The organism is Halomonas sp. Y3 (assembly GCF_024137965.1).
Taxonomy (GTDB): domain Bacteria; phylum Pseudomonadota; class Gammaproteobacteria; order Pseudomonadales; family Halomonadaceae; genus Halomonas; species Halomonas mongoliensis.
Map to the genome: position 1 here is coordinate 2299370 of NZ_CP099975.1, position 56298 is coordinate 2355667.

The following is a 56298-nucleotide window of genomic DNA, read 5'->3' on the forward strand; positions in this document are numbered from 1 at the left end:
CCGGAAACGCTGGAAAAACCTGACCACCTGCTGGCCGATACCGGCTACTTCAGTGGCGCCAATGTCCAGGCCTGCCATGCCCATGGCATCGAACCGCTGTTGGCGATGCAGCGCGACGTCCACCACCTCCCGGTCTTCGAGCGCTTCGCCGCTGATCCTCCTGCCCCGGCGAGCGAGGATCCCGTCGAGCAAATGGCACACCGCTTGAAGACGCAGGCGGGCCGAGCGCTCTACGCATTGCGCAAACATACCGTGGAACCCGTCTTCGGGATCATCAAGCACGTGATGGGGTTCCGGCAGTTCTCGCTGCGCGGCCTGGAGAACGTCAGTGGTGAGTGGCGATTGGCCACCATGGCGTGGAATATCAAGCGGATGCACCGGTTGACGGCGGGCTGAGGGCCGAGGGCTCGCCGCGCCCAACCGGCCAGCAGGCAAGGCGTCAGAACCGCCTTGCAGAAGCTGAGGGGCAGGTTAAGAGCCACACACCAACACCAACACAGGGGGTTGGTGAAGAACCCACGCCTCAGCTCATCCATTAACCTCAAGTCCGACAGACTGCTAGGAGAGGTGAATGGAATCACTGCTGAGGGCAATCGAGGAGCTCGTGGGGCCCGCAAATGTTCTGCGAGGAGATGACGTGGCCGCAAGGCGGGTGGACTGGATGAGCGGCGCGCCCTGTCGCGCCGGCGCCATCGTGCGCCCTGCCTCCACCGAGGAGCTGGCGGCCGTGATGACGAAGTGCCATGCCGCCGGCCAGCCCGTGGTGACTCATGGCGGGCTGACCGGTCTGGTGCACGGCGCCGAGGCGAATACCGATGAGCTGGTGATCTCGCTGGAGCGCATGACCACCATCGAGGCGCTGGACCCGGTCGGCGGCACCCTGACCGTCCAGGCCGGAGCGCCGCTGCAAACGGTGCAGGAGTGCGCCGCCGAAGCGGGCATGCAGTTTCCCCTCGACCTGGGCGCGCGCGGTTCCTGCACCATCGGCGGCAATATCGCCACCAACGCCGGCGGCGTGCGAGTCATTCGCTACGGCATGATGCGCGAACAGGTGCTCGGACTTGAAGCGGTACTGGCCGATGGCACCGTAGTGAGCTCGATGAACACCATGCTCAAGAATAACGCCGGCTTCGACCTCAAGCAGCTGTTTATCGGCAGCGAGGGAACGCTGGGTATCGTCACCCGCGCGGTGCTCCGGCTGCAGCCGCGCCAGCCGGTATCGCATACCGCCCTGGTGGCCTGCGCCGACTTCGCGGCACTCACCGGACTGCTCCAGCACGTGCGCCGCACCCTCGGCGAGCAGCTCGGTGCCTTCGAGGTGATGTGGCGCAGCCACTATGCGCTGCTCACCGAGGAGAGCGGCCGCCATGCGCCGCCGCTGTCGTCCGACTATCCCTTCTATGCATTGATCGAGAGCCAGGGGAGCGAGGCGGCGGAGAGCGCACAGCGCTTCGAGGCATCCATCGAAGCGGCCTTCGAGGCCGGGCTGCTGAGCGATGCCGCAGTGGCAAGCTCCGAGCAGCAGCGCGAGCGCCTGTGGGCCATCCGTGAGGACATCGAGGGCCTGCTTCACCACATCGCGCCTCGCTTTGCCTTCGATATCAGCCTGCCGCTCGACGAGATAGAGAGCTACGTGCGGGACCTGGAGAAAGCCGTGGCCGAGCGCTGGCCCGACGGGCGCCTCCTGGTCTTCGGCCATCTGGGCGACGGCAACCTCCATGTCACCGTGGGCACGGGCCGGGCTGATGCCCAGACCCGCCGCGCCGTGGAGTCGCTGGTCTACGAACCCCTGGCCGCCCTGGGTGGCTCCGTATCGGCCGAACACGGTATCGGAATCGAGAAGCGCGATTACCTGCACCTCTCACGGTCCCCTGAAGAGATTGCCCTGATGCGCACCCTGAAGCAGGCCCTGGATCCCAAGGGTCTGCTGAACCGGCACAAGGTGCTGCCGGACATCGCCGAATGAGCCTGACCATTGCCCGCCTGCGCCATAGCGAGCGACTGACGGCGCTGCTGCTGATCGCCACCATTGGACTGTTCTGGGGCGGAAACTGGCCAGCGGTACGGTTCATACTGATGGACGTGCCGCCCTTCACCCTACGAACGATCGGCTTCACGACGGGAGCCCTGCTGCTGCTGAGCCGGGCCCGGTGGCGACGGCTGCCGCTCCGGGTTCCGGCCGACGAGTGGCCCTGGCTCATCGCCACGGGGCTCTTCACCATCCTCGGCTTCAACCTGGCCACGGCCTTCGCGCAGCTCAGAATGCCCACCTCCCAGGCCGCGATCATCGCCTTCAGCATGCCCTGCTGGGCCCTGCTGATGGGATGGTGGCTGCTTGGCCAGCGCATCACGCGCCGTCAATGGCTGGGGCTGGCGTGCGGCCAGGCGGGCCTGCTGGTGCTGCTGGGCCCCACCGCACTGGCCGGCGGCACCCGGGGGCTGACGGGGCCCCTGATCATGCTGGGCGCAGCCCTCTCGTGGGCGCTGGGCACGGTGCTGATCAAGAAGCGCGGCGTCTGGCAGAGCCACGCGGTGGTGATCACCGGCTGGCAGTTCGTGATCTGCGCGGTGCCCATGATCGTGATGATGGTGATAACGGAGTCACCGCCGCCTCCGGCGTCCTGGCAGGCCAGCACCTGGCTGGCCCTGGGCTACCACCTGCTGTTCTCGATCACCCTGGCTCAGATGCTGTGGTTCATGAACGTGAATCGGCTGAGCGTGGCACAGGCCACCATCTCGACCCTGATCATTCCGACCGTAGGCGTCTCCAGTGCCATCCTGCTGCTCGGCGAGCCGCTGAGCGCCAAGGTCTTTCTTGCCCTGCTGCTGACGCTGGCCGCCGTGGCAATCGTGATGCTGCAAAAGAGGAAAACCCCATGACACTGACCATCACTGTACCGCAGGACGCCGATCGCGCCGACTGGGAGCGCCTCTATCGCGGCTATGCCGAGTACTACGGCATGCCCATGGACGCCACGATCCTTGATACCGTATGGGGATGGATCCAGTCGTCGGACTCGCCGCTGCAGGGCCTGCTGGCCCGCACCAACGCCGGCGAGGCCATCGGCCTGATGCACTTTCGCGCCATGCCATCGCCCCTGCGCGGCGCCACCGCGGGCTTTCTCGATGACCTCTATGTGGACCCGGCGCACCGCGGCAGCGGCGCGGTGGACGAGATGCTGGCCGCCCTCGGCGAGGAGGCACGCCGCCGGGGCTGGCCCTTCGTGCGCTGGATCACCCGAGAGGAGAACTACCGGGCTCGGAGCGTCTACGACCGCTGCGCCGAGCGCACCGACTGGGTGACCTACCAGCTCGAACCCTGACACCCATACACGACAACTGACTGGGAGTTCTCATGCCCCGCTTTCCCGACCACCTGACCGGAGACGGCCCCCACAACCCCTTTCCCGGCGTACGCGTGCTGGAGCGCCGCCTGGGCCGCGAGATCCCCCACCAGCTCGGTTCCAACGAGGGGCTCGATATGCCCCACCGGGCGCTGCGCGAGCGCTTCGGTGACGCCATGGCCGCGCATGTCTACAGCTACGGCGACGCCGAGGCGCTGGGCATCCGCCGGCGGCTGGCCGCCCAGCAGGGCATTCCCCTGGACGCCATGCTGGTGGACGCCGGGGCCGACAGCCTGATCGCCCTGGCCCTGCGGGCGGTCACCGACCGCGACGAGACGGTGGTCAGCACCACCGGCACCTACCCCACCTTCGCCTACTTCGCCCGGGGCCACGGCTGTCGGGTGGTGGAGGTCCCCTACGCCGAGGGTCCGGGGCGACTGGCGCCGGATCTCGAAGCCCTGGCGGCAGCCGCCCGCGAGCAGGCCGCGCGGCTGGTCTACCTGGCCAACCCCGACAATCCTGGCGGCCACCTGCACGATGACGACGACGTCCTGGCCCTGCGCGAGGCGCTCCCCGACGACTGCTGGCTGCTGCTGGACGAGGCCTACCACGACTTTCGCGAGGATGCCGAGGGCGAGTTCGGCCGCCGGGTGCTGCCCGGCGTGATCCGCCTGCGCACCCTCTCCAAGGCCCACGGCCTGGCCGGACTCAGGGTGGGCTACGCCATCGCCACGCCGCCGACCCTCGAGATGATGATGAAGGTGCGCATCCACTATGCGGTGTCGACCCTGAGCCAGGTCGCCGCCGAGACGGTGCTGGATGCCCCGGAGGAGGTCGCCGCCCACGTGGCCGCGGTGCGCCAGCGCCGCGAGCGGCTGGCGGCCCACCTGCGCAATCTGGGCGCCGACGTGCTGCCCAGCGCCACCAACTTCGTAGGCCTGCGCCTGGCCAGCGCCGAGCTGGCCGGCAGGGTGCACCAGGCGCTGCTCGACGAGGGCAAGCTGGTCGCCCGCCCCGCCGACCCGGCCCTGGGCCATGTGCTGCGCATCACCGCGGTGGAAGACGCCCTGGTACCGGGCCGGCTCGCGACCCTGGAGCAGGCCCTGAAGACGCGCTGACACGCCGGCACCGCCCGAGGGCGGTGCTGAATCCAAGCGTACAGCCCAGCTCCCCTGATACACCTGTCACGTTACAAGCGTTAAATTGCTGGCGCGACCTTGACACCTGTCACCCCCTGGCAATCCGAAAAGGCCGTGACAACACACTCATTACAAAAGCTTTTTTTACCCTCCTCCCTACTGGCATGACCATTGCTCCTGCATTCCGGTGGCATCCGCCGCTGACAACAATGCACAACAAAGGAAATATGTCATGTTTGCTACGCTAAAGCGCGCCCCTGCGGTGGCCCCCCTCTCCCTTGCCCTGCTGATGACCAGCCAACTGGCCCAGGCAGAAATCCCCGGTATGCGAGGCACCCAACACTTTGGCTTCACCGTTCCCGATCGCCAGGCAGCGGTGGATTTCTTCGTCGATGTGATCGGCTGCGAGGCCTTCTTTACTATCGGGCCCTTCGGCCCCTTCGATGACGATTGGATGGACGTGAACCTGGACGTTCATGCAGAAGCCACTATCCCGGCCGCCCACCTGGTGCGCTGTGGCAATGGCACCAACCTGGAGATCTTCGAGTACACAGCCCCGGATCAACGCACCGAGCAGCCACGCAACAGCGACATCGGCGGCCACCATATCGCCTTCTACGTGGACGACATGGCGAGCGCCGTTGCCTACCTCAAGGAGAACGACGTGGAGGTACTGGGCGAACCCAAGACCTTTACCGAAGGGCCCATGGAGGGGCTGAGCTGGGTCTATTTCATGGCGCCATGGGGCATGCAGCTGGAGCTGGTCAGTTCACCCTACGGCATGGGCTACGAGGCCGAAACCGGAAGCCGACTCTGGGACCCGCGCTTCTGAACCTATCCACCTGCGGCGGCATCCCGTGATGCCGCCTCCGCCCCCCAAGAAAAGATACCGACATCACCAAGCGCATGCCGACAGCACGCCCACACGCCGCTACAGGGAAAAGCGGCTCACGGCATGCGCCTGTTGTCATCGGCACAGTGACACGTCGAGGTAATCAGATGACAAACACCATGAAAGCGGCGGTCTGGCACAAGGCCAGAGACCTTCGCGTAGAAGCGGTCGAGATCCCGACCCTCAAGGACCCTCACCAGGTCAAGGTTAAGGTCGCCGCATGCGGCATCTGCGGCAGCGACCTGCACGAGTACAGTGCCGGCCCCATCTTCATTCCGGTCGAGACACCGCACCCCCTCAGTCAGCAGCGTGCGCCCATCATCATGGGCCACGAGTTCGCCGGCGAGGTCGTGGAGGTGGGAGAGTGCGTCACCCGGGTCAGGCCCGGGGACAGGGTTGCCATCGAGCCTATCCTCTCCCCCAACAAGGATGGGCAATACCTCATGGAGCGCTACAACCTGACGCCCCTGCTGGGCTTCCATGGGCTCTCGGGTGGCGGAGGCGGCTTTGCCGAATACACCGTGGTCGGTGAGCACATGGTCCACCCCCTGCCCGACTCCCTCTCCTATGAACAGGGCGCCCTGGTCGAGCCAGCCGCGGTGGGCTTGCACGCGGTGCGCCAGAGCTCTCTGAAGGCCGGCGACAACGCCGTGGTCTTCGGCGCCGGTCCGATCGGGCTGGTGATCATCGAGGCCCTCAAGGCCGCCGGCGCGTCCAGGATCATAGCTGTGGAACCCTCAGCCGTCCGCCGGCACAAGGCCGCCGACCTGGGCGCCTGGGTAGTGGATCCCCGGGAGCAGGACGCAGTGGAACAGGTGCATGCTCTGACCCATGGCGGAGCCGACTTTGCCTTCGAGGTCACCGGCATTCCCGCCGTGCTGAACCAGGCCATCAACGCCACCCACGCTGGCGGCGAGGCGGTGATCGTCAGTATCTGGGAAACGGAAGCGGCCTTCCAGCCCAACGACCTGGTGATCAAGGAGCGCACCATGAAGGGCATCATTGCCTACCGGCATATCTACCCTGCCGTGATCGCCCTCATGGAGCAGGGCTACTTCCGCGCCGACGACCTGATCACCGCACGTATCGCCCTGAAAGACATAGTCGACCAGGGCTTCGAGGCTCTGCTAAACGACAAGTCGCACATCAAGATCATGGTTGAGCCTTGACGACAACGGCTCGGGAAACAAGCCACAACGGGGCCATCATGAGCCCCGTTTTCGTTGGCTGGGATAGTCGAATCAGAAGACGTACTTGACAGCCTTGGCCAGTCGCTCCAGCAGCTCGGGCAGGGCCGCCTCGCCCCTTGCCTCCGGCAGCAACTGGCCGAGAGCCACATGGCTCGCCGGCGAAAAGCGCTGAGGGTCGCCGATGGCGGCCTGGAAAGCATTGACCACCTCCACCAAGACCTCGGGCCTCCCCCCCACCTGCATGGCACCGTGGACCAGCAGCGCCATGTCGCGACAGCCCCGCACCCGCCGCCAGCGCTGGGCGGTTCCCACCAACTTGCGCTCGCCAATGCGCACATTGAAACGCCCGTCGCAGTAAGCGCCCGGCGCCTCGCCGAGGTTGGAGTCCTCGATACCGAGCTCGCGGAGCCAGTCGCACCAGGGCTCTCCGAGGCGGCGATAGCCCCACTCCAGATGAGCAGCAGAGCTGCCTATCCGGCAACGCCGTGCCAGGGCCACGTTGATAACCGCCGTGCTCTGAGGCACCGGGGTGCCACCGGTGGAGCGAAACTGGATCGGCCAGCCCCGCGCCTCGAGTGCCTCCCGGGCCTCGGAAAAGCCCGCCAGGCGCTCATGGCGACGCGGCATCACCAGGGCGCGGTCGCAGGGCGACCAGACCACCAGACCAAGGTCGCTCTCACCGTGGCAGATCGACTCCAGCAGCGCCTCTTCCATGGCCAGCCCCTCCGCCACGCTGGGCCGGCGCAGGGTCATGTCGTCGCTATCCGGGATACAGGCAGGCATCATGGCTCGAGCTCCGCGTCAGAGTTCATGGTCGAAGGCATCGCTGTCCAGCCCCTCGATACGCTCGCAGAGGGCATCGAGGAAGGCGGCCGCCGGCGCCCCGTTGACGGCGCGATGGTCAAAGGTCAGCGACAGACCAATCACCTCCACGGCGCGCCAGCTGCCCGAGTCTGGCACGGCCCGGAGTTCCACACCTCCGATGCCGAGGATCGCCACCTGGGGCAGATTGAGCAGCGGCGTGAAGTGATGCACCCGGGAGCGCCCCAGGTTCGATACCGTAAAGGTCGCGCCGGTCAGCGCCTTGACGCCTAGCTTGCCGCTACGCGCCTGCTCGGTGAGCTCCCGGCGCGCCTCGGGCAGCTCGCCCAGGCGAAGGGCCTGGGCATCGAAGAGTGCCGGGGCCACCAGCAGGTCGTCGGGCAGCGGAATCGCCAGCCCTAGGTGCACCGCGGCATGCCGGGTGATGCAGTTCTCCTCCAGGGTGGCATTGAGGGCCGGAAAATCGCCCAGGGTCTGGACAATCAATCGCAGCAGCAGATCCTGCAGCGAAGGCACCGGCAGCTCGTCATCGCGGCGCCGCTGGCGCAGAGCCTGGAGGGCATCCAGGCGGGCGCTGGCGTGATGGGTCAGCTGTGCCGACTGCTGCAGGCTCTGCAGCATCTTGGCGGCGATCATGCCGCGCATGCCGCGCAGCTTTATCGGCGGCGTGACACCATCCGCCCCCAAGGGGGCGGTGGTCTTCTGGGTGTCGAGTCGCATGACGGGCCTCCTCAAGATTCCAGGGTGGCGATCAGGGTTCCCTTGCTCACCACCTCGTCCTCTTCCTTGGCGATGCTGAGTCGGCCTGTGGCCGGCGCCTCGATCTCGTACTGGGCCTTCTCCACCATCACTTCGGCGACCAGGTCGCCCTGGGCGACCTCGGCCCCGTCATTAACGAGCCAGGCGGTGATCACGCCTTCGGTCTCGCCCTCCCAGAGGTCCGCGGGTACAGTGATTTCGGTCGTCATAGGGTCTCTCCTCAACTCTCACTCAGCATTTGATGGAAGGCGGCGACGATCTTGTCGGCATTGGGCAGGGCCCACTGCTCCATGGTCGGCGCGAAGGGAATGGGAATGTCCGGGTAGGCCACCCGCTTGGGAGCGGCGCGCAGACGACAGCCCGGGTGCTCGGCGACGCTGGCGATGATCTCGCCGCTGACGCCATAGCTGTGGTAGTCCTCGTCCACCACGACCAGGCGTCCGGTCTTGGCGACCGACTCGCGCACCGTCTCGCGATCCAGCGGCACCAGGCTGCGCAGGTCGATTACCTCGGCGGAGAAGCCCTCGGCCTCGAGCGCCTGGGCGGCGCGCAGACAGTGATGCACGCCGGCGCCGAGACTGACCAGGGTCAGATCGCTGCCTTCCCGTGTCACCGCGGCCTTGCCGATCTCCACGGTATAGGCCTCCTCGGGCACCGCCACGGTGGCGCCTTTCTCGGTCCCCAGCCAGCCCATGCCCTGCAGCGCCTTGTGGTACATGAAAACCACCGGGTTATCGTCGCGGATCGCCGCGGTCATCAACCCCTTGGCGTCGTAGGCATTGCTTGGCACCACCACCTTCATGCCCGGCAGGTGGGCGAAGGTGCCGTAGAGGCACTGGGAGTGCTGGCCGGCATCGGAATAGCCGCCGCCGGTGGAGGTCATCAGCACCATGGGCACCGGGATCTTGCCGCCGGAGAAGTAGGTGTTCTTGGCCATCAGGTTGTAGATGGCGTCCATGCAGACGCCGAAGAAGTCAACGAACATCAGCTCGACGATGGGCCGCATGCCGTCGGAGGCGGCGCCTACCGCAGCCCCGATAAAGGCGGTCTCGGAGATCGGCGTATCCCGGACTCTTTCCGGGCCGAACTCATCGAAGAGGCCCCGAGTATTACCGAAGACCCCGCCAAGGGGCCCCACGTCCTCGCCCATCACGAAGACCCGCGGGTCCACGCGCATCTCCTGGGCAGTGGCCTCGGCCATGGCCCGGGCGATGGTCAACTTGCGGCTGGCGCTCTTGGTTACAGTAGTCATGGTCGTGCTCCCGGTTAGACGAAGACGGTTTCCAGCGCCGCCTCGGGCGGCAGGAAGTCGCTCTGCTGGGCGAAGCGGATCGCCGCCTCGACCCGCTCATGGGCCTCGGCCACCAGGGCGTCATCACCCGCCTCGTCGAGCACCCCGGCTTCGAGGAGGGCCGCGCGGTAGCGGGGAATGGGGTCGGCCAGCCCCTCCTTCTCGCCCTTGGGCCGATAGTCCTCGCCGTCCCCCATGAAGTGACCGGCAAGCCGGGATGTCTCGATCTCGATCAGGCTCGGCCCCAGCCCCTCGCGGGCCCGGGCGATGGCCTCGCCCGCCGCGGCATAGACGCCCTCCACGTCGTTGTCGGCCACGTGATGGCCCGGCATGCCGTAGGCAGCGGCACGCACGTCGTTGCGCGGCACGGCGGTGGCGGCCTGCTTGGCCACCGAGATTCCCCAGGCGTTGTCCTCGATGACGAAGACCACCGGCAGCTTCCACACCGCCGCCAGGTTCAGCGCCTCGTGGAAGGCCCCCTGGTTGGCCGCACCTTCGCCGATAAAGGCCACCGCCACCCCGGGCTTGCCCTGCATCTGGCGGGAGAGCGCCGCTCCCACCGCCGGCCCCAGGCCCTCGCCGATGATCCCCGAGCAGGAGAAGTTCACATCGCCATCGAAGAGGTGCATATGGCCGCCGCGTCCGCCGGAAAGGCCGGTGGCCTTGCCGAAGATCTCCGCGACCATGGCATCGAGATCGACCCCCTTGGCCACGGCGATGTGGTGGGGACGGTGGGTAGCGGTGACGATGTCATCCGCCGTCAGATGGGCGCAGACCCCCACGGCACAGGGCTCCTGGCCATTGGAGAGGTGCATCTCTCCGGGGATGGGCCCCTTGGCCATGTTGAAGACCGGGGTCTTTCCCTCCATATAGAGCGCCTCGATGCGCTCCTCGAGGTAGCGGCTAAGGACCATATGGCGGTACATCCAGCGCCGCTGTTCGGCTGTCGGTTGCATGGCAATCACTCCTCTTAAAGCTCGCCGCGTGTCATGCGCTCGGCGATGTATTCAGCTTGACGAATCGTCAAGGCAACGATGGTCAGGGTGGGGTTTTCCGTTCCACTGCTGGTGAATTGGCTGCCGTCGGAGATGAACAAGTTATCGATATCGTGGGACTGGCCCCACTGATTGACGACACCATCCTGGGCCTTGGCATGCATGCGATTGGTGCCCATGTTGTGGCTGGCCGGATAAGGTGGCAGGTCATTGACATGGCGAGCGCCGATGGCCGAAAACAGCTCCCTGGACATCCGGTAGGCGTGGTTGCGCATGCGCGTATCGTTGTCGTGATCCGCCTTGTGCACCACCGGCACCGGCAAGCCGTATTGGTCCTTTTTCGTGGGGTGCAGGGTGATACGATTGCTCTCCAGAGCGAGGTCTTCCCCGCAGATCCAGAACCCCGCCATCCGGCTGTAGTTCTCCATGGAACGGGCAAACTGGCGCCCCCAGCCGTTGGCCGCCCCCGGGTCCAGGAACGCCGCCATGAAGGGCAGCCCCAGATGCAGGGCCTCCAGCTCATAGCCGCCGACATGACCGCGGGAGGGGTCGTTGTCTTCCCACTCTGTGACGATGCCGGGCACCACGGTGCTGCGCTCCATATGCACCGGATGGTCGAACTCCGCATAGGAGCCACCGGTGACATGGGTCATGTAGTTCTTGCCCACCTGGCCCGAGGAGTTGGCCAGCCCATCGGGGAACAGGCTGGAGGCGGAGTTGAGCAGGAGACGCGGCGACTCGATGGAATTGGCCGCCACGGCGACGATGCGCGCCTTCTGGAACTGCACTTCCCCATCGGCGTCGGCATAGAGCACACCGGTCGCCTTGCCGTCCCGGTCATGCTCGATCTTGAGGGCCATGCAGTTGGGCCTGACCTCTACGTTGCCGGTGGCTTCGGCCTTGGGAATCTCCGTATACATGGTCGACCACTTGGCACCGAAGCGGCAGCCCTGCATGCAGAAGCCGGTGACCTGACAGGGCGCCCGCCCGTCGAAGGGCACGGTATTGATGGCCAGGTGCGCCTGCTCGCAGCGGGCGCCGACCCTGTTGGCACCGGCTTCGATGACCTGATAGTGGGTGCTCTTGCCATGAAAGGGCATACCGGTGGCTTCGGTGCCGCATACCCCCATCTTTTTTTCTGCCAAGGCGTAGTAGGGTTCGAGGTCCTCAAGCGATAGCGGCCAGTCCTCCACGTTGGCACCAGCGATTTCGCCGTTGAGCGTTTTCATCTTGAACTCATGCTCCTGAAAACGCATGGCGACACCGGCCCAGTGAATGGTGGAGCCACCGACGCCCTTGACGATCCAGGCGGGCAGATTGGGAAAATCCTCGGCCAGTCGCGACGGCCCCACCAGGTTGCGCTGGTCCAGCCAGCTGATCTTGTTGAACATCCCCCATTCGTCGTTTTCGATATCCTCCATGGTGAAGCGCTTGCCCGCTTCCAGAACCACCGAACGAATGCCCTTTTGCGCCAGCTCATTGGCGAGGGTGCCGCCCCCGGCGCCGGAGCCGATGATCACCACCAGACTGTCGTCATTCAGATCAAATTGCCTGCTCATAGCCTTTGCCCTTCTCTTGTTCGCATCGCACCGTTACCCACGCCCGATCACAGCCAGTCCGGCGTGGCGTCGAAGCCTCGATGGAGGTAGCCACCCTGCTCCCAGGAAGAGCCGCCGTAACCGAATTCGGGCCACAGGGCCGGGTTGTTGTAGATCCCCATCATCAAGTTGCCTTTCACCTTGGCGAAAAACGGGGTGTGCTGAATCTTGCGCAGCAAAGTTTCTCGTTCGGCGCCGCTCTCGATGCCGGCATAGTCGCTGCCATGAGCGGCCCGGGCGCGGCGATCCAGGTCGTTGAGGCCGGCGGCGATCTCGTCGCGCTCCTTCTCCAGCAGTGGCGTTAGGGACTCCAGGTAGTGGCGATCCTCGATCGCCTCATGGGGGTAGATATCGCGGCCCAGGCGCAGCAGGCGGCTTGCCAGGTCGGGCTCGGCCAGGGCCCAGCGCGGCCACAGGCCGGCAGCGCTCATGGCCAGGCTGCCGGCGGTCAGAGCGCCGGTGAGGGTGAGGAAGCGGCGACGGCTCAGCGTCACCCGGGGAGAAGCGGTCATGGCGTGACTCCTCATCTTGTTATTGGCAGGTTCACCGCAGCGGCAAACACACCCATGCCATGGCAGCTTTCGTGCCAACCTGGCCAAGAAGAGGGCTAATTATTTGATAAAAAAGAAAAATACAGGAAGGGTGATGAGCTGAAGGGACGCCCAAGGCGTAACGCCAGGGCGAACGGGTGTGACAGTTGTCCCGGCACCCCCCGTTACAGGTGTAACGACGCTCGACCAAGGTCGTATCTCGACGGTTGCCGCCTCCCCTTACCTTGAAGAGACAACAACGACACCCGTAGGGGCACGTCATGAATGCCAGCCCGAGTCAACGCCAGCATGTCGAGACCATCCTCGAATCCCTGAACCGCCCCGGGGCCCAGGGGGAAGCGGCTATTATCGAGCGCTCCTGGCGGCGCTGCATCGATCGTTACGGCCTCGACCCGGCCCGCCCCACCCCGGCCCGCTACGTGCCTGGCGCCACCCTGCGCGAGCACCAAGACCAGGCCGACGACCTGCTCCAGGTGGCCCGTGCCGGGGTCGAACAGCTCTACCGCCAGGTGGCACCCCTGGGCTATGTGGTGCTGCTCACCGATGCCCGCGGCATCGCCGTGCAGTTCCTCGGCGCCAAGGCCGACCAACGCGAACACCAGCGCACCGGCCTCTTCCTGGGGGCCGACTGGAGCGAGGCCCATGCCGGCACCTGCGCGGTGGGCACCTGCATTCAGGAGCGCACTGCGCTGACCTGCCACCACAGCGATCACTTCAGCGCCCACCATATCCGCCTGACCTGCACGGCGGCACCGATCTTCGATCCTCACGGACGCCTCTTGGCGGTGCTCGATATCTCCGCCTATCAGTCACCGGCTACCAAGGACTCCCAGACCTTTGCCCTGCAGCTGGTGAAATACACCGCCAAGATGATCGAGGACGCCTATTTCCTGCAGCGCTATGGGGACCACGCCATCGTCTGCCTGGATCGCTCCCGGGAGTTCGTGCAGATCAATCGCCGCTATCTGCTGGCCATCGAGGAGAACGGCAGCTTGGTGGCGGCCAATACCGCCGGACGCAAGCTGCTTCGCCACCACGAGTTGCCACTTCCCGAGGGCGGCGAGGCGCGCCCCTTCAAGGCCTGGAACATCCAGGACCTGCTCGACGCTCAGGTCGATCAGGTGCTGGCCATCCCTCAGCACAGCGACGATCGGGTCCAGGCCTTTCATACCCGGCGCCACCGGGAGATCCACTTCGCCACCCTGATCGAGCCGCCGCGCCGCCCCCGCGGGGCCACCACCCAAGCCCGGGACACCAGCCTGGCGCCCCTGGAGGCCCTGGCGGACGATGACCCCAGCATGCGCGACACCCTGACCCGAGCCGCCCGGCTGCGCAACGAGCCGATCAATATCCTGGTAATGGGCGAGACCGGTACCGGCAAGGAGCGCATGGCCCGGGCCCTGCACGAATCGAGCCGCCGCCATGACCATCCCTTCGTGGCCATCAACTGCGCCGCGGTGCCAGAATCGCTGATCGAGAGCGAGCTGTTCGGCCATGAGGCCGGCAGCTTCACCGGTGCCCGCAGCCAGGGCATGAAGGGCCTGATCGCCCAGGCCGACGGCGGCACCCTCTTCCTCGACGAGATCGGCGATATGCCGCTACAGCTGCAGACCCGGCTGCTGCGGGTGCTGGCCGAGCAGGAGGTGCTGCCCATCGGCGCCAGCCGCCCCATCAAGGTCGACCTGCGGGTCGTCGCCGCCACCCATCGGGACCTGCGCGAATTGATCGCCGCCGGACGCTTCCGCGAGGATCTCTACTATCGCCTGAACGGCGCCAGCCTGCGCCTGCCGCCGCTGCGCGATCGCGCCGACAAGAGCTATCTGATCCGCCAGATCTTCGCCGAGCTCAACCGCGAACGCGGCGGCCGGGCAAGGCTGCGCGGCGATGCCATGAGCGCCCTGCTCGCCTACCCCTGGCCGGGGAATATCCGCGAACTGCACAACGCCCTGCGCTATGCCCTGGCCACCGGCGACGGCGAGGAAGTGGTGGTCGGCGACCTGCCGGAGGAGTGCCTGCACGGCCAGCTGGCGCATCCCGGCGCCAGGCGCCCCACCGGCGAGGCCAGCGAAGGCGGTGCCAGCCAGCCGGTGACACCGCGCCCGCTGGAGCAGGACCTGCTCTACCGGGCGCTGTGCCGCCACCAGTGGAACATCAGCGCCGTGGCACGGGAGCTCGGCCTGTCTCGCCCCACCATCTATCGCCGCATGAGACGACTGGGTATTGTGCCTCCCCACCTCAGCACCACGGCTTGACGGTACCAGAAACGCCGGCACCTCCCGAGGGCGGTGCCGTGTCAGTGCAGGTGCGAAAGCGAGGGCCTCTCAGCAGCGCCCCTGCATCCTCAGCCCGGGCGGGCAAAAACCGCGGCCATGGTGCTTGTCGGGGCCGCGCTGGTGGCGCTCCTGATAGCGGCGGTCGCTGCCGCGGTGGTGGCGGTGGCCGCGGTCACCCTCGACCTCGATCAGGGGGCGGGTTTCCACCCGCGCCGGGGTGTAGCTGCAGCCGGCCATGACCAGGCTGGCCGCCAGCAGAAATATCGGAAAGAGCAGGCGTCGTGGCATGGGAACCTCCGTGGCATCGATGAGCAACAACCCCTCACATTCTAGCCACCGGGCCTGTACCGCTCATCTGTGGAGGCGAGCCGACAGCGCCGTCTCCATATAGAGACAGTAGTCAGCGACAGCGGCCCGCCGCATAGTAGAGGTTTATTAGTCTGCAAACGGGACCTCCCATGGAGAGCGTGCGCCGCTATTCACTGCTGCTGATCGTGCTGGGCAGCCTGGTCGTCACCCTGGCCATGGGCCTGCGCCACGGCTTCGGCCTCTTCCTCGAGCCGATGAGCGCCGAGCTGGGCTGGGGCCGCGGCGTCTTCGCCTTCGCCCTGGCGATCCAGAACCTGCTGTGGGGGCTCTCCCAGCCCTTCGCCGGCGCCCTTGCCGACCGTTTCGGCGCCGCCCGGGTGGTGGTGGCAGGCGGCGTCCTCTACGCCCTGGGGCTGCTCTTCATGGGGCTCTCGGAGTCGGCGCTGGGCATGACCCTCTCCGCCGGGGTGCTGATCGGCCTGGGGCTCTCCGGCACCACCTTCTCGGTGATCCTCGGCGCCGTGGGACGCGCCGTGGCCCCGGAGAAACGCAGCATGGCCATGGGCATCGTCAGCGCCGCAGGCTCCTTCGGCCAGTTCGCCATGCTCCCCGGCACCCTGGGGCTGCTGGAGTGGCTGGGCTGGTCGGCGGCGCTGCTGGTGATGGGCGCCATCGCCGCCCTGATGCTGCCCCTAGGCGCCATGCTCAGGGACCGCCCCTCGCCCAAGGCCGCCGGCGACATCTCCCTCGGCGCGGCGCTCAATGAGGCCGCCAATCACCGCGGTTTCTGGCTGCTCTGCCTGGGCTTCTTCGTGTGCGGCTTCCAGGTGGTCTTTATCGGCGTCCACCTGCCCGGCTACCTGTTCGACAACCAGATCGCCGTGCAGGTGGGCAGCACCGTGCTGGCCCTGGTGGGGCTCTTCAACATCTTCGGCACCTACGCCGCCGGCTGGCTCGGCGGACGCTACGCCAAGCCGCGCCTGCTCACCTGGCTCTACCTGATTCGCGGGGTGGTGATCACCCTCTTTCTGGTCGCCCCGCTCAGCCCCGGTAGCGCCTACCTCTTCGGCATCGCCATGGGACTGCTGTGGCTCTCTACGGTGCCGCTGACCAACGGCATCGTCGCCTCGGTGTTCGGCGTGCAGCACCTTTCCATGCTGGGCGGCATCGTCTTCCTCTTCCACCAGCTCGGCTCCTTCATGGGCGTCTGGCTGGGGGGGCTCCTCTACGACCTGCACGGCGACTATGCTGTGGTGTGGAACATCGCCATTCTGCTTTCGGTGGTGGCCGCCGCCCTGCACTGGTTCATCAACGAGGCGCCGGTGGAGCGCACCGCCCCACAGGAGGTGAAGGCATGACCCGACGCGCCCTGATCCCGCTGCTGGCCGCCGCCCTCACCGCCGCCGCTCTGGCCCTGGTCTGGTGGGGCTGGCACAGCCTGGATGCCGCCCAGCTGCTGATGGGCAGCCGGCTGTGCTGAACGCGGCCCCACCCTCTCCTTGAAAGGCCCCTCTTCATGCAGAACGTGCTGCTGCTGGTAGACGTGCAGAACCTCTACTACACCGCCCGCCACGCCTATGGTCGGCATATCGACTACAACGCCCTCTGGGCCCGGGCCACCCGGGGGCGCCGGGTGGTCAAGGCGCTGGCCTACGCCATCGACCGCGGCAACGAGAAGCAGCGCCAGTTCCAGAATATCCTGCGGGGCATCGGCTTCGAGGTGAAGCTCAAGCCCTTTATCCAGCGGGCCGACGGCTCCGCCAAGGGCGACTGGGACGTAGGCATCACCCTGGGTGCGGTGAAGCACGCCCCGGCGGTCGACCTGGTGGTGCTCGCCTCGGGCGACGGCGACTTCGCGCTGCTGGCGGATACCCTGCGCCTCGAGCATGGCGTCGAGGTGGAGATCTACGGCGTGCCGTCGCTCACCGCCGGCGCCCTGATGCAGTCCGCCACCCGCTTCGTCCCCCTGGAGGGCGACCTGCTGCTGTAGCCGTCTCCCTGCCCTCTCCCTGCCGTGGCTCCTCAGGCATTGAAGACCACCCGGCCCAGCTCGCCGATGTCATACCCCCCCAGCGCCTCGGCCCGCTCGGCGAAGCGCGGCTCCCGGGCGAAGGCCAGCAGCCGCTGGATCGGCGGCTCGAAGTAGCTGCGCCGCCTCAGGGCCAGGTCGAAGGACTCTTCCTGGAGCGGCAGGAAGGCCAGCCCCTGGCGGCGCGCGGCCGCCTCCACGCCGAGTCCGACATCGGCCTCGCCCTGGCGGATCGACAGGGCGAGGTCGTCCTCGCTGAGCGAGGGATGGCCGGCCAGGGTCAGGCACTCGCTGTCGATCCCTTCCCGCGCCAGCAGCAGGCCCAGCAGCCGTGCCGCCCCCGCGTCGGGCTGGCGGTGGGCGACCCGCACCTCGGGATGCGCCAGGTCCGCGAGCCCGGCAATTCCCAGGGGGTTATCCGGCGCCAGCAGCAGTCCCTGGCGGCGCCGCGCCCAGCGCACCATCACCAGATCGCGCATGCCGCCGAGGCCCAGCCTCGCCGGCTCGTTGTAGCGACCGCTTTCCGGGTCCAGCAGGTGCAGGCCGGCCAGCATGGCATCACCGCCCAGCAGCCGCCGGACCCCGTCACCGCTGCCGTGGCAGAGCAGTGCCAGCCCCGAGCCGCTCTCGCGCACGGCCCACTCCAGCAGCGGGTCCTGGCTGCCCGCCAGGACGCTCGGCACGGGTCGCCGGCTCGCCTGGTCCCCCTCCAGGTGGCTCATCAGCCACAGGTCGAGGCTCTGGCGAGGAAACAGCAGCTTGCCGGTGACCCGCACGCAGGGGATCTCGCCCTGACGCACCAGGTCGTAGATCTTGCGCTCCTTGAGCCTCAGGTAGTCGGCCACCTCGGCGGTGGTCAGGTAGGCATGGGTTGCCAGGGGCTCGCCTCGCTCCATGGGTCTCTCCCCTCTCGGCAGGCGGACGATCTCGACGCCTGCTCGACGTTAACTTGCATAAAGCTGCATGGATTTCATCGTTGGATGCACCCCCTTCTCTTAACGCACATGATGCAACCAGACAACAGGAGGCTGCGATGTCCAGCGATGCCGGCGCCTTCGCCACGGCCCTCAACCTGATCCTGAGCCTGGACCCAAGGCTCCTCGATATCGTGGCGCTCTCCCTGCAGGTCTCGCTCTCGGCGGTGGCGCTGGCGGCGCTGATCGGGCTGCCCCTGGGCGCGGCGCTAGCGCTGTGGCGCTTTCCCGGCCACTCCTTGGTGGTGGTCATTCTCAATGCCCTGATGGGGCTGCCGCCGGTGGTGGCAGGCCTGAGCGTCTACCTGCTGCTCTCCCGGGCCGGCCCCCTGGGCCAGTTCGGGCTGCTCTTCACTCCCACCGCCATGGTGGTAGCCCAGCTGGTGCTGGTGCTGCCGATCATCGCCGCCCTCACCCGCCAGCAGGTCGAGGCGCTGCATCTGGAGTACCACGAACAGCTCGCTTCCCTGGGCCTCTCCCGGCTGCGCATGATTCCCACCCTGCTCTGGGACGCTCGCCTGGGCCTGATCACGGTGGTGCTGGCCGGCTTCGGTCGCGCCAGCGCCGAGGTGGGGGCGGTGATGATCGTGGGCGGCAATATCGACGGCGTCACCCGGGTGATGACCACCGCCATCGTGCTGGAGACCAGCAAGGGCAACTTGCCCCTGGCCCTGGGGCTGGGCATCGTGCTGCTGGGCCTGGTGGCCCTGATCAACGCCGGCGCCTACCTGATCGGCGAGACCTCGCGCAGGAGGCTCGGGTGAACCAGATCGCCTCACCCCGTCTGGCGGAGCTGCCCGCCCTCGAGCTCAAGGGAGCGGGCTTCACCCACCGCGGCCAGACCCTGCTCGGCCCCCTGGACCTGCGCCTCGCCGGCTGCCGCCGCACCCTGGTGATGGGCCCCAACGGCGCCGGCAAGAGTCTGCTGCTGCGCCTGGCCCACGGCCTGCTGGCGCCGAGCCTGGGCCAGGTGCGCTGGGCGGGCAAGCCACCGCGCCAGGCCATGGTCTTTCAGCGTCCGGTGCTGCTCAAGCGCTCGGCCCTGGCCAACCTCACCTATGCCCTGGCGGTCAACGGCACGCCCCGCCGGCTGCGTCGGCCCCGAGCCCGGGAGGCCCTGGAGCGCTTCGGCCTGGCCGCCCTGGAGAAGCGCCCGGCCCGCGTGCTCTCCGGCGGCGAGCAGCAGCGCCTGGCGCTCGCTCGCGCCTGGCTCCTCGACCCCGAGGTGCTCTTCCTGGACGAGCCCACCTCGGCCCTGGACCCCGCCGCCATCCTCGCGGTGGAGCGTGCGGTGCAGGAGTTCCATGCCCGCGGCACGCGCATCCTGATGAGCAGCCACGACCTGCACCAGGCCCGCCGCCTGGCCGACGATGTGCTCTTCCTGTGCCGTGGGCGGCTGGTCGAACACAGCCCCGCCACCACCTTCTTCACGACGCCGGCCACGGCTCAGGCCGGCGCCTTTATCCGGGGGGAGCTGGTGCTCTAGCCGCCCCCCGCCTACGCCAGTCCGGCCACAACAAGAGCAACAGCAGGAGACACTCCTATGCAGCGCAACGCACGCATCGCCCTCACCGCCATCGGCCTGATGGGGCTCTCCCTGGCCGCCCAGGCCCAGGAGGGAGAGCGCTACATCACCCTCGCCTCCACCACCTCCACCGAGGCCTCGGGACTCTTCGACGCCATCATTCCGCGGTTTACCGAGAAGACCGGCATCAGCGTACGGGTGGTGGCCGTAGGCACCGGCCAGGCCTTCGAGATCGCCCGGCGCGGCGACGCCGACAGCCTGCTGGTCCACGACACCGACGGCGAAGAGGCCTTCGTCGCCGAGGGCTACGGCACCGAGCGCGCCGACGTCATGTACAACGACTTCGTGCTGATCGGCCCCGACGGCGACCCCGCCGGCATCGCAGATGCCGAGAGCGTGGCCGAGGCCATGCGCCTGATCGCCGAAGCCGAGGCCCCCTTCGCCTCCCGGGGCGACGACAGCGGCACCCACCGCGCCGAGCAGCGTCTGTGGGAGGCCGCCGGCGTCGAACCGGGCGGCGCCTGGTACCGCGAACTCGGCAGCGGCATGGGCCCAACGCTGAATACCGCCGCCGGCATGGACGCCTACGTGATGAGCGACCGCGCCACCTGGGTCGCCTTCGAGAACCCCCAGGACCTCACCCTGCTCTTCGCGGGTGACGAGGCGCTGTTCAACCAGTACGGCAGCCTGCTGCTCGACCCCGAACGCCACCCCCACCTGAAGCACGACCTGGCCAACCAGTGGCACCAGTGGCTCCTTTCCGAGGAGGGCCAGCAGGCTATCGCGGCGTTCACCGTCAACGGCAAGCAGCTCTTCTTTCCCAACGCTAACTAACCTTAAGGGCCAGGCCCCAAAGGGGATTTAAGGGTCTGACCCTGAGGCCTCCCCACGAATCATACGGTGACCGCCCGTTCGGCTTCTTGTCGCATCAGCCGGAGGAGCCTGTCCATTCGGCCCGCTGGATAGCGGGCCAGAATGGCTTCGCAGCCAAGCCGCCACAGCGAGAGGCTACGCCGTGATCGGCGCGTGTTGCTCTGATAGGCCGGCGCCTTCCCCGCTTGATCGAGGGATAAGCCGCTAGCCAGGAGTCGAAAGCTAGCCAGCATGGCGATGAGCAGCAGGATCTCGATGCGGCGTGCGCATCGGGTGCCATGCAAGTTGAAGGCAAATCCGAAGCGCTCACTCTTGATATCCCGAAACCCTTCCTCGATTTCCATGCGCCTGCTGTAGAGCTGTACGACCTTGGCGGCGGTATGGTGGCGGGGTGTCAGATTACTGACCAGCACCCAGGGTTCTCGATGCCCCTTGGCCACCTTGCGGCTTCGAGCGGCGCGTGACGCCCTGCCGTTCTTGTTGCGGTCTTTGCGCCCTCGGTAGGGGGCGCGGTACAGGTACAGGTGGGTCGCCAGTGACCGTGTCTTGGCCAGTGTGACGGAACCGCGCGCTGCTGGTTCGCGTGTCGCCAGCGGAAACAGTGATTCCAGGCGGCGCCAGTCGGATTCACCGTCGTGCCTCAGTTGAGTTGCCCCACGCACCCGGCCGACGTAGTACCAACCATACGCCTCGACAGCCCGTAACCAGGGCGTCTTGAAGCCGGCATCGGTGACCAGAATCGGCGTGGTCTGCGGCGGCAACATCCACGCCAGGTCAGCGAGGAGTGCTTTCTGACAACGGGGGCAGGCGTCCTTGTGGTGCACACGTTCATAGATCGGAAACGATCGCTTCCCGAAGGGGATCGCGGCACGCAGCAAAAAATGCTGCCCGCGGTCGTCGATCGGTGACCAATCGACTAGGATCACCGGATATCGCTGAGTGCCTACCAGCTGGCGAGCGACGTCCGCATAGAGCCATCGCCGCTCACGTTGCAAGTGAGGGTTGCCCAACAAACGATCGACACACTTGATCGCGTGCTTGGGCTTCGCCTGGCGCGGGAGCTGACGGCCGATTGCCGTCAGGGACAGCCGTTGCCCCATCAATAATGCCTCGACGCAGGTGGCCAGGGCATTGAAGCGTGTGGCATGCAGCAGGGAGGCTGAAGTCATCAGAATCTTGTGCAAGAATCGGGATGTCTGCATGGGCTCCTCGGCATATTGTTGGTTTGGCGATTAACAACATGCCTGCCCATGCAGACTTTTTTCAACCCTAATATTCTGATTTCCCTATGTTATTCGTGGGGAGGCCTCAGGGTCTGACCCGAATGGCACTTACTTAAGGAATAGAGGAAGCGTAACTCCTTGATATAAATGAAAACAGGCGAGGGATGAGGTATTGTGTAAGTCGCAAAACCACACACAAACCGCCAATCCAACGCCTGCTTTCATGACCTATCCTACTGATCTGCTTCACCAATGCCAACAGCGCCGCGTCTCACAGCGTATCCGCCGCCCGGACCTCACCGAGCTGCGTGCTCAGCTCCATGCGGCCGGTGCCTCGTCAGGGCTCGATGAGGCGCTGGCCACTGACCGGCACCGACTCTTCCCGCCGACGGCCACCCTGGAAACCTTTGTGTCGCAGGTGCTGGATGCTGATGGCTCCTGCCAGCAGGCCGTCAATCGCCTCATGCTGAACCGAGAGCGTCCCGGGAGTGTTCGCACCGGCGCTTACTGCCGCGCTCGCCAGCGCTTGCCGGGGACGGTGGTGGCTGACCTGGCGCGGTACTTGGGTCGTTCGCTGGCCAAGGACGTTCCCTCTCGGTGGACGTGGCAGGGCCGGCCCATCAAGCTGATTGACGGGACGACCGTGTCGATGCCGGATACGCCAGAGAACCAGCAGCAGTTCCCTCAACAAACCAGCCAGACACCTGGCCTCGGGTTCCCGGTCGCCCGGCTGGTAGCCATCATGGACCTGAGCAGTGGCGCGGTGCTCAACGCCGCCATGGGGCCAGTCAAAGGCAAGGGAACCGGCGAACATGCGTTGCTGCGGGGGATGCTCGACACCTTTGAGCCAGGCGACATTGTCATCGCCGACCGCTACTTCCCCGCCTATGCCCTCATCGCGGAACTGGCATCTCGCGGCGTCGATGTCGTGATGCGCCAGCATTTCGCCCGGAAGACCGACTTTCAGGCCGGCACGCCACTGGGGAAGAAGGATCATATAGCGACCTGGCAGAAGCCCAAGGCGCGCCACGCGTGGATGAGCCAGGAGGCTTTTAATGCCTTGCCTGAAAGCCTGCCAGTGCGGGAGCTGGCGGTAGGCGGTACGATCCTCATCACGACGCTATGCTCGGCGAAGCACGCCCCCGACAGCAACTGCAAGCCCTCTACAAGGGTCGCTGGCAGATCGAGCTGAGTTTCCGCGACATCAAGACGACGCTGGGGATGGAGGTGTTGCGCTGCAAGACGCCCGCCATGGTGGAGAAGGAAGTCTGGGTGTATCTGCTGGCGTACAACCTGGTCCGTCGGGTGATGGCCGTCTCCAGCAAGTGGGCGGACTGCTTGCCACACCAGGTCAGTTTCAAGCACAGTGTGCAGCTTTTTAGGCAGATAGCGCCATGTTCGCCTCTAACAGAGGCAGAGTACCAGCGTGTGATGCAGCAGATGACGACGATTCGGGTGGGTCAACGACCGGATCGGTTGGAGCCAAGAGCCATCAAGCGGCGACCTCGACCCCACCGGTTATTGCAAATGCCCCGCCACGAAGCACGTGAACAGATTCGCCAACACGGTCATCCGAAAAAGCTTAAGTAAGTACCATTCGGGTCTGACCCTGAGGCCTCCCCACGAATAACATAGGGAAATCAGAATATTAGGGTTGAAAAAAGTCTGCATGGGCAGGCATGTTGTTAATCGCCAAACCAACAATATGCCGAGGAGCCCATGCAGACATCCCGATTCTTGCACAAGATTCTGATGACTTCAGCCTCCCTGCTGCATGCCACACGCTTCAATGCCCTGGCCACCTGCGTCGAGGCATTATTGATGGGGCAACGGCTGTCCCTGACGGCAATCGGCCGTCAGCTCCCGCGCCAGGCGAAGCCCAAGCACGCGATCAAGTGTGTCGATCGTTTGTTGGGCAACCCTCACTTGCAACGTGAGCGGCGATGGCTCTATGCGGACGTCGCTCGCCAGCTGGTAGGCACTCAGCGATATCCGGTGATCCTAGTCGATTGGTCACCGATCGACGACCGCGGGCAGCATTTTTTGCTGCGTGCCGCGATCCCCTTCGGGAAGCGATCGTTTCCGATCTATGAACGTGTGCACCACAAGGACGCCTGCCCCCGTTGTCAGAAAGCACTCCTCGCTGACCTGGCGTGGATGTTGCCGCCGCAGACCACGCCGATTCTGGTCACCGATGCCGGCTTCAAGACGCCCTGGTTACGGGCTGTCGAGGCGTATGGTTGGTACTACGTCGGCCGGGTGCGTGGGGCAACTCAACTGAGGCACGACGGTGAATCCGACTGGCGCCGCCTGGAATCACTGTTTCCGCTGGCGACACGCGAACCAGCTATGCGACGTCAACTACTTTGGCCGCTTGGCGACAATTAAAATGGCCGGTTGGGTGGGTAGTTGTCGTCAGTCCGACGACCCAGCTTTTCCTCCTTGTAATTGTCGTTGATAAGCACGCTTACGGTAGCTCTCCCCGCTCAGCTCCATCAGCGTGGCGTGGTGCACCAACCGGTCGATGGCGGCCACTGCCATCATGCTGTCGGGGAAGATACTGTCCCAGGCGCTGAACGGCTGGTTGGCGGTGATGATCAGGCTGGCCGACTCGTAGCGATGGGCGATCAGCTCGAACAGCACTGACGTCTCGGCCTCGCTGCGTTGGACGTAGCCGATATCGTCGATCACCAGCACGGCGTACTTGTCGAGCTTGATCAGGGCGTCGCTCAGGCGCAGTGCCTGCTTGGCAGCCTGGAGCTCCTGGACCAGGCTTGAGGCGGTGGCGTAGCGCACCCGGTAACCCTGGTCGACCAGCGTATGCCCGAGCCCGGCCGCCACGTGGCTCTTGCCGACGCCGGAGGGCCCAAACAGCAGCAGGTTGTGAGCCTGGTCGACCCACTGCGTGTCGCCGGCCAAGGCGCTCAGTTGCCGGCGCTGCTCGGCCGCGATGGCGTCGAACTCGAAGGACTCCAGCGTCTTGCCCACCGGCAGCCGGGCCTCCTTGAGGTGCCGGGCCAGCCGGCGTCGCTCACGCTCGGCCAGCTCGTGCTCGCATAGGGCGGCCAGTGTTTGTGGCAGGCTCCAGTTTTCGGCTCGGGCGCGGGTTTCCAGCTGGGGCCAGCAGGCGGCCATGGTGGGCAGGCGGAGCTGTCGCAGTAGCAGCGGCAGCGTCTGGGCATCAGGCATGGCAGCACACCTCTGTGGTCGGCACGCTGGGCACCAGATGGTTGTAGCTGGCGATGTCATGCTGAGTCACCTGGGGGAAAACCAGCGTGGCGCTCGGCGTGGCGGCGAAGCGGGCCTGGAGCTCGGCCAGCGTCGGGCTCTTCCCGCGCGCCAGGGCGCCCAGCCAGTAACTGGCGATCGCCTCGGCCTGGTCCTGCTCGGCGGCCAACGCCAGAGCGCCAACGATGCGCTTGCAGGCCTCGGCGACCGGCAAGGCGGCGGTCAGCCGGGCGTACAGCTCGCGCCACTCCGCACTCGGCAGCAGGTCGTCGCGGAACGTCAGCCCCGCCAGCGCCCGGGGCTTGCGGACCAGCCAGCCGATCACATGGCGGTAATCGATGACCCGCAACCGGCCGCTTTCCGGCGTGGCATGCAGCCGCCTCAGCGTCAGCAATGCTTGCTGTGCGTGATGCAGCACCAAGCGATCATCGTAAAGGTGCACCCGCAGGTTCTCGCCGATCAGCCGGGACGGCACCGAGTAGAGCACCTTGCGCACCTGGATGGTGCTGGAGGTAGTGACGCGCACCGTCACCTCGCTGTAGTCGGTACCGGGCCGGCTGGGCAGTGGCTGCAGCGCGCCACGCTCGACGGTGATCCGGGCCGCGTTGCGGCGGTTGATCGCGGTGGTCACCTCATCGAGGAAGGCCTGGTAGTCATCGAGGCTAGCGAAGTCGTGGGAGCCGCGCAGCGTCAGGCGCTGTTGCAGACGCCGCTTGAAGTGGCCATGCGGCGACTCGATGCTGGCGTTTTCATGGCCGCGCCCTGGGTTATTACGGGTGGCCGTCATGCCGTAGTGAGCGCACAGGGCAGCATAACGCTCGGTGAGGTCGGCTTCCGCCTCCCGGCCGAGGTTGCGGAAGGCCGCCGACAAGCTGTCGGTGCGGTGCTCCGCGGGGACACCGCCAAGCCGCTCCAGCGCACGGGTCAGGCCTTCAGCCAGCGCGGGGTAGCTCTCGCCACCGAGCACCACCCGGACATAACACCAGCCGCTGTAGGCCAGGCGGAAGTGGTAGAGCCGGTGATCAAGCAGCTCCCCTGCCACGGTAATGACAATCCCCTTGAGCTCGGTGAAGTCGGAGAGGCCGCGCAGCCCGGGGCCATGGGTTTGCGGGAACATTACCTCTTTCTCCGGGCCATGCGCGGCCCGCCAGCCCTTGACCCGGCGCTGCAGGGTGCGCAGCAGGCTGTCCGGATACTGGCCGGGGTGCTGCTCCTGCAGCCACTCCAGCAGGGTCAGTGCCTGCAAGCCCGGGGCAGCGGCCAACTGGGGGACGAGCGTGGTCTCCCACACATCGGCGAAGGGGTCGGATCGGGTTCGCCAGTGCCGTGGTGCCGGCAGCTCAGAGGACTCGGCCCGGCGTTCGAGGCGGCGAGCGGTTCTGACGGAGAGGCCGGCCTTGGCGGCGGCGACCTCCTGGGTCTGGCCTTGTTGGCGTTGCGACATATAGAGCGTGACCTGTTGGCTGGTGACCGCCATACCGGCTCCCTGGTGGGTCGGGACAAGCGGTCAAGCTTAGGGCAACCGGCCACAATAGTTGTCGTCGGCCGGCCAGAGTAATTGTCGCCCTATAAACCAGCAGTGCGCGGTTCCGTCACACTGGCCAAGACACGGTCACTGGCGACCCACCTGTACCTGTACCGCGCCCCCTACCGAGGGCGCAAAGACCGCAACAAGAACGGCAGGGCGTCACGCGCCGCTCGAAGCCGCAAGGTGGCCAAGGGGCATCGAGAACCCTGGGTGCTGGTCAGTAATCTGACACCCCGCCACCATACCGCCGCCAAGGTCGTACAGCTCTACAGCAGGCGCATGGAAATCGAGGAAGGGTTTCGGGATATCAAGAGTGAGCGCTTCGGATTTGCCTTCAACTTGCATGGCACCCGATGCGCACGCCGCATCGAGATCCTGCTGCTCATCGCCATGCTGGCTAGCTTTCGACTCCTGGCTAGCGGCTTATCCCTCGATCAAGCGGGGAAGGCGCCGGCCTATCAGAGCAACACGCGCCGATCACGGCGTAGCCTCTCGCTGTGGCGGCTTGGCTGCGAAGCCATTCTGGCCCGCTATCCAGCGGGCCGAATGGACAGGCTCCTCCGGCTGATGCGACAAGAAGCCGAACGGGCGGTCACCGTATGATTCGTGGGGAGGCCTCAGGGTCTGACCCCGGGGGCTAATGCCCAGCAGCTGCAGGTCCAGCCCGCCCAGGGCCCGGATGGCCTCGGAGTAGGCGCGGCAGGCGGCCTCGCTATCCTCGGCCAGGCCGTCGGGCAGGTGCACGTTTTCCCGGGGCAGCCCCAGCCTCGCGTGTCGAGAATCTTGTACATGAGCATGGCTCGTCGGCGCCGGCATAGGGGGTCTAGCGGGCGGAGGATGAGCAGCTAGCAGGATCCGATAACCACAGTTGACACCACACGAGCTGTCAACTAGGGTTGGCATATGATCGAGCTTATCAAAACCGATGTCTTTGATCGGTGGCTGCGCAGCCTTCGTGACACTCGTGCCCGCGCCAAGATCACGGTGCGGCTCAGACGGCTCAGCCTCGGCAACCCCGGCGATGTCAAACCTGTCGGTGAAGGCATCTCGGAACTGCGCATACCCCATGGCCCCGGCTACCGGGTCTATTACCTCACCCGAGGCCCCATCGTAGTGGTCCTACTCTGCGGGGGCGACAAGGGCAGCCAGCCCAGCGACATCGAGCAAGCCAAAGCCATTGCCAAGCAATGGAAGGAGTAACCCATGGCAACCCAACAACAGGTGACATTCAGCCACTACGACACCGCCGAGTACCTCCAGACCGAAGAGGAGATCGCCGCCTACCTGGAAGCCGTGATGGAAGAGAATGATCCCTCACTCCTCGCTGCCGCTCTGGGTGACGTTGCCCGTGCACGCAACATGAGCCAGCTGGCCAAAGAGGTCGGCATGAGCCGTGAGGGGCTTTACAAGGCGCTTTCAGGTGAAGGTAATCCCGCCTTCTCAACCATCAACAAGGTCGCCAATGCCCTGGGGCTACAGCTGACCATCAAGCCGATGTCCCCGCCTCCGGCCCCTTGACCCTCGCAAGCCCGAAGCGCGCTTAAGGGTCTGAGCCAGCCAAACCCCCACCAATGCCGCGCCCCGCCGGGTCAGACTCCCGGCGGCGGCCTCTCCGCAAGCCATCGGCACGACACTCGCCTGCCAAGTTGGCAGGGGCCTAACCACGAAGCCCGGCACATGGCCGGGCTTCGAAGTCGCCTTAAGGGTCCGACCCGAATGGCACTTACTTAAGGTGCGCCAGGGAAAGCCTGGTCATCCGGGAAGCAGTGTCAAACAGCTGAAAGGATGAAATGAAACCCAGTGGGTGCAAGTCCCACCCGGCCAAGGCTAGCCACCAGCCGGTAGCGAGTGTTGCGTGGTGTCGGGCAACCGCCGCTGCGAAGCGTACACAGCGAGTGAGCAGGCCGTGTGATAGAGCCCCGAAATTGTGAAACGTGGCTGCCGACATTGTCTTAAGAATGGAAGGCAAAACGTCTCCGCCTTATGGCTTGGCGGATGCGGGCCGCCGGGGTCGAAGAGCAGGGCATGTTCATATAGGGGTTTCCCAGGAACCTGGGAGGCCCGTCCTTCTCCTCCGAAAACCAGGACGACAGGCATGGGGCTGCCTGCCGAGAAAGCTCCCGGTCCGGTGCTGTCGTGCCTGACGGTACCGGAAGCAAACAGCAGGCACTCAGGGGGTACGGCCAGGCGACGACAAGGAGCCAGCCGGATGGAGGGGCGGGAGTCGGAGTCGCTCATAGTACCCGGGAAGGTGGGGAACCGACTCGACGGGACCCACTGGAGGGAAGGGGCGGCCAATCATCAGAACTGCACGAGGGCAACATGACAGGTGCACAGGAACCTGAGGTCATGTCCACGAAACAAGTGCGGATAGCAGCACTGGCAGAGTGCTTCCCGCAGCGTGCCTTCACGTCACTGGCGCATCATATCGATGCCCAGTGGCTGAAGACGGCCTACCTGATGACGCGCCGTGATGGCGCCGTCGGGATTGATGGCCAGACGGCGGACGACTTCGCGCGCGACTTCGAGGCCAATATCCAGCGGTTGCTGGAAGCGGCCAAGAGTGGTTGCTACCGGGCGCCGCCAGTGCGGCGTGTCCATATCCCCAAGGGAGATGGGCGCACCACACGGCCGATCGGCATCCCCACCTTCGAAGACAAGGTCCTGCAGCGTGCTGTAGTGGCCCTGCTGGAGCCGCTCTACGAGTACGACTTTCTGGACGGCTCGTACGGCTTCCGGCCGGGACGCTCGGCGCACCAGGCGATCGAGACGGTGAGGGAGAGCTTGATGTCGATGGGAGGTGGCTGGGTCATTGACCTGGACATCCAAGCCTTCTTCGACACGATCGACCATCGGCACCTGCGTGAGTTTCTGCAGCAACGAGTGAAGGACGGTGTCGTCCTCCGCCTGATCGGTAAGTGGCTCAAGGCCGGAGTCCTGGAGGCCGGGCAGTGGCAGAAAGGTGAGGTAGGAAGCCCGCAAGGGGGTGATATCCCCCTTACTGGCGAATATCTACCTGCACTATGTGCTGGACGAGTGGTTTGAGAAAGACGTCAAGCCACGCCTGCGTGGACGCGCGTTCGAGGTAAGGTTTGCCGACGACGCCGTGCTCGCCTTCAGCAACGAAGCCGAAGCCCGCAAGGTGCTGGAGGTACTGCCCAGGCGTTTTGCACGCTTCGGCCTTACCCTGCACCCCGCCAAGACCCGACTGGTACGGTTTCAGCCACACGGTGGACAGCGCGCCGAGACCTTCGACTTCCTGGGCTTCACCCACTACTGGGGGAAGTCCCGGCGCGGTTACTGGGTTATCAAGCAGAAGACGGCCAAGGATCGACTCAAGCGAGCCTTGAGGCACCTGTCGGTCTGGTGCCGGGCGAATCGGCACCAGCCCCTTCTGATCCAGCATCGCCACCTATGTCGGAAGGTCAAGGGGCACTTTGCCTACTATGGCATCACAGGCAATTATGAAGCGCTGAAAGCGCTTGTGGATCAGGCCCGACGGATCTGGGTCAAATGGCTGAGACGTCGCTCTCAACGGGGAGGCTTCTCGTGGGATAAAGCCAACCTGCTGCTCAAGCGCCTGCCGTTACCCAAGGCAAGGATTGTGCACCAACGAACCCTTCAGCGAAGCTGGTGATTGAAGAGCCGGATGCGTTAATCGCGCACGTCCGGCTCTGTGGGGGCCGGGTCGAGTAATCGCCCGGTCTACCCGACCTTTTTCGGATGACCATGCTGGCGGATTTGCTCTCGGGCTATTGGCCGCGGCGTCTTCAACAGCGGGTGGGGTGATGGTCGTCGTTTTAGCGCTCTAGGCTCCACCCGCCCCGGCCGCTGCCCCACACGAAGCGTCGTGATCTGTTTCATGAGGCAAGCGCGCTCATGATCGTGAAGCGGCGAACGTGCCGCGATCTGCCGCACCATCTGCACCGTATGCTTGAAGCTGAGGTGCTGAGGCAAGCAGTCTGCCCAGTCACTGGCTTCCACCATCACACGGCGGATCAGGTTGTAGGCCAACAGATACACCCACACCTCCTTTTCCACCATGGCGGGCGTCTTGCAGCGTAGCCGGTCCATGCCCAGGGTCGTCTTGATGTCCCGCAGGCGCAGCTCCACCTGCCAACGCATCTGATAGAGTTCCTGGATTTGCTGACGGGGCACCGCTCTGTCGGTGCATGTCGTGATCAGAACCATACCGCCAACCGCCAGCTCCCTCATCGACAGCGTCGTCGGCAAGGCGTTGAACGCCGCTTGGCTCATCCAGTCACGGCGATTCTTGGGTTTCTCCCACGTCGCAATGTGATCCTTGTGCCCCAGCGGGTCGCCGGCCTGAAAATCCGTCTCGCGTCGGAAGTGCTGGCGCATCACCACATCGACACCGCGGGCAGCCAGTTCTGCGACCAGGGCATAGGACGGGTAATAGCGATCCGCAATGACGATGTCTCCAGCCTCAAAGGTGTCGAGCATCTCCCGCAGCAGAGCATGCTCGCCCGTCCCCTTGCCCTTCAAGGGACCCATGGCGGCATTGAGTACCGCACCGCTGTTCATGTCCATGATGACCACCAGGCGCGCCATCGGAAAGCCCAGGCCGGGCTTCTGACTACCTGGCTGGGGGAAGCGTTGCTGGTTCTCGGGCGTATCCGGCATCGACACGGTGGTGCCGTCAATCAGCTTGATGGGCCGGCCTTGCCAGGTTCTGGCTGCGGGCATACTTGCTGCCAGGGTATGGCCAAGATGACGTGTCAGGTCGGCGATGACATCGCCTGGCAGTCGCTGCCGGGCCCGGCAGTAGGCGCCCGTACGAGGGCTTGCCGTGGCCTGCTGGTGATGTGTCCAGGTCAGGAGATGGCGGTTGACGGCTTGCTGGCAAGAGCCGTCGGCTCCCAGGACTTGCGCGATGAATGTCTCCAGCGTGACCATGGGCGGAAAGAGCCGATGGCGACAAGCCGGCAGCGCTTGATCCAGGCCGGAAGCTGCGAAAGTCGCGTGGAGTTGAGCGTATAGCTCGGTGTGACCCGGGCGGTTGGCATGATGCGCGACGCGCCGCTGTTGGCATTGGTGAAGCAGATCAGTAGGATAGGTCATGAGAGCAGGCGTTGGATTGGCGGGTTGTGTGTGGTTTCGCGACTTACACAATACCTCATCCGACGCCTGTTTTCATTTATATCAAGGGGTTACGCCTCTTTTAGCCCTTAAGTAAGTGCCATTCGGGTCAGACCCGAATGGTACTTACTTAAGCTTTTTCGGATGACCGTGTTGGCGAATCTGTTCACGTGCTTCGTGGCGGGGCATTTGCAATAACCGGTGGGGTCGAGGTCGCCGCTTGATGGCTCTTGGCTCCAACCGATCCGGTCGTTGACCCACCCGAATCGTCGTCATCTGCTGCATCACACGCTGGTACTCTGCCTCTGTTAGAGGCGAACATGGCGCTATCTGCCTAAAAAGCTGCACACTGTGCTTGAAACTGACCTGGTGTGGCAAGCAGTCCGCCCACTTGCTGGAGACGGCCATCACCCGACGGACCAGGTTGTACGCCAGCAGATACACCCAGACTTCCTTCTCCACCATGGCGGGCGTCTTGCAGCGCAACACCTCCATCCCCAGCGTCGTCTTGATGTCGCGGAAACTCAGCTCGATCTGCCAGCGACCCTTGTAGAGGGCTTGCAGTTGCTGTCGGGGGCGTGCTTCGCCGAGCATAGCGTCGTGATGAGGATCGTACCGCCTACCGCCAGCTCCCGCACTGGCAGGCTTTCAGGCAAGGCATTAAAAGCCTCCTGGCTCATCCACGCGTGGCGCGCCTTGGGCTTCTGCCAGGTCGCTATATGATCCTTCTTCCCCAGTGGCGTGCCGGCCTGAAAGTCGGTCTTCCGGGCGAAATGCTGGCGCATCACGACATCGACGCCGCGAGATGCCAGTTCCGCGATGAGGGCATAGGCGGGGAAGTAGCGGTCGGCGATGACAATGTCGCCTGGCTCAAAGGTGTCGAGCATCCCCCGCAGCAACGCATGTTCGCCGGTTCCCTTGCCTTTGACTGGCCCCATGGCGGCGTTGAGCACCGCGCCACTGCTCAGGTCCATGATGGCTACCAGCCGGGCGACCGGGAACCCGAGGCCAGGTGTCTGGCTGGTTTGTTGAGGGAACTGCTGCTGGTTCTCTGGCGTATCCGGCATCGACACGGTCGTCCCGTCAATCAGCTTGATGGGCCGGCCCTGCCACGTCCACCGAGAGGGAACGTCCTTGGCCAGCGAACGACCCAAGTACCGCGCCAGGTCAGCCACCACCGTCCCCGGCAAGCGCTGGCGAGCGCGGCAGTAAGCGCCGGTGCGAACACTCCCGGGACGCTCTCGGTTCAGCATGAGGCGATTGACGGCCTGCTGGCAGGAGCCATCAGCATCCAGCACCTGCGACACAAAGGTTTCCAGGGTGGCCGTCGGCGGGAAGAGTCGGTGCCGGTCAGTGGCCAGCGCCTCATCGAGCCCTGACGAGGCACCGGCCGCATGGAGCTGAGCACGCAGCTCGGTGAGGTCCGGGCGGCGGATACGCTGTGAGACGCGGCGCTGTTGGCATTGGTGAAGCAGATCAGTAGGATAGGTCATGAAAGCAGGCGTTGGATTGGCGGTTTGTGTGTGGTTTTGCGACTTACACAATACCTCATCCCTCGCCTGTTTTCATTTATATCAAGGAGTTACGCTTCCTCTATTCCTTAAGTAAGTGCCATTCGGGTCTGACCCCGGCAGGCGGGCCAGCAGCCCAACGAGCTCGTTGCTGAGAAAGCGCGGCTCCACGCATTCGCCCAGGTGCCCTTCGGCGAAGCGCAGGAAACCCAGCGCCGCATGGGAGAGCCGCCGGTCGCGGCGCACGATGAACTGCCAGTGGCTCTCGATGGGCAGGCCCGCCACCGGCAGGATCACCAGATCCGGATGCTCCGGTGGCAGCACGTGCTCGGAGAGCACGGCGAGGCCCATGCCCGCCGCCACGCCGACCCGGATCGCCTCGTTGCTGGCCATCTGCAGGGTCGCACCCAGGGTCAGCCCCTGCTCCTGCAGCCAGCTCTCGAAGAGCATCCGCGTGGCCGAGCCCGGCTCACGCAGCAGGAAGCGCTCCTCCAGGAGCTCTGACATGGCGATGCGCTCGCGCCCGGCCAGCGGGTGCCCCTTGGGGGCCACCGCCACCAGGGGGTTGCGCAGGAAGCGCCCGGCCAGGGCGTGGGCCAGCGACGGCGGGTGGCTGAAGACGTAGAGGTCATCCTCCTGGCGCTCGAAGCGAGTGAGCATCTGGCGGCGGTTGCCGATATGCACGGTGACGTCCACCTCGGGGAAGGCGCGGCTGTAGGGGCCTAGCAGGCGCGGCAGCACGTACTGGGCGGTATTGACCAAGGCGATGGAGAAGCGGCCCCTTTCGCCACCGCGCAGGGCGGACAGGTAGTCGTCGAAATCCGCGAAGCGCCCCAGCACCTCGCGGCTGGCGCGGTAGAGCTCCAGGCCCGCCTCGGTGGGCGCCAGCCGCCCCTGGCGGTTCTCCAGCAGCGGCTCACCCACCGCCTCGGCCAGCCGCTTGAGCTGCTGGGAGACGGTGGGCTGGGTGAGATGCAGGCGCCGCGCAGCCTCGCTGATGGAACCGGCCCCGACCACCGCCACATGCACCTGCAGCAGCCGGAAGGTGAGATGTCGTATGTTCACGGCCTTCCTCGCACACCTATAGATAATCACCTATAGTGCATTGCCGAGAACTTTATTGGTATCAATAGAACGAATTTCTGACAATGCGCGGCGTCATTCAACCCGCTGACCGAGAGTCCCCTGATGCCTGATATCGTGGTGATGTTCTTCCTGCTCGGCCTGCTCGCCGGGGTGGTGAAGTCCGACCTGACCATCCCCAAGGCCGCCTACGACACCCTGAGCCTGCTGCTGATGCTGACCATCGGCCTCAAGGGGGGCATGGCGCTCTACGGCAACCTCGGCTGGTCGCTGCTGCCGGAACTGGTCGCCGTGGCCGCCCTGGGGGCGCTGATACCGCTGGCCCTGATGCCGATACTGCGCCGCCTGGTGCGTCTCTCACCCGCCGACAGCGCCAGCATCGCCGCCCACTACGGCTCGGTCAGCGCCGGTACCTTCGCGGTGGCGCTGGCCTTCGCCGAGGGGCGCAACCTGCCCATCGGCGCTGAGGTCACCCTCTATCTGGTGATGATGGAGCTGCCAGCGATCATGGTCGCCATCGCCCTCTACCGCCGCCATGCGGGCAAGGCCGCCGGGGAAGCGATGCAGGGGATCTGGCACGAGACGCTGACCAACCGCGGGGTCATCCTGCTGGCCGGCGGCGCGGTGATCGGCGCCATGTACGGGCCTCAGGAGGGCGCCAACGTCACCGAGCTCTTCACCAGCGCCTTCCACGCCGTGCTCGCGCTCTTCCTGCTGCAGATGGGCCTCACCGCCGCCGAGACCCTGCGGCCCATTCCCTGGTTCCACTGGCGCCTGCTCACCTTCGCTCTGGTCGCCCCGCCGCTGCTCTCGCTGGCCGGCCTGGCCGTCGGCCTGGCGCTGGGCCTGCCCGCCGGCTCACTGCTGATCCTCACCGCACTGGCCGCCAGCGCCTCCTATATCGCCGCCCCGGCCGCCATGCGCACCGCTATTCCCGAGGCCAATATTGGGCTGGCCATGCTCGCCGCCCTGGGCTTCACCTTCCCGCTCAACGTGATCGTGGGCATCCCGCTCTACCACCAGCTGATCCAGTGGCTGGCCGGCTGAACGAGCCGAACCACAGAAAACAACAAGGGCAGCCCACCGGGCTGCCCTTGTCGTTTCAATGCGGTCGTTTCAATGCGGTCGCCTCCAGGCGGTCGTCCGACATTCGTCTAAGGCGTGAAAAGCTGCACTTTACGTTAACGTCAACCTGACCTAGTCTTGTGCCATCACGGTTTTACCACCCGACGCGACCCGTCGTGCCCACCCGGATGACCACCCTATCACCGGGCGCCACGACCACCGACAAGAATGGAGCCACGCTCATGCATACGCCCTTCAAGCCCCTCGACTTCGGCCTCGACGACGAACTGAACATGCTGCGCGACCAGGTGAACGCCTTCGCCCGCGACGAGATCGCCCCGCGCGCCGCCGAGATCGACGAGAAGAACGAGTTCCCCAACGACCTCTGGCAGAAGTTCGGCGACATGGGCCTGCTCGGCATCACCGTCTCCGAGGAAGATGGCGGCACCGGCATGGGCTACCTGGCACACTGCATCGCCATGGAGGAGATCTCCCGGGCCAGCGCCTCCGTGGGCCTCTCCTACGGCGCCCACTCCAACCTCTGCGTCAACCAGCTCAAGATCAACGCCAACGCCGAGCAGAAGGCCAAGTATCTGCCCAAGCTGATGACCGGCGAGCACGTCGGCGCGCTGGCCATGTCCGAGCCGGGCGCCGGTTCCGACGTGGTCTCCATGAAGCTGCGTGCCCGCAAGGAGGGTGACAAGTACGTCCTCAACGGCAACAAGATGTGGATCACCAACGGCCCCGACGCCGACGTGCTGGTGGTCTACGCCAAGACCGACCCGGACGCCGGTTCCAAGGGCATCACCGCCTTCATCATCGAGAAGGGCATGCCCGGCTTCTCCACCGCCCAGAAGCTCGACAAGCTCGGCATGCGCGGCTCCAACACCTGCGAGCTGGTGTTCCAGGACTGCGCGGTGCCGGAAGAGAACGTGCTGGGCGAAGTGGGCAAGGGCGTGCGCGTGCTGATGAGCGGCCTCGACTACGAGCGCACCGTGCTGGCCGCCGGCCCCATCGGCATCATGCAGGCCGCCATGGACATCGTGGTGCCCTACGTCCACGAGCGTCAGCAGTTCGGCCAGTCCATCGGCGAGTTCCAGCTGGTCCAGGGCAAGATCGCCGACATGTACACCACCCTGAACGCCTGCCGCGCCTACCTCTACGCCGTGGCCGCCGGCTGCGACCGCGGCCAGGCCTCCCGCAAGGACGCCGCCGGCGTCATCCTCTACTGCGCGGAGAAGGCCACCCAGGTCGCCCTGGACGCCATCCAGCTGCTGGGCGGCAACGGCTACATCAACGAGTACCCCACCGGCCGCCTGCTGCGCGACGCCAAGCTCTACGAGATCGGCGCCGGCACCAGCGAGATCCGCCGCATGCTGATCGGCCGCGAACTCTTCAACGAGTCCAAGTAAGGGGTTACCGATGGCCATTCTGACTACCCAGATCAACCCGCGCAGCGACGGCTTCCAGGCCAACGAGGCGTCGATGCGCCACGAGGTGATGAAGCTGCGTGAGCTCACCGCCGCCATCGCCCAGGGCGGCGGCGAGAAGGCCCGCGCGCGCCACGAGTCCCGCGGCAAGCTCTTCGTGCGCGACCGCATCGACCACCTGATCGACGAGGGCTCCCCCTTCCTGGAGTTCTCGGCGCTGGCCGCCCACGAGGTCTACGACTCCTCGATCCCCGCCGCCGGCGTGGTGACGGGCATCGGCCGCGTCAGTGGCGTCGAGTGCGTGATCGTCGCCAACGACGCCACCGTCAAGGGCGGCACCTACTTCCCGCTCACCGTGCGCAAGCACATCCGCGCCCAGGAGATCGCCCGCAAGCACCGCCTGCCCTGCATCTACCTGGTCGACTCCGGTGGCGCCTTCCTGCCCCGCCAGGATGAGGTCTTCCCGGACCGCGAGCACTTCGGCCGCATCTTCTATAACCAGGCCACCCTCTCCGCCGAGGGCATCCCGCAGATCGCCGTGGTGATGGGCTCCTGCACCGCCGGCGGCGCCTACGTGCCGGCCATGGCCGACGAGTCGATCATCGTCCGCGAGCAGGGCACCATCTTCCTGGGCGGCCCGCCCCTGGTGAAGGCCGCCACCGGCGAGACCATCAGCGCCGAGGATCTGGGCGGCGCCGACGTGCACGCCAAGAAGAGCGGCGTGGCCGACCACTACGCCGAGAACGACGCTCACGCCCTGCAGCTCTGCCGGGCCTGCGTGTCGCGGCTCAACTGGCAGAAGCGCGGCCAGCTCAAGATGCAGGAACCCAAGCCCCCGCGCCTGGATCCGGCCGAGCTCTACGGCATCGTCGGCACCGATCTCAAGAAGCCCTACGACGTGCTCGAGGTGATCGCCCGCATCGTCGACGACTCCGACTTCGACGAGTTCAAGCGCTACTACGGCGATACCCTGGTCACCGGCTTCGCCCATATCCACGGCTACCCGGTGGGCATCGTCGCCAACAACGGCGTGCTCTTCTCCGAATCCGCCGTGAAGGGCGCGCACTTCATCGAGCTCTGCGCCCAGCGAAAGATCCCGCTGATCTTCCTGCAGAACATCACCGGCTTCATGGTGGGCTCCAAGTACGAGCACGAGGGCATCGCCAAGCACGGCGCCAAACTCGTCACCGCGGTGGCCTGCGCCAAGGTGCCCAAGTTCACCGTGCTGATCGGCGGCAGCTTCGGCGCCGGCAACTACGGCATGTGCGGGCGCGCCTACGACCCCAACCTGCTGTTCATGTGGCCCAACGCCCGCATCTCGGTGATGGGCGGCGAGCAGGCGGCGGGCGTGCTGGCCCAGGTCAAGCGCGAACAGATCGAGCGCGAGGGCCGCGAGTGGAGCCAGGAGGAGGAAGAGGCCTTCAAGCAGCCCACCCGCGAGCAGTACGAGCACCAGGGCCACCCCTACTACGCCAGTGCGCGGCTGTGGGACGACGGCGTGATCGACCCGGCCCAGACCCGCGACGTGCTGGGGCTGTCGCTGGCCGCGGCCATGAATGCCGAGGTCGAAGAGACCAAGTTCGGCGTGTTCCGGATGTGACCGCAGGGGATCCCGTTATGTCTGAGACAACCTTTTCACGGCTGGAGCTCGACGACCGCGGCATCGCCTGGCTGACGCTGGAGCGCCCCGAGGTCCACAACGCCTTCGACGACAGCCTGATCGCCGAGCTCAACGCCCACCTGGAGCGTCTGCGCGACGCCGCCCACCACGGCGAGGTGCGCGCCGTGGTGCTGGGCTCCGAGGGCAAGAGCTTCTCCGCCGGGGCCGACCTCGGCTGGATGAAGCGCATGGTGGAGTACGACTTCGAGGGCAACCTGGCGGATTCGCGCAAGCTTTCCGCCCTGATGCACGGGCTCGACACCCTGCCCTGCCCCACCCTCTGCCGCGTGCAGGGGGCCGCCTTCGGCGGCGCCGTGGGCCTGGCCGCCTGCTGCGATATCGTCGTCGCCTCCGAGAAGGCCAAGTTCTGCCTCTCCGAGGTGAAGATCGGCCTGTCGCCCGCGGTGATCAGCCCCTATGTGCAGCGCGCCCTGGGCGAGCGCCAGATGCGCCGCTACGCGCTCACCGCCGAGGTGATGGACGCCACCACCGCCCTGGCGCTCGGCCTGGTGCATCGCCTCGCCCCCCACGACGAACTCGACGCCGCCGTGGAGGCCATGCTCGACATCCTGCTCGCCGGCTCGCCCCAGGCCCAGCGCGCCACCAAGGCGCTGCTGGCCGAGGTGGCCCGGGAGCCCGACAGCAAGGCCACCCGCGAGCACACCTGCCGGGTGATCTCCGAGCTGCGCGTCAGCGCCGAGGGCCAGGAGGGCCTGGCCAGCTTCTTCGAGAAGCGCCGCCCCGCCTGGACAAACGACAGCGACAACAGTGCCGCCGAAAACAATGCCGCGGAGCCCCGCTCATGACCTCTGAAGTGAAGAAATTCGATACCCTGCTGGTCGCTAACCGCGGCGAGATCGCCTGCCGGGTGATGCGCACCGCGCGCGCCATGGGCCTGCGCACCGTGGCCGTCTACTCCGACGCCGACGCCAATGCCCGCCACGTGCGTGAGGCCGACGAGGCCGTGCGCCTGGGTCCCGCCGCCGCCCGCGAGAGCTATCTCAAGGTCGAGGCGGTGATCGAGGCCGCACGCCGCACCGGCGCCGGCGCCATCCACCCCGGCTACGGCTTCCTCTCCGAGAACGGCCCCTTCGTGGAGGCCCTGGAGAAGGCCGGCATCACCTTCGTCGGCCCGCCCGCCTCGGCCATCGCCGCCATGGGCGACAAGTCCGCCGCCAAGGAGCGCATGTCCCACGCCGGCGTGCCCCTGGTGCCGGGCTACCACGGCGACGACCAGGATGACGCCCTGCTCAAGAGCGAGGCGGACAAGATCGGCTACCCGGTGCTGCTCAAGGCCAGCGCCGGCGGCGGCGGCAAGGGCATGCGCGTGGTGGAATCCGCCGCGGGCTTCCAGGCCGCCCTGGACGGCTGCCGCCGCGAGTCCCAGGCCGCCTTCGGCGACCAGCGCATGCTGATCGAGAAGTACCTGACCCAGCCGCGCCACGTGGAGGTACAGGTGTTCTGCGACAGCCACGGCAACGGCGTCTACCTCTTCGAGCGCGACTGCTCCGTGCAGCGCCGCCACCAGAAGGTGCTCGAGGAAGCCCCGGCCCCGGGCATGAGCGCCGAACTCCGCCGCGAGATGGGCGAGGCCGCCGTGCGCGCCGCCCGCGAGATCGGCTACGTGGGCGCCGGCACCGTGGAGTTCCTGCTGGATGCGGACGGCTCCTTCTTCTTCATGGAGATGAACACCCGCCTGCAGGTGGAGCACCCGGTCACCGAGATGATCACCGGCCAGGACCTGGTCGAGTGGCAGCTACGCGTGGCCATGGGCGAGCGGCTCCCGCTCGCGCAGGATGAGCTGACCATCACCGGCCACAGCTTCGAGGCGCGCCTCTACGCCGAGGACCCGGAGCAGGACTTCCTGCCCGCCACCGGCCGTCTGGACCGCTTCGCCCTGGATCTGGTGGGCGCCGGCCTGGACCCCGCCAAGGTGCGCCTGGACAGCGGCGTGGAGAGCGGCGACGTCGTCTCCATGCACTACGACCCGATGCTCGCCAAGCTGATCGTCCACGGTGACGACCGCGACCAGGCGCTGGCCACCCTCAACCGGGCCCTGGCGGCGCTGGACGTGCAGGGCGTGGTCACCAACCGCGCCTTCCTGCAGCGCCTGGCCACCCACCCCGCCTTCAAGGGCTGCGAGCTCGACACCCGCTTCATCGAGAAGAACGAAGCCACCCTGTTCGCCACCCAGGAGATCACCACCGAGGCCTACGCCGCCGCGGCGCTGATCGGCCTCAAGCAGCTGGCCCGCGAGTGCGAGAGCGACTCCCCCTGGGATCGCCATGACGGCTTCCGCCTCAACGCGCCGCACACCATCCGCCTGGCCCTTTGCGCCACCGGCCAGAACCTGACCAATGCCCAGGCGCCGGACGCCGAAGGCGTGGTGATCGTGGAAGGCACCCGAGAGACCGACGCCGACCCCTGGCACCTGACCATCGGCGACACCACCCTCACCGCCCGCCTGCAGCACCTGGAAGGCGACGCCGTGGCGGTGACCCTCGACGGCCACCGCCGCCGCCTGCAGGCCCGCCTGGGCCAAAACGGCGTGGTGGTGATGGCCGACCCGAGCGGAGAGACCCGCCTGTTCTGGCGCCGCATCGACGCCATCGACCACGGCCAGCACGAGGCGGAATCCACCCTCACCGCGCCCATGCACGGCACCGTGGTGGCGCTGCTGGTGGAGCCGGGCCAGAAGGTGGAGAAAGGCATGCCGCTGATGGTCATGGAAGCCATGAAGATGGAGCACACCATGTCCGCCCCCGCCGATGGCCACGTGGCGAGCTTCCACTTCGCCGCCGGCGACACCGTGGGCCAGGGCGACGTGCTGCTCGAATTCGCCCCGGAGGAGTAACATCAAGGCTCCTGCAGGGCCTACCCCGGCCCTTGTAGGAGCCCGATTTATCGGCGAATGGGCGAATCACGCCTCAGGCGCCCTGCAGAACCATCGGAGAACTCCCAATGGCATTCCCCCAACACGTCCGCCTGGTCGAGGTCGGCCCCCGCGACGGCCTGCAGAACGAGCCCGAGCCGATCAGCACCGCCACCAAGCTGGAGCTGATCGACCGCCTGGGCGCGGCCGGCCTCAGCTACATCGAGGCCGCCAGCTTCGTCTCGCCCAAGTGGGTGCCGCAGATGGCCGACCACCGCGAGGTGATGCAGAACCTCGCCCGGCTCGAGGGCGTCACCTACGCGGCGCTGACCCCCAACCTCAAGGGGCTGGAAGCGGCACTCGAGTGCGGCGTCGAGGAGGTGGCGGTGTTCGGCGCGGCCTCCGAGGCCTTCTCCCAGAAGAACATCAACTGCTCCGTGGCCGAGTCCCTGGCGCGCTTCGAACCGGTGCTGGAGCGCGCCCAGGCCGCCGGCGTGCGGGTGCGCGGCTACGTCTCCACCGTGCTGGGCTGCCCCTACGAGGGTGAGATCGCCCCCGCCAAGGTGGCCGAAGTGTCCAAGGCGCTCTATGAAATGGGCTGCTACGAGGTGTCGCTAGGCGACACCATCGGCGTGGGCACCCCGCTCAAGGCCAAGCGCATGCTCGAGGCGGTAAGCCGCGAGGTGCCCATGGACAAGCTCGCCGCCCACTTCCACGACACCTACGGCCAGGCGCTGGCCAACCTCTACGCGGTGCTGGAGGAAGGCATCGCCGTGGTGGACAGCTCCGTCGCCGGCCTCGGCGGCTGCCCCTACGCCAAGGGCGCCTCCGGCAACGTGGCAAGCGAGGACGTGGTCTACCTGCTCAACGGCCTCGGCATCGAGACCGGCATCGACCTCGACGCCCTTGCCGCCACCGGCACCTGGATCACCCAGACCATCGGCCGACCCAACCGCTCCAAGGTGGGGGTGGCACTCGCCGCCAGGTAATCGCAACGGCAACACGCAAAAGCCCCGAGCCAGGTGACTGACTCGGGGCTTTTTTTTGGACAGTTTAACGCTGCCAACACGCGCAGCTTTGTAGTGGAGGCGAAGCCGCAACGAAAAAGCTGTCGCCATGATTGGCCTGGTTAGCTCTGCTATCGAGCAGCATCATGAATGAATTGATCCATTGCTCGCTTGTACGCTGTCAACCTACTTCCACTCAGAATGCTATGTTTCGACATGAAGCGAAAGTGAGCTCTCGATGCCACTTGATTCAGGCGAACGGCTTCGTTCCTAACACTTCTAGCCCACTCTGGCTCATCGACCGTTCTCGATATTAAATCCTCTCCCAGAAAGAGCGAAACAGACTCTGACTGAAAACGAAGAAGCCAGACCTCATAGGAATACCTAGACCCTACTCCCAGAAGTCTTAAATCCGAGAACACTGATTCGGACTTCTTAGGAATTTTTAACCTTCTGAAAGCCCGAGCCGTTACCTCATCAAAAAGGGCATCTAGTTTGTGGCCTTTCTTTCTCGCTTTGTAACTATTCAGGTGGTTGCGGATAGCCTGTCGCCAACCACCTGATTTTTCTGGCATAGTGTGCCTAATCCTTCGGCATATCTATGCGGTGACATGACCATCAGCGATATCAACGTCGACGAGGCTCTGGAGCGGGTCCGACAGCAGCTCAAGGAAGACCAGACGGTCTCTCCGTCGCTGCGTGCGGCCATCGATGTGCTGATGTTGCTGGTCAAGCTCATGGCCGATCGCCTGGCCACCAGTAGCCGCAACAGCAGCAAGCCACCGTCCCAGGATCCCAATCGCCAGCGCCGCTCGCGCGCCAAAGGCGAGCGGCGCCCCGGCGGACAGCCAGGGCATGAGGGTAAGACGTTGGCGCCGGTGACGGACCCCGACGAGGTGGTCAAGCTCCGTGTCGATCGTCGGCAACTCCCCAAGGGGCGTTCTTACCGCCCGGTCGGCGTCGAAACGCGCCAAGTGCAGGACATCGTAATCCAGGCCGTGGTCACCGAATATCAGGCTGAGGTCCTCGAAGATGATCAGGGGCAACGCTACGTGGCGCCATTCCCCGAGGGCGTGACTCGCCCCATCCAGTATGGCCCTCGCCTCAAGGCGCATGTCGTCTATCTCTCCCAGTATCAGCTGTTGCCCTATGCGCGTATCCGCGAGTTGCTCACCTCGCAGTGCGGCCTGTCGCTGAGCACCGGCACCCTGTTCGCCTTCAACCAGGAGGCCTACCAGCGGGCCGAGGCGTTCGCCGAGTGGGTGATCCCGGCGCTACGTGAAGCAGCCACCGTCCATGCCGATGAAACCGGAATGCAGGTCGGTGGCAAACGCTACTGGCTACACAGCGCCTCCAACGAGGCCCTGACCTGGTTGGCCCCGCACCCCAAGCGCGGCCAGGAAGCGATGGACGCCATCGGCGTATTGCCCTTCGTGCGTGGCGTGCTGGTGCATGATCACTGGAAGCCCTACTACCGCTATCCGGATTGCCGGCACGCGCTCTGTAATGCGCACCACCTTCGGGAGCTGACAGCGGCCTGGGAGAACGATGGCCAGGCATGGGCCAAGGCCTTGCATGACCTGTTGTTGGAGATGCATCGCGCCGTGGAGGTGGCCGACGGCTGCCTCTCGGCCGATGAGACCCGAGCCTGGCGGCAGCGCTATCGAGATTGCCTGGCGAAAGGGGACGCCGAGTGCCCCCCGCCGGTGAAACCGCCACCTGGAACGCGAGGCCGGGCCAAGCGCACCAAGTCGCGCAACCTCCTGGAACGCCTCCAGGCGTACGAGGACGACGTGTTGCGCTTCCTCGACGACCCTGCCGCTCCCTTCACCAACAACCAGGGGGAACGCGATCTGCGAATGACCAAGGTCCAGCAGAAAATCTCGGGCTGCTTCCGCTCCTGGGAGGGGGCGGAGATCTTCTGCCGGATGCGCAGCTTCCTCTCGACCGCCGTCAAGCAAGGGGTGGCGGCGCATACCGCACTGGAGCAACTGTTTGCGGGTGATGTGCCATCCTTCATGCAGCCTACAGCCACGGATCAGGCGGCGTGAGCTAAACAGTTACCTCGCTTTTTTATAAGCTCCTGATGGAGTCTCGTCGTCTTTGCTAAGCGATATAATTAGCGACTTCAGTGAACACTCTATGGACATTGCTAGATCAACGATCGCCTTAGCTCTAAAATTCCTGTTACCCATCGATTCGCAATTACGTACCTGATCAAATCTATCGATGAAAAGATTCCCATCGGTCCAAAAATTCCGAGCTAAGTGTGACTTGACCGCACGCTGAGGGATATGTCGCTTTGGTACGCCAAGCGCTTTGTTCATTCTCTCTTGCAGAGTCATTACTACCTGATCCTTTGAGCTAACGCCGCCAGCACGCGCGGCTTCGTAGTGAAGGCGAAGCCGCAACGAAAAAGCCGTCGCTGTGCCTGGCCTGGTTATAAGGCATGTAGCTCCCAGTGATCTCTGCTTATCTTGTACAAAACATGCTCACAAAGAGGGTCAGAAGGTTCTAAGTCCGGATGCTCAAAATTGCTGGCATAGGACATCCCAATTTTTTCCATGACGGCTTGGGAACGCATGTTGCCAACTGTCGTAAAAGAGACCACCTCTTCTAAATCCAAGTGAGTAAAAGCATACCGCAATGACTCATTGGCGGCCTCTGTCGCGTAACCCATGCCCCAATATCGTTTAGCAAGACGCCAGCCGATCTCAACACATGGTGAGAACGGCATGCTTTCTTTGGGGATATGAAGTCCAACAAATCCAGCAAACTTGCTTTGACCAGGGATCTCTAAAGCCCAGAACCCCCACCCACGCTCAGCAATGAGAGACTTGATTTTTTTCCCCATGCTGTAGCTTTCTTCCTCCGTCAGAAGTTTCGGGAAGAACTCCATTACGTCTTTATCCCGGCACATCTTCGAAAAGGGATAGAGGTCTTCGTCATCCCACTGCCGAAGTATCAATCTTTCCGTTCTAATCATGCGTCAGATGATGCCTTACGCCGCCAACACGCGCGGCTTTGGAGTGAAGGCGAAGCCGCAACGGAAAAGCCGTCGCCGTGCTTGGCCTTGTTAGGTTTTTCATTGTCGCCGCAAGACATTGCTCTATACCTTTTTAATTTGCTCTCGGCTCATTTCCAGCGCGATGACCCGATACAAGTTTCCTGATCCAACAGACTTCACGTAGTATTCTTGAAGTTGGTCAAACCAGAACACATCTATTTGCCAACTTCCATTTTTGCGTGATTGGCAGTAGCTTCTTTCCAATAGCTGATGAGCTAGAAACGGGTATTTTTCCCCATTCCTCTTATATAGCGAAATCTCTCCCTTATCACCTCCCTCATAACAATAACCTGGAGAGCTGACTTCTGGCTCACCCGTGGCCCGCTCATACTCATCGTGAAAGCAATAGCAGAATCTAGTTTGCAAAGGCCCCATACACTCGCTTATGAGGTCAGACATACGCAGCTTACGGAAACTTCCACCGTCAATGTCATTCACACCAATAATGGTTTCGGTGAAACCCAGGAATTTTCTCTTGGATAAAACAACACCAATAGAGAAAACCTCATGGAGCTTAACTAGGCACAACAAGCAGGACTCTGCCGAAGTCAAAATCAAGTAGTGCTTCTTGCTCGATAAATCCAAGTAGCCGGCGAATGGCTCAAATATTTCAGGCTGCAAGCCTGATCCAATCTTTACATACTCCTTCACGCCTTCGTAGTCAGCATTCTCGAGGATTTTTGAGATCTTTATAGCGTCAGCATCCAAGAAATAATCCGGGATAGAGTCAACTGCAAATTCATAGGCGATCTTTAGCAAGCCTATCTTGAATTTCAGAATATCTATCTCCCACCTTCCACCAACCCCGCCAGTCCTAATCTCGCACCGCCGTTCTCCTTTGACAATTGCAGACTCAGAAATACCCTTTCGCTTAATGATTTTATTGAGAATACCATCAATCTTCCCCTCATCTTTTGAGTCCACGGCAATTTCAATAGACTGAACCACTCCAGCATCCTCCTTCAGCTTAATGACTGGGTGGTACAGAACTTCCAACTTCCCTTCTTTATTGACTTCTACTCTGGCTTTAACTTCAGGATTCCCTTCTTCCACAAAAGTGCCAGCGAAAGGATTAGGAAGGCTGCCACTTTTACCTTCTAGCTCTTGAGCGAATCTGTACAAATCTGTCAATTTATGATTAACCAGATGCGAATCGACTTTCTCGCCCATCTTTGAATTGCAGGTCTTGCAAACATTGAATATGTGATAGAAGCCACCGAGAGAGTCGGGTATCACATGCTCGTCGCTCATGTCTTCTTTATCTTCTCGACAGATAATGCACAGCATAGATTAATCACTCCGCTCTATTTTATGAGACTTCCTCGCCACAATCACTCACATTGGGCCCCTGGCGAAAACCTAACGCCGAGCTTTGCGGCAATTTTGGAGCCGCAAAGCGGTGGGAAAATTGTCCGGCAACAGCGGCTGGTTATACATGAGTCTCCTCCGGGATCTGAGCCAATAGGTCAGTAACCCCGATATCCACGCCCACCTGTGATAGCAAAGTAGAAACTTGTCCTCGATGATGAGTCTGATGGTTAAAGAAATGAAGCACCAGGCTCGAATATCGTTTATTGGCAGAAATCCCTTTGGTGTTGTGGTAGCTGAGGACGAAATCCAGATCACCTTCGGATAGCTCGGCTGTCCAGTTGATAATCTGGCGATCCAGCCAGATTCGCCGCTCAGATAAGCCACCAAGACCTTCAAATAGAATCTGATTCAGGCCCGTAGGACTTTGAAGGTCCGCGACCTCTCGCAATGAGTTCAGGCAGGACGGATGGGTAGCAAAACGTTTGAGCCAAATGGTATCGCCAACGAGGATGTGGTTCAGAGTTCCCAGGATGGAGCCAAAAAAGGCTCCACGGTCTTTCGCCAAATCTGTCGTAGAAAGCTGTCCCGCAGCCGCATAAACCTTCGAGTTCATCCACTGATTGTAAGTGGCTAGCAATTCAAAGTGATTTTTCAGGCTCATAAGAGTTCCGCCTCATGTATAACGCCGCCAGCACGTGCGGCTTTGTAGTGAAGGCGAAGCCGCAACGAAAAAGACGTCACGGTGACTGGCCTTGTTAGGCAAAGCAATCTGGAACCTGAACAACCTGCTGATCCTTAGTAAGTGGGGATAGCATCCACTCAAGACTCCGAAGTGGATAGGTCCGCGCCCAAATTGTACAGGCTAGAAAATGGTGCGCTGCAGGCTCCGACAGGACGGATTTAACATTCTGCAAAGCAGCTTGCTTATCTTCTGCTTGGTGGATGATAGACCCATAGAATATTGCACGGATCATCTCTTCAGTATCCAAACCATGCCACTTTTTTCCGGCCCCAGCTCGCTGCCACTGCCGTTTGTTGTGCTTGAGGGCCGCCTTGACCATATTCGAATCACGACAGTGCTTTCCAATGAGCCCCTGAACCGTGAAGAAATGCGAGGGTTCTTCATTACCCCAAAAGAAGCGAAAATCAATATACAGCCCTTTCAGGCGGTGAACACTTACTGGAATCCCAGTAGTGTTGAATTTCCCGTCGGAATCATGACCCACCCATCCTGAAACAGTGAATCCTTTGCTTTCAAGCTCTATCCAGTTCCGCTCAAGCTCCGCGAGGCGGTCTCGGAAAAATTGGACAGTTCTTAACGCCTCGTCATCCATTGGTTCAGTCAGCTCGATTACACTCAAAGCTTTCCCTCTTTTGCCTAACTGTTCAGCATTTATACGCCGTGCGGAGCATGGCGTATAAATGCCTGTTGGACTAAGCCGCCCATCAGGCTGCTCTGCAGCTTCTATAGGGTATTGTATTCCACGGAGTGCGGCCTGGGGCATCCGGTCGCGCAGATACAGACCTGTGGTGACGCGTTCGAGCCGTGATGTTGACCATGATCACCGTTCCCTCAGGGAAAACGCATGAAAAACCCTACACCGCGAGAATGTCTGCGAGGTAAGTCTCATCCAGTGCCGCTTTCTTCTGCTTTCGCCGGATGCCGCCTTTGAAACGGCTCTCCCCTTTCAGGTAATTCAAGGCGATATGGCGCATCCTGGCGAGGTTTTCCGCCGCCTGACCGCGGTGGATTTTGCAAGCATCCTCGCGGAGCGCGACGTCCAAGGACCAGTGGAGCTTATTCTCGACAAACCAATGCTGGCGAGCCGCTTCGGCGAGCTTCTTGGCGCTCAGCTCGGCAGAGCTGATGTAGTAGCGGATCATCGGGGCTTCTGGCACCTCATCGCCTTCCTGGCGGAAACTCATCACCACGCCCACCGTTTTCAGGCCTGGCCATTCATAGCTAAGCTCCTGAAATTCTTCAGTAACCTCGCTGACAATATGGTATCGAGTCTCTTGCCGGCCCCGATTCTTCTCGTCCGTGACATACGCATCCCCTTCAAAGTTGACCACCTTGGGCATGGGAAACGCTGCCTCGAAGGCATCCGCCAGGGCTGGCTGATTTTCCTTCACCGACAACAGGTAATCGGCGCCCTTCCGCAGCACCTGAGTGGCGATCTTCTTTTGGCAACCCATGGCATCGATCGTCACCAAGCAACCTTGCAGATTGAGAAGCTTGAGTAGCTCGGGAATCGCCGTGATCTCGTTGGATTTCTCCGCCGTCTTGACCTGGCCCAGCACCACGCCATTCGCCGCACTGAAGGCACTGACCATGTGTATCGCCCCTTTGCCCTTCCCTCGGCAGTACGACCCTCGCAGCGTCTTGCCATCGATGGCCACCACCGCGCCCTCCGTCACATCGTGACAGGCCTTCATCCACTCGGCGAATGCGCTTTGCAACTGCTCGGCATTCACCAGGGCCATGACCCTGGCCAAGGTGTCATGGCTGGGCACGCCAGCCTCAAAATCGCCGTACTGACGGAGAAAATCGAGCTTCGCGTGGCCAAAGTCCTCGATTTCGTCCCAACCCTCGGCACCACAGATCACTGCACAGACCGTCAGGAACAGGATATCCGACAGCTGATGCTGCACTTTCCAGGCCTGGCGGAAGTCGGGAACGATCGATAAATGGTGCATAAGCGATGGTGTCAGCATGAGGTCATCCATGAGCAAAAGTCGTTAGATGACCACATTAGCTCCTACTGGTAAAGCGCCACGAAGCCCGTCATAGAGCGGTTTTTCATGCGTTTTCCCTGACCGTTCCCTCTGGGGCCAATTTGCCCCAATGTAGCGCGCCTGCTCGCCAACATCCATCACCGAGACGAGCGCCGCCGCAACCCGCGAGCGGGCCGGATAGTCGAGTCCGTTGTGGGTTATCCCGCCTTATTCATGAGAGCGCTGGCTGAGTGGGTTTTCAGCCCGCGCTGCCAACACCGGCCTACCGGCACCGCGTTGGCAGCATGAGAATCCGCTGCCATATGCAAAAACAGCGCATCTTTCCGTTATGTTTATAGCCTACAGGAATGGACTACCGTCATTCGTGCAGCCGTCATCATCAGCCGAGGTGGGGCTGCTGTACGCATGGATCGGTGGTGGTATCGCCGACGAGTCAGTCCAGCGCGGTCAGCTTTGGCAGCCCCTTCAGCAAGGCAGGCCACCATTTGTCAGCCGCATCACCGAGGTGAATGGTGATGCGCCGAGCGTGAAGCGAGAGCGTCGCCGCTACCTTGAGCACCTGCTCGCGCATCCGGCTCAGACTCCAGCCCTGCCGGGTCTGACGCACCAGCAAGCAGCGCAGGCCATGCAGGACCTGATAGGCGTAGAGGCTCAGTAGCAGGCTCACCTCGTTGCGGGCCATGACGTCCTGGACCGTGGAGGCACCGCGATCCGTCGACGACAGGTGCACGTCCAGCGCCGATTTCACCTCGCCCATGTGGGCCTCGGCGCTGCCGCGCTTGCGATAGAGCGCCAAGACCTTTTCCGGCGGCCAGTCGAACTTGCCGAGGTTGGTGACCAGGAAGAAGGCATGCAGCAGCAAGTCATCGGGGCGCTCCTGCACCACCAACACCACGCGTCGTGGCGCTGGCCAGGAACCGGCTTGGTATTCAAGGTCATAGCACCATTCGCGAGGCTGTTCGGGCGGTCGGCCGCGGGGCCGCTTCAGGTAGGGCGCCGCCAGTGTCTGCAGGCCCTTGTGGCTGCGCAACCGGCCCAGATACTCGATGTCGCGCGTTTCCAGGGCCTCCAAGGTGTCATTGTCGGTAAATCCGGCATCGATGCGCACCCGAACCTGGGCGCCGGTGCTCTCGTTGAGCCGCTTCACCAGATGGGGGATCCAGGTGTCGGCGTTCTCGGCCGGACCGGCGTTGCCCTCTCGCAGCAGGCCGCCCACCATGTCACCGGTCTCGGCCAGCGAGGCCACCAGCGGCGAATAGATCCGGGTGCCGTACAGGCCATGATAGGCCGAACCGCCCTGGTGGCCGTGAACCTCGATCGGCAGGCCGTCGATGTCCAGCGTTAGCTGCTTAGGCCGCTCGCCGTTCTTCAGCGCGGTCAGGCGCCAGACCACCAGCCGCAGCAGGCCCTCGTGCACGGCATCGATGTTGTCGTTGCGGCCCAGGCAGGTGAGCAGCCTGGACAGCGTGGCTTGAGAGGGCCGGTCTTGGGCCAGGGGCGTCAGCCCACGCGCATCACTGCAGGCCAGCTGCCAGAGCGGATCACGTCGCAGCGTGTCGGTATCGCTGAGATCGATCCAGCCCATCGCCCGCTGTAGCACCAAGGTGCGTATCTGGCTGGCCAGCGAGTGGCGAATGCGCAGCGGATGGCGCGGATCGACTAGGTTGTCGTCGAGCGCCTCGATCACGCCGCTGCTGTCGAGGGCTTCCCGCAGCAGCAGCGCGCCGCTGTCGCTGGTGGTGCGTTGGCCGTCGAGCTCAACGCGGATGGACCCGTTGCAGGACGGAATCCAGGGAGATACGCTTTCACCCATAGCGGATGGCTCTCTTGGATCAGGTTCTTGGCGGAACACACTGATTTTACAAGAGAATGCCATCCGCTATCTTCGTTTTCAGGCCGGCCTCATGAATAAGGCGGGGTTATGGCGTTACTTCATGCTCGATAACGTTGCTCCCTGTGGTTCGGTGGTCGGCCACATGTGGGTCTGCGCGGGGCGAGGGTCCCGATCACCCGCAGTGTCGGTTGCCGGCAGTGCGGGCAGGTGTAGGTCGGCTCCGGGTCGCTGGCGGCAGAATCGGCATCCGGCGTCACCTCAGCGACTGCCAGCGCTTGGCGGATCTGTGCCAGGCGTCGTCGCCGGCAACGATTGGCCAGAAAGCCGTAGTGACGGACCCGCATCAGCCCCTTGGGTAGGACGTGGAGCAGGAAGCGGCGCACGAACTCCTCCCCATCGAGGACGAGCTGTTTCCGCCGATCACAGTCGCGGTAGTCCTTGTAGCGCAGGGTCACCTGGCGGTCGTCCACCGCGAGGATGCGGGCGTTGCTGATAGCGATCCGTCGCGTGTAGCGCGCCAGGTAGCGCACCACCGTGTCGGTGTGTTCGAGACAGTCCTTGCTGTAAACCACCCACTCGGTGGCCATCAAGGCGTTGAGCTGGTCATCCACGTCACCGGGCCGGGTGACTCGGTGGAGTTCGCCAGCCGTGGCGGCCTGACGCAACCCACTGACCAAGTGCCCGCGAAAGTGGCGCGACAGGGCTCGGACCGGGAACAGATAATGGCTGCGAGCCCCATGCCAGCCGCCATCGTCGCCCAGCGCACCGCCCGGGACCAGGCAATGCAGGTGCACGTGCTGGCTCAGGTTCTGGCCCCAGGTGTGAAGCACGGCGCTCATGCCCATCTCGCCGCCGAGACGCTTGGGATCGCGACCGAAGGATCTGAGGGTGTGCCAGGCACTCTGGAACAGCAGCCGGTAAATCACCTCGGGGTGAAGCTGGACCCAGCCGTTGAGGCTGTGCGGCAGGGTGAACACGACGTGGTAGTAGCGCACCGGCAGGATGTTCGCCTGCTGACGCTCGGCCCACTGATGCATGGCGCGGCCTTGGCACTGCGGGCAGTGGCGATCGCGACAGCCAAAGTAGTGCGGCTGGGTGTGGTCGCAGTCCGTACACTGCAAGACCGTCCCGCCCATCGCCTCGGTGCGACAGGCGAGTAGATAGCGGCATACGCGTTGGCGCTGACGATCCAGGCCGGCCGGATTGAAAAAGCGAGCCAGGGCCTGTTGGAGGGTGGCTGTCTCAGTCATGGGCCACCTCCAGGCCGGCCACCAGGTCGATGGGGCCCTGACTCATCCCCTGCTGGCCCGGCAGCCAGTGCAGGTAGCGCATCGTCGACTGGACGCTTCGGTGGCCCAGCAACCGTTGAAGCTGATGGACGGGCATACCCTGCTCCAGGACATGCGTGGCGTAGGCATGGCGCAGGCTGTGAATGCCACCGACCCGTTCTATACCAGCCTGGCGCTTGGCCTGGGTAAAGGCCTTCTGCGGCGCGCTCGGATGCAGCGCGCGATCCGGGAACAGCGCGCTCGGAAACAGCCAAGTCGGCGGCCGGTAGGCACGCCAGTAATCACGCAAGCGATCTAGCAGGGTCACCGAGAGCAAGACCATGCGATCCTTCGCGCCCTTGCCCTGGGCGACACGTAGCTGGCCACGCTGGCTGTCGATGTCCCGAACCCGCAGGTGGCAGACCTCACTCACGCGCAACCCGCAGCCGTAGCACAGTTCGAGCATCATGCGATGCTTGGGGTTTTGGCACGCGGCCAAGATCCGCCGGACGTCGTCGCGAGTCAGCAATTCCGGAATCCGTTGCGGTGTCTTCGGCACCACGGGCGATACCTCAACCGACGGCCAGTGCAACACGTGGAGGTACAGGAATCGCACGCCGTGCAGATAGACGCGGCAGCTGGCGGCTGACAAACCGCGCTCCTGAACCAGGTGGTTGAAGAAGCGTTGCAGGTCGTCAGGGCTCAATGTGTCTGGCGGTAGGTGGAAATAGCGCGCCAGGTCAGTGATCACCATCAGGTAGGTATGCTGGGTGCGTTGCGCGAAGCCATGCTGACGCATGGCCTCAATCATCGCCTGTCGTAAGGCAGTCATCGTCGTCACTCCTGTTCAGTGACCCTCGTGGGTCAATGAACAGTGTGGTTCGGTAAAGCGAGAGACAGGATTCGACGACAGCTACCGCGAAGCGGTTTAGTTCAACAGGTATTAGACAGCGTGCTCGTTTATTGACTTGAACGAGCATGCGCGTTCAACAATCTTATCATCGCAAGCTTTTGCCAGCTAACCCTTTGATTTCATGAAACCCAAAGGAAACCTTGGCCACCTATACAGAATTCGCACGCTTGCGCGTTTTGCCAGTGCCAATAATACTGTATGTACATGGCTATGTTGGTATCTGCTGTTGGTTCGCACCTATCGCTGCCCGAAACCACGCCTCCTCAGATGGAGGCACGGTTTCAAACAATCGCCGCCACGCCAGATAATTATGTAAGTACGCGGTCCCCACCCCATGAAAGCGCGCCATCCAACCCTTCAATCGGCTCATATAGCTGTTGACGTTCTGGATGTGGTACTCCTTCCCGATCACCCGCTGATTATCGAATACGATCAGCCGATGATGGGCAACGCCATAATCGCGAGAAAAAGTTTTATACCAGCGGTGTCCGTCAGAACATAAAATAGAGTCGCGATCGATGATTGGTGCCAGAAACTCATGGACAGTGGACTTTTTGAGCGCCGGATCCATCAGCTCACTGATCTTTCCATTACGGTCACGCGCAATAAGCACAGGAATTCTATCCACTTTTTTCTTCTTGTTGCCTTGCCCACCCCGCTTTCGAGGTTTGCGGTGCGTGATATTGCGCTTTCCTTTGCATGACTCCAGGAAGAAAGTTTCGTCTACCTCAATGATGCCGGATAGTGGGTTGGCGTTGCCTTGAGCGCTCGTTTTCAGGAAGCGATGTCGCCAACGAAAGGCCGTCTTCAAGTCGATGCCCAATCGGGCCGCCGAGACGCGTAACGTCAGGCTGTCTCGCATGCAGCGCAGGTAGTCGAACCATTTGTCGCGGTGCTGCAGCTTGGCCAGGGGCGTACCTGTGAGGGCATTGAACGTCTTGTGACACACGGGATTCCGACACCGATACCGCTGCAGGCCGCCGCTGCGCCCCCACTTGACTGGGTGTTCACCGCCACAGTGCGGGCATAGAAGGTGGGATTTCGCAGTTTCAAGCAGGGTATCTGCTTGGGAGCTAATTTGCCCAATAAGCTGATCTGCAAGATATTTCTTGAGATCTACAGGGAGGCTAGCCAGTGTCTGCTCGAGGGCTTCGAGGTCGGCTTGTTTCATGGCGTGCTCCAGAGGCAAACTGGATATACAGTAGTTTATACAGTATTTTTGAAGCACGCCAACAGCAGATACCAACATAGCCATGTACATCCATGCATCGAGAGGATAGGAGTATGGATACGCACAGCAAACCGCCGAAGCTGATGGACCGGGTCAAAGCCACCCTGCGGGTGAAACGATAGAGCCTTCGCAACGAAAAAAATTGCGGTTAAGTACATAAGTAACGAAGTGAGAGCTGCGGTGGTGAAATCGCCCGATAAATCGGGCTCCTACCAGAGTGAAAATGCCTCAGTGTTATCTTCAGGCAAAATGGCACGAGCAATTGCGGCAACAAGAGTGGCCATCGGGCACGCTACCGCCCCTACCCGGCAAGCTGTGATGGCTCCCTGCCATCCCTGCGGTAGTCCCTGCGGTAGTCCCTGCGTGCTGCGTTGTTGTCGTATTGCCTGGCCGCCTAAGCGGCCTTGGCCATTCAGCGTATGCGACAGAACCGATGGTTGCCACACCGCGATTGGTCGCAGTGGTGGCAAGGCCCCCGAGTCACTCACCTGGCTCGGGGGCCTTGCCTGGAGGTCAACGCTGATCGGCGGCACGCAGCGCCATCTGCCCATGCTGCTGTCAGACCGTCGGCTTCTCGCCACGAACCGCCGCTTCGATCACGGCGATGTCGATCTTCTTCATCGTCATCATCGCATCGAACGCCCGCTTGGCGGCGGCGCGGTCGGGGCTGGTGTAGGCCCTGGTCAACGCAATGGGGGTAATCTGCCAGGAGATGCCCCACTTGTCCTTGCACCAGCCGCACTCGATTTCCTGGCCGCCGTTGCCGACGATCGCCTTCCAGTAGCGGTCGGTCTCAGCCTGGTCCTCGGTGGCCACCTGGAATGAGAACGCCTCGTTGTGCTGGATGCCAGGCCCTCCGTTAAGCCCCAGGCAGGGAATGCCCATCACGGTGAACTCAACGGTCAAGACGTCATCCTGCTTGCCCGCCGGGTAGTCTCCCGGGGCGCGATGGACCGCGCCGATGGAGGAATCGGGAAAGGTCCTGGCGTAGAACCTCGCCGCCTCCTCGGCATCGCGCTCGTACCACAGGCAAATCGTGTTCTTGGCAATCGTCGTCATAGGCGCCTCCATCATGGTTGCAGGTCGAGTACCGCCCCGGTCGCTTCCCTCCAGGGACAAGGCCACGGCCACGTGGCCGTGGCCGATTCATCCTTGCGCTCTACCGGGACCTCTCACCCTCATAGTCGCGTGAGGAAAGGCCAGATCGACAACCGGCGAGGATTTTTCCATGGTGGCCGACCCGACAGCGCTTCGCCGGCAGGCGCTACGACTCCGGGGTCCCGAGTGCGGCCTCCACCGCCTGTTCGGCGTGGATGGCGGTGGTGTCGAAGAGGGGCACGTCCGTATCGTCGGCCTGGATCAGCAGCCCGATCTCCGTGCAGCCGAGGATGACGCCCTGGGCGCCCTGCCCGGCCAGCGAGGCCACGATCTCAAGGTACTCAGCTTTGGAATCCGCGCGGATCTCGCCGCGGCAGAGCTCGTCGTAGATGACGGCGTGTACACGCTCGCGCTGTTTGGCATCGGGAACCAGCACCCGGATGCCCTGCGCCTCCAGGCGCTCGCGGTAGAAGGCCTGCTCCATGGTGAAGCGGGTGCCGAGCAGCCCCACCCGGGTCACGCCCCGCCGGTGCAGCGCCTTGGCGGTGGCATCGGCGATGTGCAGCAGG

The 56298-nt window shown here is 63.9% G+C and carries 54 protein-coding genes and 1 pseudogene (2 of these 55 only partly in view); 28 read left to right on the top strand and 27 right to left on the bottom strand.

From position 1 onward, the window contains the following. The 7 genes from NHL60_RS10985 to NHL60_RS11015 all read left to right on the top strand — a co-directional run. A protein-coding gene (locus NHL60_RS10985) for an IS1182 family transposase (RefSeq protein ID WP_253443240.1) crosses the window boundary here: on the top strand, window positions 1-396 show its end. The gene continues 960 nt to the left of window position 1, outside the view; only the last 396 of its 1356 coding nucleotides appear in the window; its start codon lies off the left edge, out of view; it ends in the stop codon at window positions 394-396. 175 nt (window positions 397-571) lie between these two features. Continuing rightward, complete coding sequence (locus NHL60_RS10990) at window positions 572-1966, top strand: FAD-binding oxidoreductase (RefSeq protein ID WP_253443242.1); 1395 nt, start codon at window positions 572-574, stop codon at window positions 1964-1966. Then, window positions 1963-2880 carry a DMT family transporter gene (locus NHL60_RS10995; RefSeq protein WP_253443244.1) on the top strand — a complete coding sequence of 306 codons (918 nt, stop codon included), beginning with the start codon at window positions 1963-1965 and terminating at the stop codon, window positions 2878-2880. Before NHL60_RS10990 ends, NHL60_RS10995 begins: the two co-directional genes overlap by 4 nt. Next, window positions 2877-3323: a GNAT family N-acetyltransferase gene (locus NHL60_RS11000; protein WP_253443246.1), complete on the top strand. Its 447-nt coding sequence runs from the start codon at window positions 2877-2879 to the stop codon at window positions 3321-3323. The genes NHL60_RS10995 and NHL60_RS11000 overlap by 4 nt, the downstream gene beginning before the upstream one ends. 32 nt (window positions 3324-3355) lie before the next feature. Beyond that, window positions 3356-4462 (top strand): histidinol-phosphate transaminase, encoded by a 1107-nt coding sequence (locus NHL60_RS11005; protein ID WP_253443248.1) that lies wholly within the window; start codon window positions 3356-3358, stop codon window positions 4460-4462. 253 nt (window positions 4463-4715) lie between these two features. After that, a complete protein-coding gene (locus NHL60_RS11010) occupies window positions 4716-5315 on the top strand; it encodes a VOC family protein (protein WP_253443250.1) in 600 nt (199 codons plus the stop codon). Window positions 5316-5482: 167 nt separating this feature from the next. Next, window positions 5483-6544: a 2,3-butanediol dehydrogenase gene (locus NHL60_RS11015; protein WP_301271058.1), complete on the top strand. Its 1062-nt coding sequence runs from the start codon at window positions 5483-5485 to the stop codon at window positions 6542-6544. 72 nt (window positions 6545-6616) lie between these two features. Here NHL60_RS11015 and NHL60_RS11020 read toward each other — a convergent pair whose 3' ends face one another. Genes NHL60_RS11020 through NHL60_RS11050 form a run of 7 tightly spaced genes read right to left on the bottom strand, consistent with a single transcriptional unit; the run spans window position 6617 to window position 12542 of the window. Continuing rightward, entirely contained in the window at window positions 6617-7351 is a 735-nt protein-coding gene (locus tag NHL60_RS11020; RefSeq protein ID WP_253443252.1) for a lipoate--protein ligase family protein, read from the bottom strand. A 15-nt stretch (window positions 7352-7366) separates the two neighbouring features. Then, on the bottom strand, window positions 7367-8107 hold the full coding sequence (locus tag NHL60_RS11025; protein ID WP_253443253.1) for a 2-oxo acid dehydrogenase subunit E2: 741 nt from the start codon (window positions 8105-8107) through the stop codon (window positions 7367-7369). An 11-nt stretch (window positions 8108-8118) separates the two neighbouring features. Beyond that, window positions 8119-8355 (bottom strand): lipoyl domain-containing protein, encoded by a 237-nt coding sequence (locus NHL60_RS11030; RefSeq protein ID WP_253443254.1) that lies wholly within the window; start codon window positions 8353-8355, stop codon window positions 8119-8121. A gap of 11 nt (window positions 8356-8366) precedes the next feature. Next, on the bottom strand, window positions 8367-9398 hold the full coding sequence (locus tag NHL60_RS11035; protein ID WP_253443255.1) for an alpha-ketoacid dehydrogenase subunit beta: 1032 nt from the start codon (window positions 9396-9398) through the stop codon (window positions 8367-8369). Window positions 9399-9412: 14 nt separating this feature from the next. Next, complete coding sequence (locus NHL60_RS11040; RefSeq protein ID WP_253443256.1) at window positions 9413-10393, bottom strand: thiamine pyrophosphate-dependent dehydrogenase E1 component subunit alpha; 981 nt, start codon at window positions 10391-10393, stop codon at window positions 9413-9415. A 14-nt stretch (window positions 10394-10407) separates the two neighbouring features. Beyond that, complete coding sequence (locus NHL60_RS11045; protein ID WP_253443257.1) at window positions 10408-11991, bottom strand: GMC family oxidoreductase; 1584 nt, start codon at window positions 11989-11991, stop codon at window positions 10408-10410. A 47-nt stretch (window positions 11992-12038) separates the two neighbouring features. Further along, window positions 12039-12542 carry a gluconate 2-dehydrogenase subunit 3 family protein gene (locus tag NHL60_RS11050; RefSeq protein WP_253443258.1) on the bottom strand — a complete coding sequence of 168 codons (504 nt, stop codon included), beginning with the start codon at window positions 12540-12542 and terminating at the stop codon, window positions 12039-12041. A 299-nt stretch (window positions 12543-12841) separates the two neighbouring features. Here NHL60_RS11050 and NHL60_RS11055 point away from each other — a divergent pair, with 299 nt between their 5' ends. Next, on the top strand, window positions 12842-14833 hold the full coding sequence (locus NHL60_RS11055; RefSeq protein WP_253443259.1) for a sigma-54-dependent Fis family transcriptional regulator: 1992 nt from the start codon (window positions 12842-12844) through the stop codon (window positions 14831-14833). Between the two features lie 69 nt (window positions 14834-14902). On the opposite strand, the gene NHL60_RS11060 is transcribed toward NHL60_RS11055, so the two are convergent. Further along, a complete protein-coding gene (locus NHL60_RS11060; protein WP_253443260.1) occupies window positions 14903-15142 on the bottom strand; it encodes a hypothetical protein in 240 nt (79 codons plus the stop codon). A 170-nt stretch (window positions 15143-15312) separates the two neighbouring features. On the opposite strand from NHL60_RS11060, the gene NHL60_RS11065 reads away from it, so the two are divergent. Genes NHL60_RS11065 through NHL60_RS11070 form a run of 3 tightly spaced genes read left to right on the top strand, consistent with a single transcriptional unit; the run spans window position 15313 to window position 17153 of the window. Next, on the top strand, window positions 15313-16521 hold the full coding sequence (locus tag NHL60_RS11065) for an MFS transporter (RefSeq protein WP_253443261.1): 1209 nt from the start codon (window positions 15313-15315) through the stop codon (window positions 16519-16521). Then, window positions 16518-16643, top strand: a complete 126-nt coding sequence (locus NHL60_RS19590) for a hypothetical protein (RefSeq protein ID WP_301271059.1) — start codon at window positions 16518-16520, stop codon at window positions 16641-16643. Before NHL60_RS11065 ends, NHL60_RS19590 begins: the two co-directional genes overlap by 4 nt. A gap of 36 nt (window positions 16644-16679) precedes the next feature. After that, a complete protein-coding gene (locus NHL60_RS11070; RefSeq protein WP_253443262.1) occupies window positions 16680-17153 on the top strand; it encodes an NYN domain-containing protein in 474 nt (157 codons plus the stop codon). Window positions 17154-17185: 32 nt separating this feature from the next. On the opposite strand, the gene NHL60_RS11075 is transcribed toward NHL60_RS11070, so the two are convergent. Further along, window positions 17186-18088, bottom strand: coding sequence for a helix-turn-helix transcriptional regulator (locus tag NHL60_RS11075; protein ID WP_253443264.1), 903 nt, complete (start codon window positions 18086-18088; stop codon window positions 17186-17188). A gap of 137 nt (window positions 18089-18225) precedes the next feature. On the opposite strand from NHL60_RS11075, the gene NHL60_RS11080 reads away from it, so the two are divergent. The 3 genes from NHL60_RS11080 to NHL60_RS11090 all read left to right on the top strand — a co-directional run bounded on the left by NHL60_RS11080 (window position 18226) and on the right by NHL60_RS11090 (window position 20525). After that, a complete protein-coding gene (locus tag NHL60_RS11080) occupies window positions 18226-18930 on the top strand; it encodes an ABC transporter permease (RefSeq protein WP_253443265.1) in 705 nt (234 codons plus the stop codon). Beyond that, a complete protein-coding gene (locus NHL60_RS11085; protein ID WP_253443266.1) occupies window positions 18927-19652 on the top strand; it encodes an ATP-binding cassette domain-containing protein in 726 nt (241 codons plus the stop codon). Before NHL60_RS11080 ends, NHL60_RS11085 begins: the two co-directional genes overlap by 4 nt. Before the next feature lie 99 nt (window positions 19653-19751). Beyond that, entirely contained in the window at window positions 19752-20525 is a 774-nt protein-coding gene (locus NHL60_RS11090; RefSeq protein WP_253452144.1) for a substrate-binding domain-containing protein, read from the top strand. A gap of 59 nt (window positions 20526-20584) precedes the next feature. Here NHL60_RS11090 and NHL60_RS11095 read toward each other — a convergent pair whose 3' ends face one another. After that, complete coding sequence (locus NHL60_RS11095; RefSeq protein ID WP_253443267.1) at window positions 20585-21766, bottom strand: IS4 family transposase; 1182 nt, start codon at window positions 21764-21766, stop codon at window positions 20585-20587. A 244-nt stretch (window positions 21767-22010) separates the two neighbouring features. On the opposite strand from NHL60_RS11095, the gene NHL60_RS11100 reads away from it, so the two are divergent. The 3 genes from NHL60_RS11100 (at window position 22011) to NHL60_RS11105 (ending at window position 24175) form a co-directional block, all read left to right on the top strand. Beyond that, window positions 22011-22979, top strand: a complete 969-nt coding sequence (locus NHL60_RS11100; protein ID WP_253443268.1) for an IS4 family transposase — start codon at window positions 22011-22013, stop codon at window positions 22977-22979. Further along, a complete protein-coding gene (locus NHL60_RS19670) occupies window positions 22910-23377 on the top strand; it encodes a transposase (protein WP_253443273.1) in 468 nt (155 codons plus the stop codon). The genes NHL60_RS11100 and NHL60_RS19670 overlap by 70 nt, the downstream gene beginning before the upstream one ends. Before the next feature lie 129 nt (window positions 23378-23506). Further along, entirely contained in the window at window positions 23507-24175 is a 669-nt protein-coding gene (locus NHL60_RS11105; RefSeq protein ID WP_253443269.1) for an IS4 family transposase, read from the top strand. Between the two features lie 27 nt (window positions 24176-24202). Here NHL60_RS11105 and istB read toward each other — a convergent pair whose 3' ends face one another. Beyond that, window positions 24203-24976 carry an IS21-like element helper ATPase IstB gene (istB, locus tag NHL60_RS11110; protein ID WP_133483961.1) on the bottom strand — a complete coding sequence of 258 codons (774 nt, stop codon included), beginning with the start codon at window positions 24974-24976 and terminating at the stop codon, window positions 24203-24205. Beyond that, the gene (gene istA, locus NHL60_RS11115; RefSeq protein WP_253452147.1) at window positions 24969-26459 is read right to left on the bottom strand and encodes an IS21 family transposase; all 1491 of its coding nucleotides are present in this window, start codon (window positions 26457-26459) and stop codon (window positions 24969-24971) included. Before istA ends, istB begins: the two co-directional genes overlap by 8 nt. 135 nt (window positions 26460-26594) lie before the next feature. Between istA and NHL60_RS11120 the strand changes: the two genes are divergently transcribed. The 4 genes and pseudogenes from NHL60_RS11120 to ltrA all read left to right on the top strand — a co-directional run bounded on the left by NHL60_RS11120 (window position 26595) and on the right by ltrA (window position 30180). After that, on the top strand, window positions 26595-27146 hold the full coding sequence (locus NHL60_RS11120) for a transposase (RefSeq protein ID WP_253452150.1): 552 nt from the start codon (window positions 26595-26597) through the stop codon (window positions 27144-27146). A gap of 300 nt (window positions 27147-27446) precedes the next feature. Continuing rightward, the gene (locus NHL60_RS11125) at window positions 27447-27743 is read left to right on the top strand and encodes a type II toxin-antitoxin system RelE/ParE family toxin (protein WP_253443270.1); all 297 of its coding nucleotides are present in this window, start codon (window positions 27447-27449) and stop codon (window positions 27741-27743) included. Window positions 27744-27746: 3 nt separating this feature from the next. Then, window positions 27747-28061, top strand: coding sequence for an addiction module antidote protein (locus NHL60_RS11130; protein WP_253443271.1), 315 nt, complete (start codon window positions 27747-27749; stop codon window positions 28059-28061). Between the two features lie 942 nt (window positions 28062-29003). Then, window positions 29004-30180: pseudogene (ltrA, locus tag NHL60_RS11135) on the top strand (group II intron reverse transcriptase/maturase). 68 nt (window positions 30181-30248) lie between these two features. On the opposite strand, the gene NHL60_RS11140 reads toward ltrA, so the two are convergent. The 4 genes from NHL60_RS11140 to NHL60_RS11155 all read right to left on the bottom strand — a co-directional run bounded on the left by NHL60_RS11140 (window position 30249) and on the right by NHL60_RS11155 (window position 34219). Next, the gene (locus NHL60_RS11140; RefSeq protein WP_253443272.1) at window positions 30249-31625 is read right to left on the bottom strand and encodes an IS4 family transposase; all 1377 of its coding nucleotides are present in this window, start codon (window positions 31623-31625) and stop codon (window positions 30249-30251) included. A 144-nt stretch (window positions 31626-31769) separates the two neighbouring features. After that, entirely contained in the window at window positions 31770-32237 is a 468-nt protein-coding gene (locus tag NHL60_RS11145; RefSeq protein ID WP_253443273.1) for a transposase, read from the bottom strand. Beyond that, the gene (locus tag NHL60_RS11150; RefSeq protein WP_253443268.1) at window positions 32168-33136 is read right to left on the bottom strand and encodes an IS4 family transposase; all 969 of its coding nucleotides are present in this window, start codon (window positions 33134-33136) and stop codon (window positions 32168-32170) included. Before NHL60_RS11150 ends, NHL60_RS11145 begins: the two co-directional genes overlap by 70 nt. Window positions 33137-33217: 81 nt before the next feature. Further along, on the bottom strand, window positions 33218-34219 hold the full coding sequence (locus tag NHL60_RS11155) for a LysR family transcriptional regulator (protein WP_253443274.1): 1002 nt from the start codon (window positions 34217-34219) through the stop codon (window positions 33218-33220). A gap of 123 nt (window positions 34220-34342) precedes the next feature. Here NHL60_RS11155 and NHL60_RS11160 point away from each other — a divergent pair, with 123 nt between their 5' ends. The 7 genes from NHL60_RS11160 to NHL60_RS11190 all read left to right on the top strand — a co-directional run bounded on the left by NHL60_RS11160 (window position 34343) and on the right by NHL60_RS11190 (window position 44322). After that, entirely contained in the window at window positions 34343-35284 is a 942-nt protein-coding gene (locus tag NHL60_RS11160; RefSeq protein ID WP_253443275.1) for a sodium-dependent bicarbonate transport family permease, read from the top strand. A gap of 260 nt (window positions 35285-35544) precedes the next feature. Next, window positions 35545-36714, top strand: a complete 1170-nt coding sequence (locus tag NHL60_RS11165) for an isovaleryl-CoA dehydrogenase (protein WP_253443276.1) — start codon at window positions 35545-35547, stop codon at window positions 36712-36714. A gap of 10 nt (window positions 36715-36724) precedes the next feature. After that, a complete protein-coding gene (locus NHL60_RS11170) occupies window positions 36725-38332 on the top strand; it encodes a carboxyl transferase domain-containing protein (protein WP_253443277.1) in 1608 nt (535 codons plus the stop codon). Between the two features lie 17 nt (window positions 38333-38349). Continuing rightward, complete coding sequence (locus NHL60_RS11175; protein ID WP_253443279.1) at window positions 38350-39198, top strand: enoyl-CoA hydratase-related protein; 849 nt, start codon at window positions 38350-38352, stop codon at window positions 39196-39198. Continuing rightward, on the top strand, window positions 39195-41246 hold the full coding sequence (locus tag NHL60_RS11180; RefSeq protein WP_253443281.1) for an acetyl/propionyl/methylcrotonyl-CoA carboxylase subunit alpha: 2052 nt from the start codon (window positions 39195-39197) through the stop codon (window positions 41244-41246). Before NHL60_RS11175 ends, NHL60_RS11180 begins: the two co-directional genes overlap by 4 nt. A 107-nt stretch (window positions 41247-41353) precedes the next feature. Further along, window positions 41354-42253 (top strand): hydroxymethylglutaryl-CoA lyase, encoded by a 900-nt coding sequence (locus NHL60_RS11185; RefSeq protein ID WP_253443283.1) that lies wholly within the window; start codon window positions 41354-41356, stop codon window positions 42251-42253. Window positions 42254-42882: 629 nt separating this feature from the next. Then, window positions 42883-44322: an IS66 family transposase gene (locus tag NHL60_RS11190; RefSeq protein ID WP_218314611.1), complete on the top strand. Its 1440-nt coding sequence runs from the start codon at window positions 42883-42885 to the stop codon at window positions 44320-44322. Window positions 44323-44711: 389 nt separating this feature from the next. Here the strand turns inward: NHL60_RS11190 and NHL60_RS11195 are convergent, their stop codons facing one another. From NHL60_RS11195 to NHL60_RS11245, 11 genes are all read right to left on the bottom strand, one after another. Next, complete coding sequence (locus NHL60_RS11195) at window positions 44712-45257, bottom strand: GNAT family N-acetyltransferase (RefSeq protein ID WP_253443285.1); 546 nt, start codon at window positions 45255-45257, stop codon at window positions 44712-44714. 123 nt (window positions 45258-45380) lie between these two features. Further along, a complete protein-coding gene (locus tag NHL60_RS11200) occupies window positions 45381-46625 on the bottom strand; it encodes an HNH endonuclease (RefSeq protein WP_301271060.1) in 1245 nt (414 codons plus the stop codon). A 142-nt stretch (window positions 46626-46767) separates the two neighbouring features. Further along, the gene (locus NHL60_RS11205; protein WP_253443289.1) at window positions 46768-47310 is read right to left on the bottom strand and encodes a DinB family protein; all 543 of its coding nucleotides are present in this window, start codon (window positions 47308-47310) and stop codon (window positions 46768-46770) included. Between the two features lie 94 nt (window positions 47311-47404). Continuing rightward, entirely contained in the window at window positions 47405-48010 is a 606-nt protein-coding gene (locus NHL60_RS11210) for a hypothetical protein (RefSeq protein ID WP_253443291.1), read from the bottom strand. 235 nt (window positions 48011-48245) lie between these two features. After that, window positions 48246-49364 (bottom strand): ISAs1 family transposase, encoded by a 1119-nt coding sequence (locus NHL60_RS11215; RefSeq protein ID WP_253452053.1) that lies wholly within the window; start codon window positions 49362-49364, stop codon window positions 48246-48248. 454 nt (window positions 49365-49818) lie between these two features. Beyond that, on the bottom strand, window positions 49819-51237 hold the full coding sequence (locus NHL60_RS11220) for an IS1380 family transposase (RefSeq protein ID WP_253452014.1): 1419 nt from the start codon (window positions 51235-51237) through the stop codon (window positions 49819-49821). Window positions 51238-51317: 80 nt separating this feature from the next. After that, the gene (locus NHL60_RS11225) at window positions 51318-52469 is read right to left on the bottom strand and encodes an IS91 family transposase (RefSeq protein ID WP_253443293.1); all 1152 of its coding nucleotides are present in this window, start codon (window positions 52467-52469) and stop codon (window positions 51318-51320) included. Continuing rightward, the gene (locus tag NHL60_RS11230; RefSeq protein WP_253443295.1) at window positions 52462-53319 is read right to left on the bottom strand and encodes a site-specific integrase; all 858 of its coding nucleotides are present in this window, start codon (window positions 53317-53319) and stop codon (window positions 52462-52464) included. The genes NHL60_RS11225 and NHL60_RS11230 overlap by 8 nt, the downstream gene beginning before the upstream one ends. 289 nt (window positions 53320-53608) lie before the next feature. Continuing rightward, window positions 53609-54571, bottom strand: a complete 963-nt coding sequence (locus tag NHL60_RS11235) for an IS1595 family transposase (protein ID WP_253443297.1) — start codon at window positions 54569-54571, stop codon at window positions 53609-53611. 618 nt (window positions 54572-55189) lie between these two features. Continuing rightward, complete coding sequence (locus tag NHL60_RS11240; RefSeq protein WP_253443298.1) at window positions 55190-55690, bottom strand: VOC family protein; 501 nt, start codon at window positions 55688-55690, stop codon at window positions 55190-55192. Between the two features lie 205 nt (window positions 55691-55895). Next, window positions 55896-56298: the 3' portion of an aspartate/glutamate racemase family protein gene (locus tag NHL60_RS11245; protein ID WP_253443299.1), read on the bottom strand. The gene runs 299 nt beyond the window's last position; 403 of the gene's 702 nt are visible here — the last part of the coding sequence; its start codon lies off the right edge, out of view; it ends in the stop codon at window positions 55896-55898.

Bases quoted from the DNA above. Each gene is read 5' to 3' on its own strand.
- NHL60_RS10990 (WP_253443242.1), top strand. From the start codon at position 572: ATGGAATCACTGCTGAGGGCAATCGAGGAGCTCGTGGGGCCCGCAAAT.
- NHL60_RS10995 (WP_253443244.1), top strand. From the start codon at position 1,963: ATGAGCCTGACCATTGCCCGCCTGCGCCATAGCGAGCGACTGACGGCG.
- NHL60_RS11000 (WP_253443246.1), top strand. From the start codon at position 2,877: ATGACACTGACCATCACTGTACCGCAGGACGCCGATCGCGCCGACTGG.
- NHL60_RS11005 (WP_253443248.1), top strand. From the start codon at position 3,356: ATGCCCCGCTTTCCCGACCACCTGACCGGAGACGGCCCCCACAACCCC.
- NHL60_RS11010 (WP_253443250.1), top strand. From the start codon at position 4,716: ATGTTTGCTACGCTAAAGCGCGCCCCTGCGGTGGCCCCCCTCTCCCTT.
- NHL60_RS11015 (WP_301271058.1), top strand. From the start codon at position 5,483: ATGACAAACACCATGAAAGCGGCGGTCTGGCACAAGGCCAGAGACCTT.
- NHL60_RS11020 (WP_253443252.1), bottom strand. From the start codon at position 7,351: ATGATGCCTGCCTGTATCCCGGATAGCGACGACATGACCCTGCGCCGG.
- NHL60_RS11025 (WP_253443253.1), bottom strand. From the start codon at position 8,107: ATGCGACTCGACACCCAGAAGACCACCGCCCCCTTGGGGGCGGATGGT.
- NHL60_RS11030 (WP_253443254.1), bottom strand. From the start codon at position 8,355: ATGACGACCGAAATCACTGTACCCGCGGACCTCTGGGAGGGCGAGACC.
- NHL60_RS11035 (WP_253443255.1), bottom strand. From the start codon at position 9,398: ATGACTACTGTAACCAAGAGCGCCAGCCGCAAGTTGACCATCGCCCGG.
- NHL60_RS11040 (WP_253443256.1), bottom strand. From the start codon at position 10,393: ATGCAACCGACAGCCGAACAGCGGCGCTGGATGTACCGCCATATGGTC.
- NHL60_RS11045 (WP_253443257.1), bottom strand. From the start codon at position 11,991: ATGAGCAGGCAATTTGATCTGAATGACGACAGTCTGGTGGTGATCATC.
- NHL60_RS11050 (WP_253443258.1), bottom strand. From the start codon at position 12,542: ATGACCGCTTCTCCCCGGGTGACGCTGAGCCGTCGCCGCTTCCTCACC.
- NHL60_RS11055 (WP_253443259.1), top strand. From the start codon at position 12,842: ATGAATGCCAGCCCGAGTCAACGCCAGCATGTCGAGACCATCCTCGAA.
- NHL60_RS11060 (WP_253443260.1), bottom strand. From the start codon at position 15,142: ATGCCACGACGCCTGCTCTTTCCGATATTTCTGCTGGCGGCCAGCCTG.
- NHL60_RS11065 (WP_253443261.1), top strand. From the start codon at position 15,313: ATGGAGAGCGTGCGCCGCTATTCACTGCTGCTGATCGTGCTGGGCAGC.
- NHL60_RS19590 (WP_301271059.1), top strand. From the start codon at position 16,518: ATGACCCGACGCGCCCTGATCCCGCTGCTGGCCGCCGCCCTCACCGCC.
- NHL60_RS11070 (WP_253443262.1), top strand. From the start codon at position 16,680: ATGCAGAACGTGCTGCTGCTGGTAGACGTGCAGAACCTCTACTACACC.
- NHL60_RS11075 (WP_253443264.1), bottom strand. From the start codon at position 18,088: ATGGAGCGAGGCGAGCCCCTGGCAACCCATGCCTACCTGACCACCGCC.
- NHL60_RS11080 (WP_253443265.1), top strand. From the start codon at position 18,226: ATGTCCAGCGATGCCGGCGCCTTCGCCACGGCCCTCAACCTGATCCTG.
- NHL60_RS11090 (WP_253452144.1), top strand. From the start codon at position 19,752: ATGGGGCTCTCCCTGGCCGCCCAGGCCCAGGAGGGAGAGCGCTACATC.
- NHL60_RS11095 (WP_253443267.1), bottom strand. From the start codon at position 21,766: ATGCAGACATCCCGATTCTTGCACAAGATTCTGATGACTTCAGCCTCC.
- NHL60_RS11100 (WP_253443268.1), top strand. From the start codon at position 22,011: ATGACCTATCCTACTGATCTGCTTCACCAATGCCAACAGCGCCGCGTC.
- NHL60_RS19670 (WP_253443273.1), top strand. From the start codon at position 22,910: ATGCTCGGCGAAGCACGCCCCCGACAGCAACTGCAAGCCCTCTACAAG.
- NHL60_RS11105 (WP_253443269.1), top strand. From the start codon at position 23,507: ATGCAGACATCCCGATTCTTGCACAAGATTCTGATGACTTCAGCCTCC.
- istB (WP_133483961.1), bottom strand. From the start codon at position 24,976: ATGCCTGATGCCCAGACGCTGCCGCTGCTACTGCGACAGCTCCGCCTG.
- istA (WP_253452147.1), bottom strand. From the start codon at position 26,459: ATGTCGCAACGCCAACAAGGCCAGACCCAGGAGGTCGCCGCCGCCAAG.
- NHL60_RS11125 (WP_253443270.1), top strand. From the start codon at position 27,447: ATGATCGAGCTTATCAAAACCGATGTCTTTGATCGGTGGCTGCGCAGC.
- NHL60_RS11130 (WP_253443271.1), top strand. From the start codon at position 27,747: ATGGCAACCCAACAACAGGTGACATTCAGCCACTACGACACCGCCGAG.
- NHL60_RS11140 (WP_253443272.1), bottom strand. From the start codon at position 31,625: ATGACCTATCCTACTGATCTGCTTCACCAATGCCAACAGCGGCGCGTC.
- NHL60_RS11145 (WP_253443273.1), bottom strand. From the start codon at position 32,237: ATGCTCGGCGAAGCACGCCCCCGACAGCAACTGCAAGCCCTCTACAAG.
- NHL60_RS11150 (WP_253443268.1), bottom strand. From the start codon at position 33,136: ATGACCTATCCTACTGATCTGCTTCACCAATGCCAACAGCGCCGCGTC.
- NHL60_RS11160 (WP_253443275.1), top strand. From the start codon at position 34,343: ATGCCTGATATCGTGGTGATGTTCTTCCTGCTCGGCCTGCTCGCCGGG.
- NHL60_RS11165 (WP_253443276.1), top strand. From the start codon at position 35,545: ATGCATACGCCCTTCAAGCCCCTCGACTTCGGCCTCGACGACGAACTG.
- NHL60_RS11170 (WP_253443277.1), top strand. From the start codon at position 36,725: ATGGCCATTCTGACTACCCAGATCAACCCGCGCAGCGACGGCTTCCAG.
- NHL60_RS11175 (WP_253443279.1), top strand. From the start codon at position 38,350: ATGTCTGAGACAACCTTTTCACGGCTGGAGCTCGACGACCGCGGCATC.
- NHL60_RS11180 (WP_253443281.1), top strand. From the start codon at position 39,195: ATGACCTCTGAAGTGAAGAAATTCGATACCCTGCTGGTCGCTAACCGC.
- NHL60_RS11185 (WP_253443283.1), top strand. From the start codon at position 41,354: ATGGCATTCCCCCAACACGTCCGCCTGGTCGAGGTCGGCCCCCGCGAC.
- NHL60_RS11190 (WP_218314611.1), top strand. From the start codon at position 42,883: ATGACCATCAGCGATATCAACGTCGACGAGGCTCTGGAGCGGGTCCGA.
- NHL60_RS11195 (WP_253443285.1), bottom strand. From the start codon at position 45,257: ATGATTAGAACGGAAAGATTGATACTTCGGCAGTGGGATGACGAAGAC.
- NHL60_RS11200 (WP_301271060.1), bottom strand. From the start codon at position 46,625: ATGCTGTGCATTATCTGTCGAGAAGATAAAGAAGACATGAGCGACGAG.
- NHL60_RS11205 (WP_253443289.1), bottom strand. From the start codon at position 47,310: ATGAGCCTGAAAAATCACTTTGAATTGCTAGCCACTTACAATCAGTGG.
- NHL60_RS11215 (WP_253452053.1), bottom strand. From the start codon at position 49,364: ATGCTGACACCATCGCTTATGCACCATTTATCGATCGTTCCCGACTTC.
- NHL60_RS11225 (WP_253443293.1), bottom strand. From the start codon at position 52,469: ATGACTGAGACAGCCACCCTCCAACAGGCCCTGGCTCGCTTTTTCAAT.
- NHL60_RS11230 (WP_253443295.1), bottom strand. From the start codon at position 53,319: ATGACTGCCTTACGACAGGCGATGATTGAGGCCATGCGTCAGCATGGC.
- NHL60_RS11235 (WP_253443297.1), bottom strand. From the start codon at position 54,571: ATGAAACAAGCCGACCTCGAAGCCCTCGAGCAGACACTGGCTAGCCTC.
- NHL60_RS11240 (WP_253443298.1), bottom strand. From the start codon at position 55,690: ATGACGACGATTGCCAAGAACACGATTTGCCTGTGGTACGAGCGCGAT.